General features: G+C 35.7%; 33 protein-coding genes (2 of these 33 running past the window's edge). All 33 read right to left on the bottom strand.

The annotated features are described in order from the left end of the window. Positions 1 to 2,638: the 5' portion of a SusC/RagA family TonB-linked outer membrane protein gene (locus KO493_RS09435; RefSeq protein ID WP_216067709.1), read on the bottom strand. 587 nt of this gene lie to the left of the window's left edge; only the first 2,638 of its 3,225 coding nucleotides appear in the window; its start codon is at positions 2,636 to 2,638; its stop codon lies beyond the left edge, outside the window. A 1,041-nt stretch (positions 2,639 to 3,679) separates the two neighbouring features. Beyond that, positions 3,680 to 4,528 (bottom strand): 3-keto-disaccharide hydrolase, encoded by an 849-nt coding sequence (locus KO493_RS09430; RefSeq protein WP_216067708.1) that lies wholly within the window; start codon positions 4,526 to 4,528, stop codon positions 3,680 to 3,682. A 30-nt stretch (positions 4,529 to 4,558) separates the two neighbouring features. Beyond that, positions 4,559 to 5,479 (bottom strand): ThuA domain-containing protein, encoded by a 921-nt coding sequence (locus KO493_RS09425; protein ID WP_216067707.1) that lies wholly within the window; start codon positions 5,477 to 5,479, stop codon positions 4,559 to 4,561. Positions 5,480 to 5,551: 72 nt separating this feature from the next. After that, positions 5,552 to 7,708: a right-handed parallel beta-helix repeat-containing protein gene (locus tag KO493_RS09420; RefSeq protein ID WP_216067706.1), complete on the bottom strand. Its 2,157-nt coding sequence runs from the start codon at positions 7,706 to 7,708 to the stop codon at positions 5,552 to 5,554. 347 nt (positions 7,709 to 8,055) lie between these two features. Next, a complete protein-coding gene (locus KO493_RS09415) occupies positions 8,056 to 9,141 on the bottom strand; it encodes an alpha/beta hydrolase fold domain-containing protein (RefSeq protein WP_216067705.1) in 1,086 nt (361 codons plus the stop codon). Between the two features lie 479 nt (positions 9,142 to 9,620). Continuing rightward, positions 9,621 to 11,843 carry a ricin-type beta-trefoil lectin domain protein gene (locus KO493_RS09410; protein ID WP_216067704.1) on the bottom strand — a complete coding sequence of 741 codons (2,223 nt, stop codon included), beginning with the start codon at positions 11,841 to 11,843 and terminating at the stop codon, positions 9,621 to 9,623. Positions 11,844 to 11,904: 61 nt separating this feature from the next. Further along, the gene (locus tag KO493_RS09405; protein ID WP_216067703.1) at positions 11,905 to 14,010 is read right to left on the bottom strand and encodes a T9SS type A sorting domain-containing protein; all 2,106 of its coding nucleotides are present in this window, start codon (positions 14,008 to 14,010) and stop codon (positions 11,905 to 11,907) included. A 17-nt stretch (positions 14,011 to 14,027) separates the two neighbouring features. Next, complete coding sequence (locus KO493_RS09400; RefSeq protein ID WP_216067702.1) at positions 14,028 to 17,132, bottom strand: T9SS type A sorting domain-containing protein; 3,105 nt, start codon at positions 17,130 to 17,132, stop codon at positions 14,028 to 14,030. Positions 17,133 to 17,183: 51 nt separating this feature from the next. Further along, positions 17,184 to 19,910 (bottom strand): T9SS type A sorting domain-containing protein, encoded by a 2,727-nt coding sequence (locus KO493_RS09395; RefSeq protein ID WP_216067701.1) that lies wholly within the window; start codon positions 19,908 to 19,910, stop codon positions 17,184 to 17,186. Between the two features lie 1,001 nt (positions 19,911 to 20,911). Beyond that, positions 20,912 to 23,026 carry a right-handed parallel beta-helix repeat-containing protein gene (locus KO493_RS09390; protein ID WP_216067700.1) on the bottom strand — a complete coding sequence of 705 codons (2,115 nt, stop codon included), beginning with the start codon at positions 23,024 to 23,026 and terminating at the stop codon, positions 20,912 to 20,914. Positions 23,027 to 23,201: 175 nt separating this feature from the next. Beyond that, on the bottom strand, positions 23,202 to 25,967 hold the full coding sequence (locus KO493_RS09385; protein WP_216067699.1) for an outer membrane beta-barrel protein: 2,766 nt from the start codon (positions 25,965 to 25,967) through the stop codon (positions 23,202 to 23,204). Positions 25,968 to 26,784: 817 nt separating this feature from the next. Continuing rightward, positions 26,785 to 26,985 carry a hypothetical protein gene (locus KO493_RS09380; protein ID WP_216067698.1) on the bottom strand — a complete coding sequence of 67 codons (201 nt, stop codon included), beginning with the start codon at positions 26,983 to 26,985 and terminating at the stop codon, positions 26,785 to 26,787. A gap of 192 nt (positions 26,986 to 27,177) precedes the next feature. Next, the gene (locus tag KO493_RS09375) at positions 27,178 to 27,783 is read right to left on the bottom strand and encodes a hypothetical protein (protein WP_216067697.1); all 606 of its coding nucleotides are present in this window, start codon (positions 27,781 to 27,783) and stop codon (positions 27,178 to 27,180) included. A 31-nt stretch (positions 27,784 to 27,814) separates the two neighbouring features. Next, entirely contained in the window at positions 27,815 to 28,006 is a 192-nt protein-coding gene (locus tag KO493_RS09370; RefSeq protein WP_216067696.1) for a hypothetical protein, read from the bottom strand. Between the two features lie 69 nt (positions 28,007 to 28,075). After that, on the bottom strand, positions 28,076 to 28,822 hold the full coding sequence (locus KO493_RS09365) for a LytR/AlgR family response regulator transcription factor (RefSeq protein WP_216067695.1): 747 nt from the start codon (positions 28,820 to 28,822) through the stop codon (positions 28,076 to 28,078). 10 nt (positions 28,823 to 28,832) lie between these two features. After that, the gene (locus tag KO493_RS09360) at positions 28,833 to 30,182 is read right to left on the bottom strand and encodes a sensor histidine kinase (RefSeq protein WP_216067694.1); all 1,350 of its coding nucleotides are present in this window, start codon (positions 30,180 to 30,182) and stop codon (positions 28,833 to 28,835) included. A gap of 13 nt (positions 30,183 to 30,195) precedes the next feature. Beyond that, on the bottom strand, positions 30,196 to 31,245 hold the full coding sequence (locus KO493_RS09355; protein ID WP_216067693.1) for a hypothetical protein: 1,050 nt from the start codon (positions 31,243 to 31,245) through the stop codon (positions 30,196 to 30,198). A 159-nt stretch (positions 31,246 to 31,404) separates the two neighbouring features. Next, positions 31,405 to 32,622, bottom strand: coding sequence for a putative glycoside hydrolase (locus tag KO493_RS09350; RefSeq protein ID WP_216067692.1), 1,218 nt, complete (start codon positions 32,620 to 32,622; stop codon positions 31,405 to 31,407). Positions 32,623 to 32,641: 19 nt separating this feature from the next. Further along, positions 32,642 to 34,147: a sulfatase gene (locus tag KO493_RS09345; protein ID WP_216067691.1), complete on the bottom strand. Its 1,506-nt coding sequence runs from the start codon at positions 34,145 to 34,147 to the stop codon at positions 32,642 to 32,644. 31 nt (positions 34,148 to 34,178) lie between these two features. Then, positions 34,179 to 35,810, bottom strand: a complete 1,632-nt coding sequence (locus KO493_RS09340) for a glycoside hydrolase family 172 protein (protein ID WP_216067690.1) — start codon at positions 35,808 to 35,810, stop codon at positions 34,179 to 34,181. Then, positions 35,807 to 37,624 (bottom strand): glycoside hydrolase family 97 protein, encoded by a 1,818-nt coding sequence (locus KO493_RS09335; protein ID WP_216067689.1) that lies wholly within the window; start codon positions 37,622 to 37,624, stop codon positions 35,807 to 35,809. Before KO493_RS09335 ends, KO493_RS09340 begins: the two co-directional genes overlap by 4 nt. 139 nt (positions 37,625 to 37,763) lie before the next feature. Next, positions 37,764 to 39,680, bottom strand: coding sequence for a glycoside hydrolase family 97 protein (locus KO493_RS09330; protein ID WP_216067688.1), 1,917 nt, complete (start codon positions 39,678 to 39,680; stop codon positions 37,764 to 37,766). Between the two features lie 22 nt (positions 39,681 to 39,702). Beyond that, positions 39,703 to 41,130, bottom strand: coding sequence for an alpha-L-fucosidase (locus KO493_RS09325; protein ID WP_216067687.1), 1,428 nt, complete (start codon positions 41,128 to 41,130; stop codon positions 39,703 to 39,705). Positions 41,131 to 41,263: 133 nt separating this feature from the next. Continuing rightward, positions 41,264 to 43,003, bottom strand: a complete 1,740-nt coding sequence (locus tag KO493_RS09320) for a T9SS type A sorting domain-containing protein (RefSeq protein WP_216067686.1) — start codon at positions 43,001 to 43,003, stop codon at positions 41,264 to 41,266. Between the two features lie 110 nt (positions 43,004 to 43,113). After that, positions 43,114 to 44,973, bottom strand: a complete 1,860-nt coding sequence (locus KO493_RS09315) for an alpha-L-fucosidase (RefSeq protein ID WP_216067685.1) — start codon at positions 44,971 to 44,973, stop codon at positions 43,114 to 43,116. 22 nt (positions 44,974 to 44,995) lie between these two features. Beyond that, positions 44,996 to 46,585 carry a sulfatase gene (locus tag KO493_RS09310; RefSeq protein ID WP_252723201.1) on the bottom strand — a complete coding sequence of 530 codons (1,590 nt, stop codon included), beginning with the start codon at positions 46,583 to 46,585 and terminating at the stop codon, positions 44,996 to 44,998. A 9-nt stretch (positions 46,586 to 46,594) separates the two neighbouring features. Continuing rightward, positions 46,595 to 48,775: an alpha-galactosidase gene (locus tag KO493_RS09305; protein WP_216067684.1), complete on the bottom strand. Its 2,181-nt coding sequence runs from the start codon at positions 48,773 to 48,775 to the stop codon at positions 46,595 to 46,597. A 47-nt stretch (positions 48,776 to 48,822) separates the two neighbouring features. After that, positions 48,823 to 50,448, bottom strand: a complete 1,626-nt coding sequence (locus KO493_RS09300; RefSeq protein WP_216067683.1) for a family 43 glycosylhydrolase — start codon at positions 50,446 to 50,448, stop codon at positions 48,823 to 48,825. Between the two features lie 26 nt (positions 50,449 to 50,474). Then, a complete protein-coding gene (locus KO493_RS09295) occupies positions 50,475 to 51,326 on the bottom strand; it encodes a hypothetical protein (RefSeq protein WP_216067682.1) in 852 nt (283 codons plus the stop codon). A gap of 39 nt (positions 51,327 to 51,365) precedes the next feature. After that, positions 51,366 to 53,735: a right-handed parallel beta-helix repeat-containing protein gene (locus KO493_RS09290; protein ID WP_216067681.1), complete on the bottom strand. Its 2,370-nt coding sequence runs from the start codon at positions 53,733 to 53,735 to the stop codon at positions 51,366 to 51,368. A 135-nt stretch (positions 53,736 to 53,870) separates the two neighbouring features. Beyond that, positions 53,871 to 55,382 carry a sulfatase-like hydrolase/transferase gene (locus KO493_RS09285; protein ID WP_216067680.1) on the bottom strand — a complete coding sequence of 504 codons (1,512 nt, stop codon included), beginning with the start codon at positions 55,380 to 55,382 and terminating at the stop codon, positions 53,871 to 53,873. Positions 55,383 to 55,726: 344 nt separating this feature from the next. Beyond that, positions 55,727 to 57,262, bottom strand: coding sequence for a sulfatase-like hydrolase/transferase (locus KO493_RS09280; protein ID WP_216067679.1), 1,536 nt, complete (start codon positions 57,260 to 57,262; stop codon positions 55,727 to 55,729). 59 nt (positions 57,263 to 57,321) lie between these two features. Beyond that, a protein-coding gene (locus tag KO493_RS09275) for a sulfatase family protein (protein WP_216067678.1) crosses the window boundary here: on the bottom strand, positions 57,322 to 57,671 show its end. Its footprint extends 1,186 nt past the window's final position; only the last 350 of its 1,536 coding nucleotides appear in the window; its start codon lies off the right edge, out of view — the gene reads right to left on this strand; the stop codon is at positions 57,322 to 57,324.

The raw sequence follows: 57,671 nt of genomic DNA, 5'->3' as shown, positions 1-57,671 counted from the left end.
TTATATCTCCAGCCATCACTTCGCCATAATTTTGAACTGGCGAGTTGGCTACATCTGCCTCATCAACAAAAAGTCTTTCTGCTACCAATCCATATGGTTGAGTTAAAGATTGTCCTATCTTAGATAACCAAGGAAGCCCTGCAAAATTATAATCGGGCTCTTCAAATACTGTAAACTCACTTTTACTGTCTACGTAATTCCCGTTAAATTGTATCCACCAATCTTTATTAAATTGATGGTTTACACTTAATGAAAGTTCAAAACCTCTAGATTTTGCTTCCCCTATATTTGCTTTAAGCTCAGATTGTAATCCTAACACAGAAGGAACATCTGAACGTGTTTGTAAAATATCGGTTCTTCTGGTTCTAAAATGTTCTGCCTGAAATTGAATAGCATCGTTTAATAAATTTATTTCTAAACCATAATTTTGTTGATATGATTTTTCCCAAGTAATGTCATCATTAGCATAACGGCTAATAGAAACTCCATTACTACTAAAATCACCATAAGTACCAAATTGAGCACCTGCCCCTGCATTATTTAAATTAACATTAGACAAATAAAAGAAACGATCTGCAGCTGTACCTATAGCATCGTTACCAACAACACCATAAGACCCTCTTAATTTAACTCTATTAATTAAATCTGATTTCCAAAATTTTTCATTTGAAATAACCCATCCCGCTCCAATGGAAGGAAAGAAACCAAACCTATTCTTTTTTGCAAAACGCTCAGAGCCATTATAACCAAAATTAAATTCTGTAAAATACCTTTTATCATAGTTATAGGTAAAACGTCCTGAAACCCCAATATTTCTACTAGGAAGCGATAATTGAACATCTCTAGTAGCTCCATTTGACTGCTCACGCAAAATACCTACTAATAAGCCCGAAATATCATGCTTATCATTAAATGAATGTGCATAATTTAAAGCAGTCTCTGCATAAATCACAGACCGAACTACAAGACCATCATCTGCATCTTGATCAATATCTAAATATTCGGTACCCGTATCTGGATTTAAAGAGGTTAAAGTGTAGATGTCATCAAGAGCATTATAAGAGCCTATATCATAATAAAATGGTTGATAGGATCTATTAATAGTGAAGGCAGAAGTTCTATTCATATTAGCCAAAGCCCTCCATTTTAATCCTGGCACCAAACCTTTTAAGTCTTGATGAAGTTCAACTTGTACTAAATTAACAGATCTACTATACTCTCTATAACCTCTAACTAATTCTGCATAAGGGTTAAGATATGCTCCTGTACCATCGCCACCATCACCATCATTACCAAATAAAAGATGTTCTGTATACTGATTATTAGCATCGGGCGCATAAGTAGCAGGAAACCTTACGGGACTCGTTCTATTTATTGCGTTATACAGCTGTGAACCTGTAGGTATAGGTCCAGTATAATCATCTATTGTAGAATTAACTCTAACAACAGCCTCTGTAGTTTCTGTAAGATTTATATTAATATTAGCTCTAACAAAAAATTGTTTTGAATCGATATTGTTATTAAAATTAGCATTTTCATCTATTTTTAATATCCCTGTATCACGAGAAAGACCTGCAGAAACATAATATCTAGCTGTTTTACCACCACCAGAAACATTAAAATTTAATCTTTGGTTAGTAGTAAAATCTTCTAACAATTCATCTTGCCAATCTGTAACAGGATATACATAAGGGTTAGCCGTTCCTGATAAGGTATTATCGATTTTATTTTGAGAATAAGGTTCTGCTACCCCTCTTGTTCTAGCGGCTTCTGTATGCAACTTTAAATATGATATTGGATCTGCGAAATCAATATTTTTAGTTGCTTGAGAATATGATGTTTCATACCTAACACTTACTCTAGTTTTCCCTATATCTCCTGTCTTTGTAGTAACAGAAATCACACCATTCGCACCTCTAGCCCCATAGATAGCGGTTGCTGTAGCATCTTTAAACACGGAAAAACTTTCAATATCATCGACATTAATTCGTGCTAAATCATCTGCAGTTAATTCAATACCATCAATCAATATCAATGGACTTTGGCGAATACCAAATGTTGTAGCTCCACGTACAAAAAAATCTGCATTATTAGCACTAGCCCCAGGTTCACCAGAACTTTGAAATGCTATAACACCTGGTACTCTACCAGCTAAGGCTGTAGTCAAATTACTTGCAGGTATTTTTAAATCGGCAGGAGTTACTTGAGTTACCGATCCTACCAAACTTTCTTTAGTCTGCGTATCATAACCAACGATTACAACTTCACCTAAGGCTTCTGCATCTTCTTGCATGGTCACATTAACAACGCGTCCTGTTCCTACAGTCACACTTTGCTTTTTATATCCAATATAAGAGAGCTCTAAGATATCACCTTTATTGGCGTTAATTGTAAAGTGTCCATCAAAATCGGTCTGTGTACCTCTAGATGTTCCTCTTATAATAATATTAACTCCAGGTAAAGGTACACCTGTATTATCAAGAACAGTTCCAGTAATATCAGTTTGCTGAAATTCTAAAACGTCCTTAGTACTGGCATTGGAGATACCAATGAAAAAAGAAACAAGCAATAAGCCTAAAATAATTCCTTTTCTTTTCCTTTTGCGTTTTTTCTGACTTTTCCACAATGTGTCAGTCATAAAATAAAATTCATTCATACATTTTTAGTTTAATTTGGTTTAGTTATTGGATTGAACTGAATTATCTATCAAATCTGGTATAATAAGTCACGAAATACCCCTCGTGATCTTGATCATACCCTGATAAGAATATTGTTAAAAATTCTGTAAAAGTGTGAAACGCCAAAAAAAGTGATTGTACATTTGCATTATAAATATTCTCGTTTTTTAGCATATAAATTAATTTTAAAAGATTGAAAATCAATCTTTCTTTAATTAAACTCTATTATAACTACTAAAAACAAAATCAAGAAATAAGAATATATTCTTACAAAAAAGATAAAATCAACTCGCCAGGTATTAATGCTTTGGTAAAGCAAAAGGCAGTTAAAAGTGGTGGTGGTTTTTTAGTTTAGTTATACTAACAAATATGTAAGTGTTTAATTAAAAACCTTTTCTCATATCACTTTTTTTATTGATCGATTTAAGTAAGTTGATTTAAGCAATTTTAACCAACTCATAATCAACACCTAACAGCCGTTGGTTCCTCAAATCAATCTGTATATATTTTTACAAAAAACGATGTAAATACAATTTTTGATAGATTAATCTGACAACGCGACTAGCGTAATCAAGGTGCCAATTTTAATTATGTGGGTCTAGAAAAATATTAAGGAAGTTGGAATAAATTAAACATTCAGTTTATTTAGACTAATCAATAAAAATTAACAGTGCTTACACCTCAAAATAGAACTCGAAGCACTTTCATATTAGCATTAAAGACTTCCTATTAAAGCCTTAGTCTTCCTGTTATTAACAACACATAGCTCTGTATGGATTTTACGCCTTTGAATAGACTTACCATGGTATTAAAGGGCTTAAGTTTTGAGTTTTCTAACTGAATATTATTAGTTTTTGATGACGTGCGAAGCAATCTGACAACGCATACACCGAAATAGGTATAATGCACACCTTTTAAGGGGCATTTCCCTGTGAAGCTATGGTAATATGTAAGCGTCATAACACTAGCCTAGGAACGCTATAGTATCAACAAATACGAGTTTAGTTACTAAGAAATTTTTCAATTGAAATAATCTCGTCAAATTCTTTAATCTCAATGTTTCTGTAATAAATTTCTGCAGTTTCCGACTGAAATCCAATTATTCCAGCACTAGGTTTTAGGTTAAAAATAACATTAACCACTTCCCCATTTAGCTTATGAATGGCGTACTCACCACCCATAACAATGATTTCACAGCTATTCCATTGGTCGTTTAGCGCGTTAAAATTTCTTGTCGCCTTAGCACGATGCAACCATTTTTTACCTTTATATGAATCTTGCCCTGTATAAAGGATACCACCATTATTAGGGAGTTGGTAAGTGTCTTTTTCAGGATTGAAATACCAATCGTAAGTTTGTCCTGGAGGTCTAATGGCATCACCAGTACCGTTTTTATCTTCGGTTTGTACATATTGAATTTGGTATTCTACACCCGTTGGAAAAACCTTATCATCGGTGATGTGATAATAAACACCCGCATCATATTCCCATTTATCAAAATAGTTTGCTTTTTTATGCCCCCATTTATACTGAAATTTTAAATGGTATTTTTTGTAGACTTTTTTGGTATATGCCATACCAATTGTACCATCTGTACCTTCATTAAAATCGATTTCATCTGGCCAGCTATTATCGAAAACATGAATCCCACCGGCTTCTATGGCAAAAACTTTTTTAGCTAATTCTGGGTCATCATCTTTTAGTTTTAAGTACCAGCCATCGAAATTTTTGCCATTAAATAATTTTACAAATCCCTTTGAAGGATAAGTATCCTGAGCGTGTATCACTTGTACACCAATCCAATTGAAAAAAAAGCAAATTGATAATAACATTAACTTATTTAGTCTCATAATTGTGATCTTTATTTCAATAGGTTTATACTAATTTAAACTTTCGGAGGCCAATTGTGTAGTTGTTTCTGTTGGGAAATTAGCCGGTATTTTAGAAGTCACTTTTCCAGTTGCCAACCATTCGGTCGCTCTAATTAAAGTGGTTTGAAATCCGATGCATCGGAAACCTTCTGGATAAACTTCTCGTTTCCAAATATGTCCCATCGTTGAATTATAAACACGGCCTTTACCGTAATTTACAGTCCACTCTACTGGCCAATTCACATTATTTTCTTCATCGGTCGCATAAGATAAAACCGTTACGTTTTTTACAGAGCCTCTAACATACTTATAGAGTTCTAAATCTGCTGTTTTCCAAGCTTTCGGAAAGTCTTTATTAATGGGATGATCCTTTAAAATATAAACCACTTCATCGTTTCTTTTGCCATGATAAGTTGTTTTACCTTCTCCACTTGGTATTTGTAGCATTTCACCATGTTCATCAATTTGGATCGCAATCCCTTCATCTACCTCACGCCATCCTGGCCCCATCATTTCATCGTAAGCCGTCCAATGTGTAAACGCATTATTTGCAGAATGCAATATGTAAAGTCCGCCACCAGATTTCACATACGCTTCTAAGTTTTCCTCAACGCCTCTAGGCCACCTTAATGCCCGGTTATGATAATTATTAGTATTCTGAATAATAACATCATATTTACTAAATTCAGGATTCCAATCGTCCCATCCCTCGGCTTCAGGCGTTGCTGGTGAAGTAGAAACACTAACATGAAACAAACCACTTTCTTCAAGAATTTTCTTTACAAGAAAAGTGGTTTGTTGCCAATTGTGATTGCTAAAACCGTCTACAATCAATACCTCAATTGCTTTTTGCTGCGTCTGACTGTACCCCTGTACTAGACATAAGCACATAACACAACACATAAGAACACTTCTAAATCGCTTTTTCATTTATTAAAATATTAAATACGACTGTCTTAAAAAGGAATCTTTTCTGACGGTCGCATTGTTAAATGGCAATCTTTATTTACGCAAGCCTACCTGCGATAAATCAATAGGTTTTATTCCTAATTTTAAAGCTGGAGACCCTGGTTTAAACCTAAAATCTCCATTTTGAGGATCCACAAACATCGGGTCAATGGCTTGACTGTGTTTATCTGCACCTCCTTTTATATTTTTATCAATAAGCGCCTGCCCAATACTTACATCTTCTTTACTAAAATAAATATTATAATCGGTATCAGCATCAATAGCTCGTGCTAAAGCTCTACCTCTTCGATCTTCGGAGTTACTTTTTTTACCAGCTGGTAATTCATCAATAAAATTCCCTGGCTTGGTTGACGAATAGAATATATTATGCTTGATCTTAGCACCCGTTAAAGGGCCTTCACGTACCGATAAATAATACCCTCTAGGTGGTGCGATTATATCTATCACAAAATTGTTTTCCACCTTATTATCTAATTTCGTTAAAATACCTTGCGAAACACAATTGTAAATGACATTCTCGGTAATGTAAGTTCCTGTTTGTCCGCCATCGGTACGAATAGCTGCTTGCATAATCATATCGGTAACCATATCATGAATATAGTTTCTATGGATTCTATTGTTTTTACCAGAACCTCTAATGTAAATGGCATTACCATCACCTAAACGCTGCATACCATGGTGAATTTCATTGTTTTCAACTAAATTATCATGTGTATGCAAATATGGTAAAATTTCTTCTAAGGTAACATCTTTTGTAAACTTAGGCACTTCATGTTGTCTAATGGTACGTGTTAATTCTCTAGCCGGCTTTTTCGCCATAAAATGTGTCATACAACCAGCCAAAATAATTGCCGTATAATCGGTATGGTGAATTAAATTATTAGCGATATGATTTTCGCCACTTTGCCAAGCAAAAATCCCTGGTGAATGCCAATAAATTTGTCCTACATGGTGTATATTATTATTATACACCGTATTTTTTCTATTCACATCTTTGGTTCCGGGACCATAGCCACAAAGTAAAATTCCACCACCGCCCATATGCTCTATATGGTTATTGGAAATCGAATTATTAATACCATGTAAATCTACACGAACAGCGCCACTACCGCTATCTAAAAAATGACAAGAATCCACTGCACAATTTTCTGTTCCGCGAAAGCGCACTAAAGCATTTGCCTTATCTTGCATATCCCAATCGTGTTGTAAACCTTTATCGTCTGGTGCTAATGTATAACGTTCACCATGTTTAAAAGTTAATCCTTTAAAATGAAGGTTTCGTACAGGAACATCTTTAGGTCCTTTTTTATCTATTTTACCTTCTACACGAATAAATTCTATGAGTTGTGGAAAAACTACAGCAGAATCGTTTCGTGGCCATAAATATACTTTGCCTGTTTTAGTATTTAGCATCCACTCCCCTTCTTTATTCAAGGCTTCTGGTACATTTTCAACCCAACAATTTTCAGTTTCCTTTAAAAAATGCAGAACATTCATAGCATAGGTAGCATCAATAGTTGTCATGGCCGTATTGGTACTTTCATCTACCGATTTTAACGGTAGCATATTTACAATCCAAGCATGATGTGGTCGTACTTTTATTTCTGCATCTGTTACATTTGACCAGTTTTTTAAGAAACCATCTGGAAAATTTAATCGGTTTCTTCCATTTTTACCTTCACCAGTAATAATTCCTTCTGACTGTGCACGTGGCAACATGCCTTGACCATCATAAAGGGTTAAAAATTTATCAGAGGTATTTGCCTCTAAAAGTTTTCCTTTTGCTTCAGCTGGTAATCCAGGTATTTCTTGGGTTACTTTTTTCCAACCGCTAATTTCTTTTCCTGAGCTAAACACAGGGGTCTCGCCAGGAAAAGCGGCGTAAGTAATAGTAGCTGTATCTTTTCCTGAATCTTCTAAACCAAAAGTAACCGTTTTATTTAACTGATATACCCCGTCACGGATGTATACCACAATGTCTTCAGACTTACTCTTTTTCAAATCACGAACACCATCTCGTGCACGTTCAAGCGTCGCAAAAGGCCCGTCTGTACCTTGAGCATTAGGTTCTGGCAAAGTTCCAGACCAATTATCCGAACCTTTTGTGGACACATAAAAATCGGCAGATTGAGCAATAACACTCATGCTTGCAACGATTAGCACTAAAAATAAAATCAAGTTTTTTTTCATTATATATGTTGTTTCGTTCTATTCTTTACGTTTTTTAAGCAATTCCAGTTTATTTTTTCAACTTTTAACATCCCTAAGATTAAAAAAACTCGCTGAATGCAATTGAAGCCAATTCAATTACACACAACGAGTTATAAAAACTAACCTAACTAATTAACATCTAGCTAAATAATTTAATTCCTAATACGAATTAATTACCTAACTAAAAATTTTCTTGATGCTCCAATCGATTCCAATTTTAAATACAGGATACATAAACCAGAACGTATCCTAACTCATTTAAATCGTTTGTAATCATCAATGTTTTTAATCTCATTTGAATTTTTTATAAACTTCTACTTTTGGTTTTATTTTTTATGTTTTAGAAAAAAATCTACTGTTGTTGTAGTGATAACTTCCAAGGTTGGTGAAATTTCACCACCTGCTTTTCGCCAATTATGACCCGCATTTTTCACTATGACCTGCTCAACAGGCGCATCAATACGCTTGGCTTGTTCCATCATGTGGTAGGTATGTGCCACAGGAATAGTCGTATCGTTGTCTGCTGCCATCATTAATAATGGCGGACTATTTTTTGTTAAATAAAATATAGGACTCATCTCCTTGTACATGGCTGCTATTTTTGCAGGATCTGTTTCTGTTTTTGTAATCCTATTACTAAAGCGGTCTGCATCTTTAGTAGTGTCTTTTGTTTCAAACAATGACTTAACTGTAAAATCTGAAGGCCCATACCATGACGCTCCGGCAATAACTTTATATGGTTTTCCATAAAGCGATTGATCGCCTTTAAACAAATCTGGATTAGCAAGCGTAATCATTTGTGCGATATGTCCGCCAGCAGAATCACCTAAAACATAAACACATTGCGCATCAACGTTTAAAGTATCACTATTTGCAGACAAGTAACGTAACGCATCCATAGCATCAATAACACAGTCGCGCATTAAAACAGATTTTTGTCTTGTTAATCGGTAATTAATAGAAACTACCGCAAAACCTTGCTTAACCAATTCTATAAAAGGATCTTGAACTGGTGACTTAGCAATATTCTCTTTACTTCCATTAAACCACCCACCACCATGTGTATAAAGCATGATTGGATAGTTACTATGATCCGTTTTTCCTGATGGATAATATATATCTAGATATAAATCTTCCTCTTTTGTTGATTTGTACTTGACATTTAAATTTATTTCACCTTCTGTGTTCAGGTGTGGTATTTTATAGGTTGAAAACTCTTCAAGTGAAAGTGATCCACTTTGATCGGTATCGTGTTTTTTGACCTGTTTCCAAATTTGATTTATTTCGTATTTTTCAAGCAACCCATTACTATTACTATCTAATTTTGAAAATTGGCTAATAGATAAATTATTTTGGGCTTGCAGTGCAACTACTAAACCAAGGCATAAAACATATGTAAAAATGTGCTTCATAAAATACTATTATCAAATCCAAAAAATGGAAACCCAATTTTTAAAAATTAATCACCTTCGATTAAAATCACATTGAGATGTTTACAAATATGCACCCACAACCCCTTATTAAGCTTACTCTTGTCTTGCTTTTATTTGCTGAATTCGACCAGATTGATAAGAGTACTGCAAACCCTAGGTATTTAAAGGCTTTTTCGGTGTAATTGCTCAAATCAACTTAGAATTAATTTGATAAAATCTAAAGGAAGCATTGTATTATTAGTTATAGAACATCATAATGTTTGATATTTCACTTTTTTCTAATGCAGTTTTAAAGACTTAAGAACTAAACTGTGGGACGCTCTCTTTTTTTTATAAGAAAAAGTAACGTTTTGTTTGGCCAACAGATAGAGGCATTAGTATAATTTACTTAAACTAAAACAAAAAAAATGCCCCACTAAACTTAATTAGCGGGACATTTACTATGTAACATCATTTTACTAATGACGCTTGATAAACTTTTTGACTACAGATTTTCCTTCGGTATTGTGAAATTTAAGGAAATAAACACCCGATTGTAATCGAGAGATGTCTAAACGCTTTGCTTCCTTTTTCACTGCTATAATCGTCTTACCCGTAATATCCATAACTCTAGCGTTCTGGATGGTTTGATTAAAGGAAATGATATCATTTGCAGGGTTAGGATATAAAACAAATGTATCTGCTTCAGATGCCGCTTGAATTTTACCCGAATCAGTATTTTTAGCTGTATTACTTATAGTAGTTATACTCCATTGTAAATTCTGACTTGCACTTGCTGAACTCCATAAAGATATGTTCTGGCCATTAACACCGCCGCTTCCACCATTAAGTGAAAAACCTGCTGCATTACGCTTTTCTAAACGGTAGTAACCCGATCCAACATCAACCTTATTCCAGTGTTGGTTTTGATTGGTATCATCACAAGTATACAGGTATACATTTTGATTTTTAACACCTCCGTTTCCACCATCAATACAGTGGTTGGTTCCGGCTTTTTGATAAGAGTAATACCCATCACCGCGATCAATTTCTATCCATTGTTGATTGCTATTACTTTCGTCTGAAGCCCATTGGTAAACATTTTGATTATCAGCACTTCCATTTCCGCCATCAATAGCAAAACCTGGTGCACTACGTTTTGTTATATGTACCGTATTATTAGCTGGTAATGTAACGCGTATGGTTTTCGTCTCAACGAGTCCATCTGCTGTTTTAGCTCTAAGATTAGCTTTCCCATCACCAACAGCTGTTAATTTACCATTAGCGTTTACAGTAATGATTTCTGGATGTGTGGTATCCCATATAATATCTGTACTCGCATTTTCTGGCGTAAAACCTACGGTAAAATTTTTCACCTGTCCCACCTCTAGAATAATAGTATCTTCTGGTAAAATAGTAAGCCCTGTTACCCCAGAACCATTTTCATTTTCTAACAAATAGGCATCTAATAATTCCATTTGGTGTATGGTCCAATCTTGAGCCAGTAAATTCTTTTCAAAATTATACCTTCCTACTAAAGACACTCCTAACGAAACAGCACCGCCTCCTAATAATAATTTACCATAATACTCTGCAAAGTCTTCATCTGGCACACCTGGAGTTACACCAGTATTCCATTGATTATCACTCATAGGAGGATCAAAATGTGCTACCACATAATCATCCCAAGTACGAGATTTACCATCGTCAATATGCGCATAACCATTCCTTTCTACAGACCAGTCAATTAACCATTGGTTATTTTTTACAGCGCCAACATTTTTACCGCCATTAAAAGGGTGACCAAACATATAATCATCAAAAAGAGTCGCCGGTGTAAACGGATTTAAAGGTGCGCCATCACCAGGAGAATTTTGAAATGCTACCGAAGCATCTGGGTTACCTTTATGTACAGCATCGGCAAAAGCCTGATAAAGTCTTTGATCGTTTACATCATCACTATCTACGATATCGCCCGCATTCTCCCAGATCGCTCTACCTGAATCAAAACACCAAGCATCAATTAAATCGCCATAGGTTTTAGCATAATCTCTAAGCACAAATTGCGCATAGCAGAACATGTATTTACGTTCTGGATAATCTTCATAATCCCGATACGCTTTAGCGTTTATAAATTTCTGTGCTTGTTCATCGGTATCACACCATGCTTTCCATCGATTAGTAATATCAGGAAAGCCTTCAGGATCAGAATCCGAACGGTTTAATAGATTGTAACTATTCACATAAACCTGAACCTTTAATCCTTGAGCTCTAATAGCGTTGATAATATCTAAAAACGGGTCTCTGCCTATAGATTCCCTTGGAACTACTAGGTTCAATAAATTACCATCACTATCGGTATCGCCTTCCCATAAAGACTCTATTAATGGATGTGGCGCCACATGAACAGGCGAATAAATACTAGATTCATTTAAGTGAATTTGAATATAATCTAAGGTTTCTAAATGTGAAACTTGAGCAAGAAAGTGTTCTATGGTAAAGTTATCACTTTCGGATGCACCATTATAAGATCTGCCAGGTTTCCAATTCAACCCCCACGCACCTCTTAGCCAGTCGGCACGTTTTCCCAAATCGGGGTCGGGAACCTGCGCCTCTACTGTGTTAAATGTTGATAATAAATAGGCAACAATGAATACGAATGTAAATTTGTTACTTACAATGAATTTGGTTTTTGTTTTCATAATTAAAAAATTTAGTTTAGTGGTGTTGGTTGAGTTGGTATTTGTTAGTTTCTTTTATGCATCATAGGCCTTTTATAAATTTTTTTGTTATTATTTTTCCTTCAGTGCTTACGCCTTTTAGGAAATAGATTCCTGATTCTAAATCAGATACATTTAAACTTTTAGTTTCTGAAGTATACGTTTTTACAACCTTGCCAGTGATATCTAAAATCTTTGCAGATTGTATTGGCATATTGAATGTAATTTGACTTGAAGCTGGATTTGGAAATAATCTAAAAGATTCAGACTTTAATGGATCTCCCTTTGAAAGCCCTAAAGTCTGAAGATCTACAGTTACCTGAACGATAATATTTTGAACCGCCCACTTATCATTACTCGCTTCCGAGCCATTTTTAATGGTAAAACTTTCAACTTTAGAAGTTGCTGTGGTTGCTAATAGATCTACTTCTTTACTTGCTTCTCCGCTAAATCGACCCAATTCATAATCTGCCGATCCATCAGCTGAAAAAGTAAAACGATCTCCGACGTTATGTCCATTTACAATAGTTATGGCTTTAAAGGTATCGATATTGAAATTTGCAGAAGTTAATCCGCTAGTTCCAGTAATAGTTCCTAAGGCCGCATTATCTATTGTTGCTGAAAATTTTTGATCTCCAACAAAAACACGGTCACCGGAAGCTTGATTTAATCCATCATCACTGATGGCCCAACTTTTTGAAGACGAGGTTCCGTTATTATCACTAGTACCTGAAACAATAACGGCACTCGGGTAAGTTGTAAAATCGCCATTTGGTGTTACGGTAATATTAACCTCGAAAGTCGTATCATAGCCTGGCACCGAACCAATACCCGTCATAGTTATGGCTCCTGAGCTATAGGTTGTATTCTCTTCAGCTTGAATATGGACATCGATCGCATCTCCCGTTTGAGCAACTTCCTGAATGAATTCCTCCATCGGACTGCTGTACATAAAATCTTCAGTAGACGTTACATTAATGTAAAAATACTTCGTACCATTAGGTATATCTGCCGTTATTTCGTTTGAAGTTGTATTTAGATTCACAGGAGCTTCCAACCAAGTATAAGAGCCTTGCTCCCAATTCCCTACATAAGTGGTATAATACAATACGGCACTTTTAGCTTGACCTTGATAAGAAGCTGTTACGGTATTACCCGTGACGTCATCCACAGAAATAGACAATGGCGCATCACCATTATTGGTCATATAATCGGCAAAGTCATAAATCTCTTCAGGCGCATATCCAGCCGCTGTACTGTGAGCCATAAGGTGTTCAATACGCAAGTATTTTTCGGAAGAAATAAGATTGTAAGTAGGTGTTGCAATATTCATTGCAAATTGCTTGTCGTTATTACCATTCACATAAAACACTGGTAATTTTTGGTTCGGGATATAAAGTGAAGGCTCCCAATTGGCAAAATAAAAATCTAATTCGGCTTGACTGTTAAGCGCCATATCGACACTGTATTTAGGACTTTCATCTAAGTAACCACAGCCATAAACGGGAATTGAAAATTTAAAACGATCATCAATACCAGTAATCACATTGGTTAGAATACCTCCCCAAGAAATCCCGTTAATACCAATTTGATCGGCATCAACTTCTGGGAAACTTCGCAACAAACTATTCGCTAAAATAGCATCTGCAACGGCGTGATAAAACCATTGTTCACCAATAGCATTATCTGCATCTCTAAAAAAACCAGCACGTCTAGGTCCAGAATATTCCCAAGTGGGGTACCATGGGTCTTTTTCACCAGGTAATTGACCTTCGTGAGCTATTGCAATAGCAATGTAACCACGGTCTGTCCACTGTTTAACCCAATCAGGAAAAGCGGTTCCTCCGCCTCCATGCACTAAAACAACAGCAGGTGCTTTTTCTCCTGCTTGTAAATTTTCAGGTACACCATACCAACAAAATACTTTTGTTGGATTACCTCCATAATCAAGTGCATCTATAAACAAACCGTTTATATTGTCTGCCACTTGATAGGCATCATAAGCTGTTGTGAAACTGTAGGTTGGTGTATTAAATACCCCTGCACTAGTTAATGTGTTTTTAACATAGTCAGGACCACTATTTTGCGCTGTCATGGGAATCCATAACAGCACAATTAGTGTATAAGTTAAAATTAACTTTATTTTCATATTGTCGATTTCTATTATTAATTACGCTTTACAAAACGTTTAACTATTGAAACCCCTGCTCCATTTTGTCCTTTTAAGAAGTACATTCCTGAAGCTAATTCTGAAATATTAATGGTTTCTGTTTGCTCTGAGATAGACTTAATAAGCTTACCAGTAACATCAATAATATTAATATTCTGCATTGGCATATTAAAGTTCAATTGCGCTTGCGCTGGGTTCGGGAATAAACGGAAACCAGTCATGTCTGAATCATTGTCTGCTACAGATAGTAAATGATTAAAATTAATAGCGACTATTATTTCTCCAACAGACCACTTATTGGTTGTCATTGAAAGGCTAGTTCCACTTGCAATAGTTAAATCATCAACCTTATTAACATCTAAACTAAAAGGATTAGATCCTAAATACCCCAGTTCTGATAAACCTGCACTGGTTGTTATGTTTACAGCATCTTTATCAGGAGACTGTCCATTCATAATTAAAAGTGACTCAATAGTCATATCTTGAAAATCGGCTGCGGTCAAAGTACCACCATTCGCATTAAATGATACCAATTGAATGTTACTTAAAGTTGCCGAATCTAAGGCATCACCATAAAACATATTACTTTTATTAGCATCTCGTCCATCACCTCCTAATCCCCAAGATTGGTTGGTTGCTGTTCCTCCTGAGGTTCCACTTAAAATAGCTTTCCCTGTTTCAGGCGTTACATCAATTGATAATTGAAAAGTTGCCATACCATCAAAGGCTGTCAATACCTCTGAAGTCAATACGGCTACTTGGTCTACACCATAATCTGTGTTGGCTGTTGCTTTAATGGCAACCGACGCATAACCATTTTCTAAAACTACATCTGCCTGAGTAACTGTGATTTGAAATACAGAATCAGATGAATTAACACCATCACTAAGCGTGATATTAAAAGTTTGATCTCCTTGATCAACTTCATCTGGAGTACCTTCTAATTGCCAGTTTCCTGAACCTAAATCTACTAATTGTAACCAATCGGCTCCTGCGCCTTTTGTAAGGGTTAGGGCGTCACCTTCAAAATCATAAAAATCTATGAGTTCCTCTAATTTATAAGTATAACCTTCAAACACTTTTCCTTCACCTAAAGTACGTGAGTCTGTAATCCATACTGGCGTCCCATTACCTGAATCGGTAAATCTAGTTGGGTGTCCTATAGTTATTATTGCTTGTGCGTCTGTAGTGTGTACACCATCGCTTAAACTTAATGTGTAGTTGTTGTCGCCAATATCACCAACTGCTGGTTCTCCACTTAATTGCCACTCGCCGCCAACTAATTGTTCGATTTTAAGCCATGCTGGCCCAGCTGAAATACTAATGGTTAGTGCATCACCTTCAAAATCGTAAAAATCTACATCTGGTACTAATAAAGTTGCATAACTTTCGGTAGCGTTTCCATCAGGTAAATCCATCGTTGTAGTTTTCCAAACTGGTGATCCATCACCCGGATTAGTAAATCCATTAGGATCTGATGTCACTTCAAAGTTAACCGTTCGAGTACTAGACCCATCGGCATCTTGAGCTACAATATCAAATGTATAAGAAGTTGCAACAGTTTCAGTTGGTGTTCCGCTTAAAGTCCACCCTGTACTTGTTTTGGCAATAGTTAACCATGCTGGAGCTCCTGACAAAGTTAAATTTGTTACTCCTACATTCTCAGGATCCCAAACATCTTGACCTTCCTCAATGATATGCGTATAAGCTTGTCCAACTTTAGCCTCTGTTAAAACTGTTTCTTGTCTAAACCAGTTTGGTACACCTGGGGTTTCCAATTCCATTAAATGTGCATCCATGCCCTCTAATTGAAGTAAAGCCCAATCTCTAGCGACAAGGTTATTATTATCAGGAGATGATTTACCTGCTAAGGCAAGCCCCCAAGAAATAGCTCCACCATTTTGAACAGCTTCCAAATTCCATAAGTTGAATTCATCATCGGTAAGCGCAGGCGTGTTACCTCCGTTCCAAGATGTGGTACTCATAGGTGGATCATAATGAGCAACAACATTGTCATCCCAAGTCCATGTTTGTGGATCACTTCCTCTATGCGCATACCCATTGGTTTCTTTCATTTTCTCAATGTGTGCATAATTACGAGAATACAATGAAGGATTTCCAATGGTATGACTTCCTCCGTCTCTACCGCCATTATATGGGTGTCCAAACATGAAATCATCGGCATGTACAGCCTCTGAGAACGGGTTTAAATCTTCCGTATCACGTTCTGGACTATTTTGAAATGATAATGCAGCATTAGGGTTACCCGCATGACAAGCTGCCTTAAATGCATTGTAAATCATTTGGTCTTCATAAACACCATTGGTTGCGCTATCACCATTCATTCCCATCCAGCTACCTGAATCGAAACACCATGAGTCAAGTAAATCGCCATAACGAATCGCATATTCCTTAAGTACAAATTCTGCATAACAGAACATATATTTACGTTCTGGGAATTGCGCCTCCGCATTTACATAAGTACTTGTATTAGCATCCCAAATTCCAGTATGATAAGGTTGACTTGCTATAAAAGCTTGTGCCTGAGCATTCGAATCACACCACGCCTTCCAACGTTCTGTAATGTTTGGAATATAGTCAGGGTTGCTGCCACCATTACCATCACGTGAAAGCATATTCGAACTGTTTACATACACCATCACCTTCATACCTGCAGCTCTAATATCTTTAACGATCTCTAAAAAAGGATCGATACCATAAGACGCTCTTGGTACGACAAGGTTAATTGGATTACCATTCGCATCGGTATCACCTTCCCAGAAACTCTCTAATAAATCATGTGGCCCCATATGAACCGACGATTTAATAGACGATTCTCCAAGGTGCACTTGAATATAATCGATAGTTTTTATATGACTAATTTGATTAAGGAAAGGCTTAATTGATAATCCTTCATGTCCTCCGTTATATAGATCGACAGGCTTCCAGTTAATTCCCCAAGTTCCACGAAGCCACTCGGCACGTAAACCTTGATTAGGGTCTGGATTTTGGGCTTCTACCGTCTGTAATCCTGCCACACCATAGGCAGCACAGCATAATAAAGCCGATTTAAAAAATGATTTTGTTAATTTTAAGTTCATCTCTTTCTTTATTTAATTTTAATTCTAAATAGGTTAAGCAATTATTTATGATTAGTTCTTTTTTACGAATTTCTTAACTAGTGTCTTTCCTGCTGTACTACGCCCTTTTAAGAAATATACACCTGGAGCTAATTGTGAAACATCTAATTTTTGAATTTCTGAATTATAGACTTTTACAACTTTTCCAGTAATGTCCATTACGCGTACAGAATGAATAGGCATGTTTAATACAACTTCATTTGTAGCTGGGTTAGGATATAATTTAAATGATGTTATATCATCGTTAGAATTATCGTTAATGGATAATGTCTCATCAAATTTAACAAGTACACCAATACTTTCTATAGACCATTTATTTTTTGCTCCAGTATTACCGGTTCCTATAGAAAATTCCTGAATATTATCAATTCCAGTTTCTGTACTTAAATAAACACCGTCCAATACTTGAGATGTTTTTCCTATAATAGTTTCAACACCTCCCACTTTAACTGAAACATTATCAGTTCCAGATTGTCCATTTCTAACAAAAACAGACTTAAAAGATGTCATCAATTTATCAACCGTAAGAGTTCCTCCGTTTGCATTAAAGTCTATGATTTGAATATTGCTTATGTTTTCTACCCAATCGCTCGTAGTTCCTAAGAAAATAAGATCACTTATTCCAGCAGTCCCGTCACCTATTCCCCAGCTATAATCTGTAGAATCTCCGCCAGAAGCTCCTGAAATTACCGCTTTATCGCTTGGAGGTGTTACATCGACAGAGATCTTATAAGTCGCCACGCCATCTGGCACTGTTTGCGTTTCTGAAATCATAGTTGCCACCGAACCGATTCCATAATTTGTTAATGTTGTAGCTTTAACCATTACACTTACACCTTTTGAAATATCAATTGGTCCAACAGTTAATTTCATGTCATTCTCTATTGAATTTACACCATCAGAAAGATTAAGGTTGAAATTAGTATCACCAATATGTACTTCTTCTGGTGTACCGCTTAAATACCAAATGCCGGATGATAATTTTTCTAAATTAATCCAGTTTGGACCACTACTGATAGTCACATTTAAATCATCACCTTCAAAATCATAAAAATCAACACCCTCTTGTAAATAATATTCAAAGAATTCTTCAGCTGCAGTTGTACCTAAATCCATAGAAGTTACTTTCCAAACTGGCGAACCATCTCCTGGATTTGTAAAATCATTTGGAGGAGTTACTACCTTAAGAGTTACTTCTCTAGTACGCTCACCATCGGCATCTACAGCTTTTAATTCGAAAATGTATTCTGTTGGTGCCGTTTCTGTTGGTGTACCACCTAAAGTCCAAACACCTGGAGACGTTTCTGCAATGGTTAACCACGTTGGAGCCCCTGCAGCAATAATTTCAACACTAGTTACACCCACATTTTCTGGATCCCAAAAATCTGACCCTTCAACTAAATCAAATGCATAATCTTGACCAGGCGTAATTTCTGGTAAAATAGTATATTGTCTTGCCCAGTTTGGTGCCCCAGGAAACTGATTCACACTAAGATCGGCATCAACCAATTCTAATTGTGCTAAGGCGTAAGGTTGTAATGTTAAATTAGGCGACGCATTATTAAGATTTGTTACCACTAGAGGTGTTCCCCAAGTAATACCACCGCCGTTAATTAATCCAACATTATTCCATTCCACAAATTCAGCGTCTGTTAAACAAGGTACGCCTCCATCGTTCCATGATGATGTACTTTGTTTTGGAAAGAAATGAGCAACAACGTTGTCGTTCCATGCAATGCCATCATTTGTATACGGCAATCCATTATTATCTCTCATGTATTCGCAAATACCAAAATTCACAGTATACAGAGGATCTCTTGGATCAACCATATTACCGGCACCACCAAAAGGGTGTCCAAATTTATAATCTTCAAAAAGAGATGGTGATCTATATGGTAAAAATGGATTACTATCACGATCTCCAATACCATTATTAAAAGTAATAGCTGCATTTGGGTTTCCCGCATGACAGGCATCTGCAAATGCTTGATAAACTCTTTGAGTATTTATATCTCCCGAGCTATAATCATCACCAGCGCCGCCACCAATATTAACATGAGCCGCATCAAAACACCAGGCATCAATTAAATCGCCATAACGCATTGCATATTCTTTAAGAATAAATTCTGCATAACAGAACATATATGGTCTACGATCATCGTTAACACCATCGGTATGGTATGACTGACTATTAATAAAGGCTTGAACCGTAGGATCTGTATCGCAATACGCTTTCCAACGGTCGGATAAATCAGGGAATACATCTGGTGCAGATCCAAATTCTTCCCATTGTAATAAATTAGCTGAATTCACATAAACTTCTGCTTTAAGTCCTGCAGCTCTGATGGCTTTTAACCATCCCAAAAACGGATCTGGAGCAGATGCACGAGGCACTACCAGGTTTACAGGTTTACCATCAGGCCCTAAGTCACCTCCCCACAAATCTTCTAAAATAGGATGTGGTGCGGTATGTACAGGAGAGTAAATATATGGACTTGCCAATCCAACTTGAATAAAATCTACTGTTTTTAAGTGGTCAATTTGAGTTAAAAAATCTTCAATAGAAACCCCTTCAATGTTTCCATTATAATTATTTTCAGGTAACCACAGTAGACCTAAAGATCCACGCATCCATTGGGCTCTTAAACCCAAATCTGGATCTGGGACTTGTTGTGCTTTTACGTTTACCGAGAATAAACATAAGAGTAATAAGATTAAAGTAATTTTACTGGTTTTCATTTAGTTTTAGTTTAAAGTTGCTAGTAATATTTAATAACGATTTAATCGTTTTGAAAAAAAGCGCTATCATTTTATTTTAAAGACGAATTCCAATGCTTTGGATTCACTCCTACTTGTTGTTATTATAAATTTCTAATTGAATGTATGTAGGTTCAAATGCGCTAGGATAATCAAGTATTTCATAGAGTTTCGTCTACATTTAACAAAGCGATAAATGTTAACATTTTGTTCTCATTTGTAGCAGTACATGTACTTAAATGAAAATTAACCAAAAACTCCTTTTTCTTGATAGTATAGCGTTCTATAGTAAGTGTAATTTTTCATCATAAGGTTTAAGTTTTAGATTTAGCCTGACTCATTTATGGGGTTTTACAAAGATGCATACTGCATACAGAAATACACTTACTCTTGTCTTTCATTTTTTATGCTGTATTCAATCAAAGTGATATGAGCAACAAACACCCCAAGAAAACAAAGGGTTTTTACGCACTGATTGCTCAAATCAACTTTGTTTTTTTGTTTAAAAATTCTTAAAATTATCTATAAATCCTTGTCTCTAATTCAAAATATCACACCAAAATTTATCTAATTCTTATATTCTCAATGCAATAAAAAATGAAATAACACATTAAAAACTACTCGTTATCAATAAGATGGCATGCGCATTTTTTTGTTAAAAATGAATGAATTGGGTTAAAATTATCGCCAAAAAGCAAAAAAAAAGCACCTTAATTTGACGCTTCAAACTAAGATGCTTTGGCTATAAAATAAATTATACCAATTTAACCATATAGTGCCACATATAATTTGTTTCTTTTTCGCCCATATTTCAATATAAAATAAAACCGTAGCTAAGGCTATGCTTGAATTTTACTATGTCATCTGAACAAAAAAATAATTCAAATTAAGAATACAACATTATACAATTAAATTGGTATTAAAAGGAAACCTATTTGAGAGAAGGTTATTCTTTATAATTTTAAACGCAAATGAAAGTCTTATTATTCTTGAGTTCGTAAACCTATCTCGGAAACATCTATAGGAGTTATACCCATTTTTAATGCCGGTGAATTGGGTTGAAACCTAAAATTACCATTTTCGATATCTACAAACAAAGGATCTGTAGCCACACTATTTTTATCTGAATTATCCTTATTCTGAAGCCTATTTAAGGTTTTTTCAGCTAAACTTTGGTCTGCTTTATTGTAATAGATGTTGAAATCGGAATCAACATCCTTCATAGACGCTGGTACTCGGCCACGACTATCCTCGCCAAATAAGCCTTTTCCTGGAGGTGGTTGAGAAATAAAAGTACTTTCTTTAGATAACGAATAGAAAATATTACGCTTATTACTTGCGCCATGCATAGGCCCTTCTACGATCTTTAAAAACACTTGTCGAGGCTCAAATATTTCGGCAATGATGTTGTTTTCAAATCGGTTATTCAATTTTAATATCATCCCTTGCGATGTACATTTATAGATGATATTTTCAGAAATTTGTGTATCCATTTGTCCGCCATCGGTACGAATACCGCTTTGTTTCCCTGTTTCTGCTACTAAATCGTGAATATAATTGCGACGTATAATATTTCCTGGGCCAGAGGCACGGATATAAATACCATTGCCATCACCCAATTTATTCATCACGTTATGAATTTCGTTGTATTCAATAACATTATTTTTACTGTGCCAATACGGTCTCACAACATCTGGTGTTAATTCCTTTGGCAACTCACCTATTTCGTGCCAACGTATCGCTCTATATTGCTCTCGAATATTAGAATGCTTAAAAAATCGAATCACACAACCCGAAACAATTAAACCGCAATAATTGGTGTCATGAATTAAGTTGTTTGCGACTCTGTTTTCCCCACTATTCCAAAGAAAAATTCCTGGCGATTGCCAATAAATTTCACCAACATGATGAATGTTATTATTATAAACGGTATTCTTTTTATTGACATCTTTAGTTCCTGGTCCATAACCACAAAGCAGAATACCGCCACCGCCCATATGTTCGATATGATTATTTGAGATGTTATTTTTTATACCATGTAAATCTACGCGGATCGCACCACTTCCGCCATGCAAGAAATGGCATTTTTCTACCACACAGTTTTCTGCTCCCCTTAAACGTAACATGGCATTGTTCTTATCTAACATGTCCCAATCGTGTTGTAAACCAGCATCATCTTTATTTAAAGTATAGCGTTCTGCATGTTTAAAAGTTAAACCTCTAAAATGAAGGTTACGTACCGGAATATCTTTAGGGCCTTCAAAATCGATTTGACCCTCTACGCGAATAAACTCTAAAAGTTTGGGTGCAAAAACTTTAGAATCGTTTCTTGGCCAGAGATATACCTTTTTTTCCTTTGTATTAAGTACCCATTCTCCAGGTTTATCTAGAACTTCCAAAACATTTTCAACCCAATAACCTTTTCGTTGCATGGCGTAAGTCGCTTCAACTGCTGTTGTAGCAATGCCTTTTTCTTCATCGACAGACGCTAAAGGCAACATGTTTACAATCCAATCGCGTGTTGGACGTACTAAAATTTCAACATCTTCCACATTAGGCCAATTTTTCAGTTCACCTTCAGAAAAATGAAGTTCATTTCTTGTGCTTGAATTTAAGGGCTTATATTTTTCGGACTGCGCTCGTGGCAACATCCCTTCTTCATCATAAAGGGTAAGAAACTTGTTTGATACATTTGCTACTAACAGATTACCTTCTGCAGCTTTTGATAATCCAGGAAGTTCTGAAGTCACTTTTTTCCAACCAGTTATTTCTTGACCAGAACTAAAAACCGGTGTTTCTCCTGGGTAAGCCGCATAGGTGATACTTGATTCGCCTTCTCCTGAATCTTCAACTCCAAAAATAACCGTTTCATTTAATTGGTAGCGTCCTTCTCGAATAAGTACTGTGATGTTTGATGTTTTATTTTTTTTCAATACCCTAACCGCATCACGAGCTTGTTCTAGGCTTGCAAATGGCCCGTCTGTGCCATCTGCGTTGGGCTTCTCTAAAGTTCCAGACCAAGTATCAGACCCTTCGGTTGATACATAAAAGTCGGCTTTAGCTGTTGATTCATTGTGAACGCAACTTGATAAACTCAAAAAAAATATTGAAAAAAAAAGAATATATTTCATAATAAGGTAAATGTAAGGTTCTGTATTTAGTTTTAATATAGACTCCTTATTTCTTAAATGGTTTAATTAAAATTATTTTATAAACTTCATTTGCCCACTTTTATCCCTAGCACAAGAAACAACCTCATATAAACTGAACGTGTTAACGCCTTATTATATAGCCTCGTTGTCCACTATTAACCTCTCCTGCTTTACCCAAAGTGTTAAACTTCCAACTAAAACCAAGCATAAAGTATTGCTGCAAGACGGTGCTTTGCCTATCCTCAATATAATTTTGGTTAACAACCCGTCGTGAGTTATTATTTTGATTTAGCAAATCGTAGGCTTTTAGTGTTACTGTAGCCTTGTCTTTTAAGAACGAATAGGCTAATGTAGAATTCCAAAACCAAACACTTTTTTGAAAGTCATCGGATATATTAGGATTATATTCATAACTCACATTATTGCTCCACTCCAAACTTTTAGTAAAATAATTTCTGGAATTAAGTTGCAAACTATGGCTTGTAAACTCTTGCTTATTAAATAAATCGGTATCGAAAGTGTTTTCTGTAAAATGAATGTTATAGAATGCATCAAGCTCCATAACTTTTTTCCAATTAAATCGTAAACCAATACCTGGTCTAATCGATTTGCTGAGTGACGCATATTTCACCTCGTTGGTAAAATTCACATACCTTCTAATATTGTTTGTTAAACCAACATTAATTTTTAATGTTTTTAAACTATCTAACTTCACTTTCTTGTTATAACCAGCATGAATGTACGCCCTGTAGTTACCATCAACATTCTCGAAAGTGGTTACTTTAACCAAATCATCGTTAACTGTCGTTTTAGCCACGATAGCATCCTCACTAATAGAAGTGAATGTATAAAAATTAAATCCTACCCCTTTTTGAAAATTGTTTTTATTAAAATAGATATTGAAATTATGAAAGTCTGTCGGACTTAAATTGGGGTTACCAACTACAACGTTTAAAGGATTTGTAACATCTACAAAAGTTTGTAATTGATTAAGTGAAGGAGCCTGGTTACTTAAGTCGTATCGCAAATTCACTCGGGTTTTGGGTCCGTTATAACCCAATTGATATTGCAGAGCTGTGGCGTTAAAATGACGTTTTAAATCGAATTCCGGCCGCAAGGCATCTTTGTTTTCTAAGGTTCTAAAAATAAAATCTGTTCTAAGCGAAGTCGTCCATTTTTTCTTTTTGTACTCCAACCCCGCTGTTGGCGTACTGGTAATGTTGGTATACTGATAATCTGAATTAAAGGCTGTGTTAGTGGTAGGCTCGTATTTTTGTGTATTTTCATCAAAATCGAAGGCCATCCTAGTGTTTAAATCGGTAATATCTCGATACCCATAACGAAGGTCCAAAAACAAAGCCTTTTTAATAAGCGGTACGCGGTATGCCACAGAAGCACGAAATGTATTTTTTGTATTATCGGTTTCTCTCAATTGATTAAGTGCGGTGGTTTGAGGTGTACTACCAAGGATATTTACTTCATTAATTAGTTTATTGTCATCTTCGCTTTGTTGCGTTCTATAAAACACATCAAACTTTAAAAATGAACCTTTACGCTTTAATCGTTTTGTAATATTGGCATTATTCTGAAATTGAAATTCTTCACTTTCGGTATACGAATTACTTGTTGAATTATTTATGGGTGTCCCATCGGTACCATAAGAATTTTGAATCGATTGAAATGCATTAGTGCGTTTAATTTGTCTAAATTCTGGGCGCAATGTAATTTGCAAAGTAGAATCTATCTTAAATTTAAAATTTGAATCGACCTTATGTTGATCGGCATTTTGCGCTGATTTTGAAGAAGTACTCGTAAAATAACGGCTATCAGGTAAAATATTCTCGCGTTGGGAAATCGTTTCGTTTTCATTATCGGTATTAGAGCCAAAATAACTCGCTGAAGCTTCCGCTTTTTTACCCCAATTATCTACATAATTTAAACCATAATTTCTTGAGGTAATAACACCGTCAACACCATAATTAAATAACTGGTTATTGGTATCGTAAGAAGAGCGCCCACCAAACATTTTATTTATTTCACCGTAACTAAATCCCGGTTCGTTTACATTATTTGTTCCTACCAAAGCGCTAATGCGTAAATCATCATTAAACTGGTTGTACATACCAGCTGCTTGGTAGCGGTCATCTGTACCTCCTCCAGCGGCTACACGCCCAAAAACACCCTTATTATTTTCTTTTTTAATAACGAGGTTTACGGTTTTATTCTCACCATCTACGGTTTCTCCTGTAAAGGCTTCATCGTCTGTTTTTGTATCTGAAATTTGAATTTTTTCGATAATGTCTTTACTCAAATTTCGAGTTGCAATAGTCGGATCATTCCCAAAAAAAGGTTTGCCGTTTACTAAAACTTGATTAACAGGTTTACCGTTTACTGTTATTTTACCGTCTGGGTCTAACTCCACACCAGGCAACTCCTTTAACAAATCTTCTATATTAGCATCTTTTTTGGTTTTAAAGGACTTAACATTAAATTCTAAAGTATCCTGCTTAATCGTTACAGGGGCTTGAGATTTTATTAAAACTGCATCTAAAACGGCTGTGTTCTGTAACAATTTAATAGTTCCCAAATCTATTTTCAATTGCTCCAAATTCACCTTGGTATGGTATGTTTTATATCCCATAAAAGACACATACAAATTGGCGGTTTTCGCACTGGTTTTATTTTCTAAGGTAAAAGCCCCTTTCTGGTTAGAAATGGTATAGGTCATTAACGTACTGTCTTTTACCTGTTGTAGGTAAACGGTTGCTGCCTCTAGCGGTAAATTGTCGTCTTCGGAGGTTAAAATCCCTGTAATTTCAAAGGCTTGCTGCTGGGCAAAAGTGACACTAACAAAACAGAATGTTAGCAATACTATAAAATTTTTCATGTAAAGTGTTTAGTTGTTTGGTTTTTATGTATACCACACATCTAAAATACCTTACAGAACTTGTAAAAACAGCTGCAAATTAGTTATAGGTAGGATTAACTTAGTATCGGTCCAAATTGAATTAGAATTCGTATGTATTGACTGGATATTCATTTTAAGAAGACAGTTCTCAAAGGGTTTGTTCTTTTTTATATTTATTAATTCCAAAACTAAAGCATCCCAAAGTTTTATTGCTGAAATACAAGATTCAAAAGATGCATTTATATGAGTATAAATTTTAAAATCAGAATTAGCAATCTCAATACTGTCTATTTTTTTTAATAGCTTAATCACATAATTTATCAAACATTTTAACTTCTAGATTACCATTTTCTTTATGATGTGCAACACTCAATGCAATTATTTCTTTATTTTTTTTATTAAATCTCCTTTTTTCGCAAATAAAAAAATATCCTTACTAATATTATTTTTATATTATTTTAAGATTTTATGCTTATCACTCTAAACTATATCGTTTATGTATAAGAATAGTTGCGGGTTTGTATACGAGGATTTTCCAAGGAAAATCAGAAGCTAGCAAACGAGCAACTAACTTTGGTTTAGCTAAAACTAGAAATTTTTTTTATATGGTGTTGCCATTTCGTTGTTTTTATTCTTACACTTTTTGGTCAGTCCTAAATCCTTTTTTTTTTGCGTTTCGCTAGTCAGTCACCTGCAACAGTTGCGTACTGCTTTGGTCAGTCAGATGTTTTTCTATTCCGTTTGAGTGAGCAATTCCGAAACTTGCTAAATTCTGCACACAGTTTATTTTCCAATTTTATTCTAAAGTATTAGCTTTATTAATGACAGAATTATAAGTTGCTTTTAAAAATCCAGTTATTGTAATAAATGCAATTCCAACAATAAAGCGATGTTCGCTAAAAACATTATTCGGGTATAAGTTCGTTAGTGATATTATCAAAATAATCAAGACTGAAATCCAAACTAATGCAAGGATAATTAAGGCTGTTTTTTTCATTAAAATAGTTTTTAAAAATTCTTAAATATAATTGTTAAACGTTATTTCCTCAATGAATGCCAACGTTTATGTATAAGAATAGTTGCGGGTTTGTATGCGAGGATTTTCCGTAGGAAAATGAGACGTTACAAACACGCAACGACCTTTGAATAAGCACTAAACCGCAATTGTTTTTATACGGTGTTAGCTGCTTTAATTATTTGTCTCTTTTGTTATTATTCCTGTTTTAGATTCGAAAGACCTTTCTGTTTTTTTTGCAATTCCCCTTGCTTTTGACAATAAAATTATTCCAAGAATAATCTCAATTAAAGCAAAGTAATTAATATTCTTACTTTTTGAATTTGTTACGATTACTTTCTCTTGTTTTGATTGATTATTAGTCGAAACATTATTTGTTGTGTATTCAGTTTTTGTATCTGTGTTATAATTAAACATTATGAAATTTCCTGCTCCGTGCATTATAGTCATAAATCCAAATACGATAATAATCATATGATATAAAACTAATTTATTTATGTTTAAAACTACATTTTCTTGTTCTTTTATCTTTATTATTGATAATATTTTTTCTGTTTTGAACAAAAGTAATATTGCTACAATCAAGGGTAATAAGAAGTTTAAAACCATTGCCAATCCAATTGTAATCATAAAAGAAGAATTCATATGGTTATTATGCGAAAATATTGAGGAAAACACGCCGATTCCACTAATCATTACTCCAAATGTTTGAATAGCTTTCCAAAATGCAATTAGTCCAATAATTTTTAAAGTAATTGAAAATAAGTCTCTAATTTTCATAGTTTGTATTATTTTAATATGTTCTTAATTGTTATCGGTCTGTTTTATTGCTGCGAACAAAAATATAGGTTAATTCTGTTTCCATTTTAGTCATAATTTCACCAAAAAATAAATCACCTAACAAACTAGAACGATTATAAAATTCTTCACAATTGATTTTTTTAGTTTCTCCATGATTATTAATAAACAAAATTGTTGATAGTAACACTATTGTATTTTTCATTTTTTATTTTTGATTTCAAATCAGGTTTTGAGTGAGTGAGCTATTTATGCTAATGACTGGATATTCATTTTAAGAAGACAGTTCTCGAAGGGTTTGTTCTTTTTTATATTTTGAAACACTTATGATGCTCCCATCGTTCATTACAATATAGCCCCCGTCTTTTTTAACATACGATTTGACATGGATTTTATTTATTAAATGCGATTGATGCGTTCTAATAAACCCATAAACAGATAACAATTCATCCCATTCCTTTAATGTACGAGACACCAAAATAGATTGTTTATCCGTCATATAAAACATGGTATAATTATTCTCTGCTTTACAGTGAATAATAGTGTCAACAGAGACAAAAAACAGCTCTTCTGCTGTTGGTAGCGCTATTTTTTTGGGACCTTGATTATTTTTCAAGTTCTCAACGAGTGTTTTTAATTTGTGATTTTCTTTTTTCTGTGCAACAACTTTTAATACATTTTCTACAGCTTTTTTGAGTTCTGAAATCACTACAGGTTTCATCAAATAATCCAATGCACAAGATCGGATCGCCTTTAAAACATATTTATTATAAGCTGTTACAAAAATAACCTCGAAGTTTACTTCCTGAAGTTCTTCTAGCATATTGAAGCCGTTTTTTTTTGGCATTTCAATATCCAGAAATACCAAATCTGGCTGATGTTTTTCAATAAGCATCAACCCCTCGTCTGCCGATGAGGCCGTTGCTAAAACCAAAGTATCTGGACAATTCTTCTCCAATAACCTTTTCAGGTTTTCTTGGTTATGCAATTCATCATCAATAATTATAGTTTTAAGTATCATTTCCTAGGTGTTAGTAATGTAATGGCATTATTATTTTAACTTCGGTGCCTTGATTGGTTATTTGGCTTTCAGAACGATCCTTAATACTTATTTTAGCATTGGTGTTATACGTTTCATTAATTAACTGAATACGATCTTCGGCTAGTTTTAAACCGTATTTATCTCTATTCAAATCTTTATATTTAGAGGCTTTTGAAGCATTTACACCTATACCATTATCAACTACCATACAAATGAGATTCTTGCTATCTTTTGTAAAGCTAACCGAGAGAGTTCTGTTTGTATCTATTTCTTTTAAACCATGTATAATCGCATTCTCTACAAACGGTTGCACCAACATCGCTGGGATTTCCAATTCATCTTGATTTATAGTTCCATCAGTATGAATCTCGTACTTAAAATCAAGACGCAGTTTTTCAATTTCCAAGTATTTTTTTATGGATTCAATTTCATCGGATAATGGCACTAACCCGTTTTCGGTTTTATCCAACGTTAAACGCATTAACTGAGAAAACTCGGTCAAATAATGATTTGCCTTTTCATTATCTCCTTGATTGATTAAATTCTGAATAGCGCTTAGGGCGTTAAACAAAAAGTGTGGGTTCATTTGCGACCGAAAACTTTTTAATTGCATTTCTGTAAACTTCCGTTTTGAATATTCCTTTTTACGAGCTGCAGCTATATTCCATCGTATAATTAGAAAACTGGACAACACCAATAATAAAAACAACATAACCACTAGAATGTTTTTATTTTTCTGATAAAATGATGCCTTTTTAAACAGGTGAGACTCTAAAAAATTAGCATTCAAAAAATGTCCGTTTTCAGTTATGATATTATGTAAAGCATAATACGCGCCAGCATAATAAACTACTATAGTATAATTGATATCATTTGAAGTTGTAACAAAATCAATTTGATACGTTTTGTCTGCAAATTGCACCGTATCTGGCTGAAGCTTTATTTTAGTTGTTTTCGTATACCAAGAATCAATAAGCGGTTGTGCTATCTGCTTTAAATTAGCATTTGTACTCTTTTTTAAAGTTGTAATGTGATCTCCAATATCCAAAAAAAGATTGTTGGAAGCCAGTCCTGTAATCACTATATCCCTTTCATTGTCTTTATTTACACCTCTAATGTGTAGTTCATTATAATACCGCTCTATGGTCTCATAATAATACAATTCATGCTGTAAAACGAGATACTCTTTTGTAATAACTAATGTGAAATGTGTTTGATTATTAAACCAACTGCCATATAGCGATTTGGGTAATTCCGTGGGCAATAAAGACTTGCCTTGAGCGTGTAGCATTACAGGAAATAATAGTAAAACGCATATTAAAATCACAGCTCTTTTCATCCCCTATTTCACTTTATATTTTGTTCTTATTTTTATAATAAACCGCATTCGGAAATCCAGTTATGGACAAAACATACTCACTCTCTCTTTTTTCTACCTTGAGTGCGTTGTAGCTTGAACCATTATCTACTAAAAACCATAGTACATCCCCTGATTTAGAGCTACCTATATCGATAATGCGATTGTTTTCTATTTTATCAATATGAGGCGCAATGGTATCGTCTTTATAAAAATAAGTATCAGATACTTTTATTGTTTTAGCTCTTACATGATGTTTCCATACCCCTTTAAGATCTTCTGGCATCCCTATTTCGCGAAAATCACGTTTCAAGTTCACTATTTTGTCATACCTAATTGTTAAACTGACTTTCGCATGCTTTAAAACATCAAAATCGCCACCTGAAGTTTTTAGAGTAAGCGTTTTGCCCTTTTTAATAATTTTTCGATACCTGTAAATTTTAAAATTGTAAAGCAAAAATTCTGGAGTTGCTATGGCTATTAGTGTCCCATATTTATCATGCCAATGCCCATAAAATTCTTTTGGAAGAGCTTCCAAGTTAACCTTTTTTCTTTGAATTTTAGAGGTTGTAATAGAGGGGGACATGGTTTTCACTCCACGGGAAACCCCACCTTTAATGACAGACACATCGTCACTAGAAATAGCAATATTTTTAATATACCAACCGTTGGACCAGTTTAAATTTTCTATATAACTAATTTGCTTAACATCATCACTTAAAGGCGGGAAATACAACTTAAAAACCATACCTTCTGGATTGGTCACTACAATGTGTTCGTTCATATTTACACCAACCGCTTTACTAATGTGTAACTTCACCTCTGCATTTGACTCTTCAACGATGTGGGTTACTACTGGAATTAAAAAAGCCTCTCCCTGTCTAACAAAAAAATGTATTATGGTTTCAACCTCGTTAACTTCTATTTTTGTTATTTCAGCCGAAAAATTCATATCCCCATGAATTTCAGGATAATAAATCGTTTTTTGAGCAAAAATGCACTGAAAAAACAAGAGTAATAAAACAGTTAAAAACTGATTTTTCATAAAATATTATATATAAACAAAGCTAACATCTTTATTACAAAAGATATTAGCTTTTTAGTATTTAGGCTTTATAAATGAGTATTTAGCTTAATGCCAAAGGAAAAGTACATATTAAGTGTTTAGGCAAAACTGCTCAATATCCATTGAATTTACTCATTATTAATGCCAGGTAATTTTAGATTTTCTGCTTTCGGTATTAATCCAAACCTCAGCATGTTCAAATTCTCGTGTAAATTCCCAACCTTCTGGTGTGGTTCTTTTATAAGCGCCTTTTGGTGCGCCAAGTGGTTTTTGTAATTCAGGATAATCTACTAAGGAACCATCGGCCAAAGCCCAACCCCAGCTGTACATAAAATAAGAGTATGGTTGCGCTCCAATCAAGTAACAGGCTAAAGCATATTCCAATTTTTCTTGTGATATTTTAGGCATGACTTGATACTTTTCTTCTTTACTTATACTTCTAAGAAAACCACGATCGTGCCCTTCAACACCTAAGCGAAACACCGAAATTTTATCTTCCTGAGCATTTTTAAGCATGCCCTCCCAATCTGACAATAAATTTTCTTTATTGTAATGCACTGCACTGTAATTTTCAAACATTAAGGCGTCGCTCACCGGGTATACAAATCTGGCACTTTTGCTATTTGCATTATTGGCTAGTAAAATTTTGTCTGCCCCTAATCGCTTTTTAAGGTTGGTCATCATCTCACCCATAGCGATTTCAATGGCGTCTTTTTTGTCTTTCATTAAATTGACATTGCCATGCATTTGGTCTATAAAAGCACCATCGCAACCCGAATCTTCAACGCCTTTGGCTACTGTTTCTACCCACCATGCACGAAAATCTGGATTTAACACATTAAATAAGAACGCCGTATGCTTTTCTGCCAGTTTTCCTGTTTTCGGATTTTTGATTAAAAAGGACTTTAATTTAGGCGATGAATCGATACGCTCCCTCGTAAAATCTTTGCTATAAGAAGTGTAAGACCAGGCTAAGGCAGCATTAAAATAAAACAAAACCTTCATATCGGGTTTTATAGCCTTAAAAGCTGCTGCATCATGCTTCGCCCCTAACTCGGCAGCACCTAATACTTCGTAACCGTGAGACTTTTCAATGCAAATGAAATTAGTGCGTTCTGCAATAAAATGGAGTTCCTCAGCTGTTAACACCCGTTCTTTGTCTCCAAACATATAATAGGTTGGCGTGGTATCCCAACTAAATTCTGGATAGAAATCCTTAGCCAGGAAACTTTCTCCTTCACTAGTTACATGGGGAAGCGCTGTTTTAAGTTTCGGACTATCTTGTGCATTTAGAGCGAAGTTTGCCAGAATAACGACAAGTAGTAAACTTATATTGAATTTTGTTTTTTCTTTCATAATGGAATATGTTTTTATTTTAAAATTGTAATACTGAAGCAGGTGGGAGCGGCACCTTATTGTCTTTTCGCCATGCCGTGAGTTCGTTCACCAATTGCGTTGCTACTTCAGAATTTTTACTTGCCAAATTTTTAGATTCTTTTAAATCTGTTTTCAAGTTGTACAGTTCGATTTTACCATCATTTAAAAACTGAATCAATTTCCAATCCCCTTTTCTAATCACCGAACACGGCGGATTTCTATAGGTACTAGCGAGATGCCAAAAAAGCGGACGTTCCTCAAAGGGTTCTTTTTTATACAAAGGCAGTAAACTCTTGCCATCTAAATCGCCGCTGTAGTTTTTCACATGAGCCAAGTCTAAAAAGGTTGGAAAATAATCCATTCCAGAGATAGGCGTTTCTGAAACTCCTGAATCAATTTTTCCTTTCCAATTTACAAAAGCTGGCACACGAATACCCCCTTCGTACACCATACCTTTTGCGCCTCTCAACGCATTGGATTTACTTGTTAAACCGTTAAATCCATTATCTGATGTAAAAATCACAATGGTGTTTTCACGCAAACCAGCTTGATCGAGATAATCAAAAATGCGTTTTATATTGGCATCAATAGATGCGATCATGGTAGCATATCCGGCTGCTTCCTCTCTATTTTTTAAGCCTTGCCCCGTTATAGAATCCCCTTGTTTAGTCATAAAATTTTTCAGCCATGCTTCATTCCTTGGAACAATTGGGCGATGTGGCGCATAGTAATGTAGGTTAACAAAAAAGGGCCCTTTTTTATTTTGTTTGATAAAATGGATTGTCTCATCAGTGAGTCGGTCGGTTAACCATTCATCCTCTTTTTTATCTTCAATATATGGGTTTTTAAACGGTGCTTTATAACCGCCGCTTTCAGATTTATAGCCTTTATTATAACCTCGTGCTGGATCGCCCCACCAGGATCCACCAACATTTTTATCAAATCCTTTTCCAACGGGGTAATAACGTTGAATATCCGCCGAATTATGATGCGCTAACCAGTCAAAATTACCACTAGTTGGTTGCTTCAAGTGTTGCTCAAACGGATAATTCGCTTCTTCTTCTGGGTTTGGACCTACCACATGCCATTTCCCAATATGAGTGGATTTATAGCCCGCCTTTTTTAACGGTTCGGCATACATGGTATGCTCCAAACCAACCGTCCATCGCGAAAATATATTATCCTGATTATTTCCTTTTTCTAAAACAGGCACATTATAAACATCGGTTCGAAACGACTGTTTTCCCGTTAGCAAGGCTGCTCTTGAAGGCGAACAGGTGGGATACATATAGGCATCGCTAAAAACCATACTTTCACTTGCCAAGGCATCTAAATTTGGAGTTTCAAACCATTTGCTTCCCATAAACCCGACATCTTGCCAGCCTAAATCATCTGCCAATATGAAAATAATATTAGGTTTATTTTGGGCTTTTTCTTGAGATTTACAAGCCCATATTGCAAAAAGGCAAACTAGGAGTGTTTTTAATAATTTTAATGTTCTCATTTTTTAATTTATTCTTGAATTTTGATTAAAATTAATATTTAGACAAAGCTCCTTTTGGATTTGGTAATCTATTTGAGGTGGTAGTCGCATCCCCATACCAATACATTCCAACACCATAAGCCATATCGCAATCTGTTCCGCTCCATACCTCCATATCCAACTGAAGTGCACTTCCAAAAGGAATTCCATCTAGCGATCGCGTGCGTGTTTCCGTACTATATCCTTTAGTACTATTACCTTCTTTTGAAACTTTTCTATTTAACTTATTATAAACATTAACACGAGGTTGTGCATGAAAGGGGTGTTCATAAAAATCGTTATATCCCCAGGAGTACCCATAATAATCTTCTGTTCCTGTACCAAAAATTGAAGGAAAATCTTCGTTATCTACCCAAATTTTCTCATCACCTTCTCCCCACCAATCATCCACTGGATTCATAACGGTTAATGCATCGCCAACATAAACACCTCGCCCCTTAAGGGTAACATAATTCCAGTCTGAATGCGGACGTGTAGGCACAGGGTGTTCTCCGCGCCAAGCGGCATTAAAGTACATACTGTTTTCATCCCAATCCCATGCCTCAACACGAGCCGTTAATTTTATATCTATAGGTTTACTTCCTAGGTTGAGAACAGATATTTTTGCCGATTTTTGGTACGGCATCACCCATCTACACGACATAGCTCCATCTTCCTTTACAGTTCTATACCAGCCTTGAAACGGATTTAATCCAAGACCTGAACCAAAAAAATCGCCTATAGGGCTCCATACCGTTTCTTTTCCGTCAAATTCCATTTTTAGAACGACAGACCGTGTTACTGTTGTATCTTCATAATTTCCTAATTGAAGTAAAAGTGAACGTATGGCTGAGGAATCTTCAGATAAATTGATGGATTTTTCTTCGTTTGAATTTAAAGTCTCACTTAAACTAAACACCTCGCCATCGGTAGAATCTTTTGGATTTAATAGTGCGTTACAAACAGTTTTTATTTGTGGTTCTGCTTGATGATAATCTTCCATATTAAATGTTTTCACAACAGTTCCAGCCGCATATTCGCGATAAGTAAACTGATAAAAGAAAGGACGTTCTGTAACCGTAACTTTACAACTTTTTGAATACGGTATAGGAAAAAACGATACTGCTGAGAGTAATGATTTATGAGCTAATGGAAACGGAAAGAACGCCGTTCCGTTTAGTAGATTCAGCATATTACCTTCCAGAGTTGGCTCTGTAGCGCCATCCAAATAAATCTTGATGATACTCGTTGTTTCAAACCTTTTAAGACTTCTAACAGGCATCCAAGTTCTGACGATTGCACCTGGCCCCTGATGATCCATAAGCACCCATTCTTTAATACCATTGTTTTCTTCTACACGGATAAAATTAGTGTCGGTCTCTCTAGGATTCATATCATGGTTTGTAAACCACCCAATCGAATCTTTTGGATTTTTAGAAGCCCTATTGTAACTACTTGATTGTTTTAAACGAAAATCTTTTTGAGGGAAACGTGCCAAGATATCCCGGTCAATCATTTCATTTAAAAGCGAAGACATACTAACCTCTTTTTCTTTAGGCGTACTACAAGATGACACCCCAATAATTGCTATCAAAATGAAACAATACCTTGCAACAATATTTTTTACGTTTCTTAATTTTATCATTTTAGTTCCAATTTTATGCAAACACCTCCCCCTGGGGCAATATTCAATTTTAGTGTTTCATTTGCATGCACTATGCTATTTTCTTTGGTAAATTCTTCGCGATTTTTATCCCAAGTTGTATGCTTTCCGTCAAGAAAAATAGTGGCTTCATAATTCCCTTCGCCTAAAAACTCGAGAGGAAATTCAATTTCTCCACCTTTTTCATTGGTAACGCCGCCAATCCACCAAGTGGTATCTTTTCTTCTAGCAACTACATATGTTTTTTCGATGTCTCCAATGAGAACTTTAGAAGCATCATAACTTAGCGGTAAACCTTTAATAAATTCAAATACATCAGGTTTTCTTTGATACGCTTCGGGAATATCGGGTAAACACAAAAGCGGCGAAAAATACGTAACACACATAGCAGCTTGAGCAATAATAGTAGATTTCAATTCGCTTTTAACATAGGTACGTGCTTTCATTTTATCAATATCAAAAAATCCAGGTGTCACATCTATAGGTCCAGCTACATTATTTAAAAATGGTGTGATGGTATGATCTACAGGCGAAGCCACGTACCCGCCGTCCATAAATGAATGATTATACTCGCGTGTTAAAAAATGTGGCCATGTGCGTTCTATCCCTGATGGAATTACAGCCTCATGACAGTCTAACATCAATTCGTAATCTGCACATTTTTCTAAAACGTGTTGTAATAGTGCAACTCCCGTTTGGTTTTGCTCTCTCAAAAAACCTAATTTAATACCAACTACACCCCAGGCTTTATACTTAGCGAGTAGTGTGTCTGTATCAAATGCTTCAAAAGCGACACGGTTTACATACAACCATAGTCCGACATTTTTTTCTTTTGCCCTCTTACTTATCCTTGGTAAATCGATTTCTGGAATTGTTGTTAACGGATTTGAAGCTTTTTCATGCTCTGCACCGTACCATCCGGCATCTATCATAAAATATGGCAGACCTAATTCTGAAGTTTTATCAATAAAACGCAGCATGCTTTCAGTATTCAATTGATATTCAAAACCATCCTCTTTGGCCCCTCGCGCTCTCCAATCCCAAGTAGAAATACCCGGTTTAATCCACGATGTATTTTTAATTTTTGAAGGCGGATTTAAATTCTGTATTAAATAACTATGTTCTACAAAATAAGCTGGTGCATCTGCTACCATAACCACACGCCAAGGACTTTTAAATTCAGGTTTTAATTTTACATCACCAACGATTTCTGCACTTAATGATCCATTTGGATTGGCAGACAAATGAAGACTTCCATAATTATATAAGCCTGCTTCGGTAATAAAAATATAGTGTCCTTTTTCTGATTTTGAAAGTAATGGTAAACTAACCTTTTTTATTTGAGACACTTGCATATTCTTTTTATACTTCTTACCCCAAGGATGGGCTAAAACCCACGATTTTGAGTGGTTAGCCATATTAAATTCTGTAAGCTCATTTTTCAAAGTTAGACTTGATTTCTCTGCTATTTCAAATTCATATTTAAAGGCTAACCCTTCATTATACATTCTTAATAATAGTGTATAAGTATTTGAGTTTTTATCCTTTAATTTAACCGTTAAAGCATTGTAATAATCTGGGTAGCTTTGTTGTGTACCCCAAAGTGGTTCCCATTGTGTACGCGAGGCATCTTTTTTCACTTCTGTTACAGATAAACCTTTCCAAGCCATTTCATTTAACTCAATTCCCATCAATGACTTTTGAATTACCGGAATTTTATTATTAAAAAATGAATAATATATGGAATCGTTTTCCAATCCTACAACCACATGTTTGGTCTTGTCGGGTGAAAACAAGTCATAGTTTTGGGCAAAGGCACTACTTATATTGAAGCACAACAGCACCAGAAATAATTCCCTTTTGAAATTAAATAATTCAAAACCAATTTTATTATTAACACACATGCTTTAAGTACTTTCTTTCCTAATTAATTAATTAATTAATTGGCCTAATCCACATACAATGCCCGCCACCAGCTACCATTTCAGCCTTTACGACATCGCCTTTCTTTACTGTTGCAGTGCGTACTTGGTAAGCTTCCGCATTCGTTTCACTATTGGTTTGTAGGGTGTCTTCATAGTAAGTCACCGTATATGTTTTATTCGTTTCTAAAAAATCTAGCGGAATGTCCAATGCGCCACCATCTACATGCACAGACCCAATAAACCACGCGTCATTATAACGTCTAGCAGAAGAAATATAACCATCAATTTTGGAATGTATCACTTTGCTTTCATCCCATTTTCCTACGGGCATTTTTTTAATAAATTCAAATATATCTTGCTTCGCGCCATAAGCTTCTGGAGCATCTGGAAGACACACTAGGCCGCTAAAAACAATAAGAGTACGTGCAACTTCTGCTGTGACCGTGGTATGTAAAGAATTCCGAATTTTAGGCCCTTTTTCGCGTTCGCCAGCATTAACTCCCGAAATATCAAAAATCCCGTTATTCATATCTAAAGGCCCTTGAATTCCATTAATTAATGCCATTCTTACAAAAGCTCTTGGGCTAAATGCCTTTTTAGAATCTTGCTGGGCATGACAATACTCTCTGGTTACGGCATTAGGATAGGTTCTAGTTACACCGGTAAGAGGTACTGGGCCATCGTGAAAATCTATTAACAATTGACTGTCTGAACTCAACTTCACAGCATCACGAGTAAATTCAGCCTTATTCCCCATAAAACCGTATTTAATGCCTTTAACACCTAAGGATTTATAGTAATCGAATAATTTATCATCACCATAACTTCCTTTTCTTCTATCATAATATAAAAGGATGTCTACCCCCTTCTTATCAGCGTATTTAATAACCTTTTCTAAATCTAATTTTTCAGACATTTCTATTTGCCCGGGTTCTATATTCGTGTACCAAGCATCGTCTATTAAAAAATATTCAATATCATTTTCTGCTGCAAAATCTATAAAACGGTAATAGCTTTCGTTATTGATGCCATAAGTAAACCCGTCTTTTGCTTTAAACCCATGAACACGCCAGTCCCAAAGGGATTTTCCTGGCTTAATCCAATCGGTGTTTTCTATTTTACAAGGTGTTGCCAGGTTCATAGTCACAGGATTTACGCTAAGATCGCCTACGGTTTTTCCTAGTAAAATAACGCGCCAAGGTGATTTAAATGCCGCTTGAGCTACAACACCTTTGTTTTTGGAAACTAAGGCATTTTTGTTCAAATCTACGGCGATCTTCATCGTCTCAAACCCTTTTGATTCATATAGGTCGGATTCTAAAACGGCCATAAATCCATGCTTAGGGGTTTCAATAACGATTGGAATATGCAACGCTTTTTTCTTCTTCTTTTTAGTGATTTTTTCTTGTTCGGCAGCTAATTCTTTTAAGCTAAGCGGCCCTAAAGGTTCTTGCTCACCATTTGGTAAATAAAACACACTATTTTCTATAGGCGTATATGAACTTTGTAGTAATACGTCCTTAACTCCATTCGAATCATCAAGAATAAAACGAAATGCTACACCTTCATTATAAACTCGAGCCAAAAACCTTCCTTTTATGGTATTAAAAGCAACTTTTAATTCCAGTTCTTGATAATGATCGCGCATCTTTTTTTGTTGTCCCCAAACCATTTCCCAATCATGATCTACATTTGATATTTTGTGGTGTTCTACAACCACTTTTCTATCTTCGAATAAGGCTAACACACCCGATTTTATCATGTTTTTTCCCAACCAATCCAAACTATAATGGATGCTATTGTTTTTTATAAACAGATTTAGTTTTACTTGACCGTCTGGCGAAACAACAGGGTACGATTCTTGTGCCCCTTGCATAGACAGTGAAACGGTAAGAAGGATTAAAAATAATATAGGTTTGATTTTCATAATTTTAATATTAAACGACTTATTATATAGGCTTATTTAAGGTGACCTTAATAACAAGGTCTAGAGAATTTTTAATTGAATTAGATACTTTTATACGTACCCCATCATTGTCTTGCTCAAATGGAACGGAAACTCCATTTTCCAGATAACTAACACCGGTTACTTTAGATGGCATATGATTTAATAAAATTTCACCTGATACTGGTATATTTAAGATATGAAGATATAGTACATCTCCTTTTTTACTGGTACTAATATCTCCCCAATCTGGTCGAGTATCAAAAGGATTAGGCCGTGTATTGTGAATAGACACCCTGTTCTTTTTCATCCACTCACCAATAATCCCGTACAATCTAACAGCTTCAGGATCTAATTTTCCATTCCCCATTGGGCCGTTGTTTAATAAATAATTGCCACCAGTACAAACAGTATGTACCATACGCTCAAGCATTTCCTTTTCATCATGATAAAACACATCTCCTTTAGCTTTATAACCAAAAGAAGAACTAACGCAATCGGGAGATTCTACATATAAAGGAAGTTTTTGAGTAGGCACTTCCTTATCTGCAATGGAAACATAATCAAAAAGTTCTAGATTTTTTTGAGATACTTTTTCTTTTCCGCCTTGAATAATTCTTGAATTTATTAAACAGTTAGGACGATACTTTCTAACCACATCGCTAAATAATTTCGCACGTTCAAAAGTCATTTGCGCTGGTGTATCAAACCAAATTAAATCAATTTCATAATTCTTCATCAATTCTTCTACTTGAGGCAGGCTTTTCGCTTTGATGTATTCATCAAAATCTGGTTTAAAATCGCTAGGAAGATTCGGGTGTAAAATGGTTCGTTTCGTTCTTCTTGGGTTTAGATAAGGAGCATTAGGGTCGTCCCAATCTTGAGCTTGAGAATAATATACCCCAAACTTTAATCCGTTACGATGACAAGCATCACTTAATTCTTTAATAATATCTCTTTTAAAAGGCGTATAGTCTACGATATTATAATCACTAACCGCCGATTCAAACAAAGCAAAACCATCATGATGCTTAGAGGTTATTACGACATATTTCATACCTGCATCTTTAAAGACTTTCACCCATGCCTCCGCATTAAAATCTTTAGGATTAAATCGTTTGGCTACTTCATGATATTCCTCGACAGACATTTTTGCATTCACCTCAATCCACTCCGCATAACGCGCTTTCGGAATACGGTCTTTGTATCCACCTTCAAGTACAGAATACACCCCAAAATGAATAAACGCACCAAACTTAGCATCTTTATACCACTGATTTAATCTTGCTTCCGAATCTGGTGTTTGTTTTAAACTCGCTGGAAATCGATATTCAAAACTAGAATTATTACCCTTTTTTTTAACTGACTTTTTCTCTTGTGCTTGTAACAGACTTACCGAAATAAGTAATGCACATAAAAGTATTTTTTTCATAGCTTTACTATTTTTATTCCCTAAAATAATTTCTTAAAAACAACCGATGGGTTTTGATTAAACTCCTATTAAATTTTGTTCCTTAATACCCGTTTTTTTTTCATGGTCATCCTAAAGATGGTAGCCATGCGTTTTAATTAACAATTATTTTTTTTACTTGTGATATCGACTCTCCCGAAACCTTAATAAGGTAGAAGCCCGGTGCTAGGTCACTTAAATCAATCGCAGCATTACCGTTATTAATAATTCCAGAACGCAATATTTTACCTGTTGTGGTAAAGATTTGATACGACACAGACGCTGTATTTCCTAATTTAATATTTACGAGATCTTCAACCGGGTTTGGATAAATATTAATCCACGTACTTGAATCATTAAATACGATATCCCCTGATGATAAAGTAGAATCGCTGTAACCATTAACGATAACTTCTGCTAAAGAAAGTGGTGTAGCTGCTGAGTTTTGTAAAATGCGCACCTGCTTACCAATGACATCTCCTGCATTTACAGTGGTAGACGGGTTAGGATAAGAAGTAATTCTATGCTCAAAAACTACCAAACCATTACTGTCTAGCACCTGTACCGTGAAGTCTTCTAATCTATCCATACGGCTATCTGTACGATTGTATATGGTTATTTCGCCAATAGCAAACGCATCGGCAAGCGTTACCTCCCACCAAGCATCATCTTCTGCCGAAGTATGACTCACAGAACCATCGTTATAAACACCATTGTTATTGTTATCTATAGCCAAAGAAGCATCTCCATTATAATCTGTTGTAGATTGTGTAGCCGTTCCGTTTAAAGCAACGTTTTCATAATTTGGTTTTGGTTGCTCCTCATTGTTTTGCCCCCATTCAATGTTTGAAGTAGCATTTTCAACATCCAAGGTGACCGTACAATATTTGAATACCCGCTTGTATACATAGCCACTCTTTACTGCATCGCCTAGGGGTTCTCCCATTTCTTTATCAAAATCCTCATGATATTCCATCATACCATCGGGAGCCCAAAGTCCATCACCTGTCCAACGATAATAGGTGTTTTCATTGGCGACAATCAGGTAGGCAGCATGACTAAAAGTATGGTCGGTTCCCCAAATGCCATCATTATTGTTTCCAGAAAAAAGAATCAACACTTTTTCTTCTGGGATATTAATACAAGCATCTATCATGGTTACTGCGCCTTCCTTAGTATCCAATTCTCGTCTAAACCAGCTATCAACAAAAACACCTGCACTATGTTCAAGAAAATCTGGACCCGTTTTCCATGTCGTAGCATTTTTAGGGTTAAATCCATTCATTAATGACAATCCATCCATTCGTGACATCATACTTTTAATTTCATTGCCATGCGTACTGTAAGCGCCCTCTACACCATCGATAAAAATTCCTTCCAGTTCACTATTGTTTACAAGATTATTCATAGTTTCTACATACCAGTCATTTCGGTCTTCAATTGATAAATCCCATTTATATTTTGACCCGTCATCTGTTGTGGCCCATTCTGGGTGATCTTCAAGAACCTTTGCAGTGGACTCATTCCATAGCGGATAGGCAGTATTGATGCTATAAATTGTTATAGGTTTAATTCGCGGATTAAGCGTCTTTAAATAAGCAGCTTCGTCGATACTGGACACTTCATGTGAAGGGTTGCCATAAACCGAACGAAGATGTGTTTTTTCAAAGCAAAAAATCTCATGATGATCTACAATCCACTGATATTGTTCTTGGGTAAATCCGCCTGGAGCGTAAGTATGTCCGTAAAGCCGCGTTTTTTTCCATTCACCGGCATAACCAGGTTGGGCATGCAGATTTGCTAAAAATCCTACTATAAATGCTATAATAAGAACTGAGGGTGTTTTTAAGTTCATTGGATTAATTAGTTTAAGTTGTTAATAAATGAGGGGTTGTTATAAATAATACTTTATGTTGTTTGATTAAATTAAAGACTTCATTTTTTTATAATTAATTGGTTTTTCGTTTATTTTTTATTCTTCATGATGATCTCTAGAACATAACCATTGGTTCCAACCTTAGCATGTGTTAAATCTAATTCTAAACCATCTACGCTTTGTTTCCATGGTATCTCAGACGAATCTCCTAACAATCGTACAGACGCCACTTTGCCGTTTTCCAGTTTCAACGATTTTATTACTACAGTAGTTTCTGGGTTTACAAAAGCAATGGCATACACTTTATTCTCTTTAGCGGTGAACCAAAAATCGTGTGCTGAAAACGTTTGTGAAAATCCTTTTTTGGCACGATGTTCTGTACCTCCCAATAAGGCATCTTCATTTCCTTCACGAGTAGTAGTCCAACGTGTCGTACCATAAATAGCTTCACCATTCGTTTTTAACCAATCGCCTATTTCAAGTAAACCTTGGGCACTTTGTTCTGGTACATGACCTTCACCATCGGGTCCAATATTTAATAGGAAGTTGCCACCTTTTGAAGCAATATCAACGAGATAATACAACAACTCTTTGGTGCTTTTCCAGTCGTCGTCGTACGATTTATACGCCCACGAGTTATTGGTGGTACCACAAGTTTCAAAGTATTTCGTCATTTTTTCAGAAGCTGAAGGAATTTTATTATCTCCGGCATCCAGATAATCGCCAAAATCGAAACCTACTCTACGATTTACTAAAACTTTCGGATTGCTATTATAAACTGTTTTGTAGAATTCAAAAGCTTGATCTTCGGTGATGTAACCATCGCCATCAAACCAAATAAGTCGTAACTCAGGAAGCGCTTCTAACAGTTCGCGCACCTGAGGCAAAGCCTTTTGTGCTATATATTCAGCATGAGTATTCGGACTTGGATCCCATAAATTTTTTCCATTGGGGTGTGATAAAATCCCTAAGGAGTCGTTTACCTTTTTTACGTTTTTAAAATTGCCATCGGCACCATCGTACCAATCATTTCCGTGGGAATAATACACACCAAAGGCTAAGCCCTCTGCTAGACAGGCATCGTACAATTCCTTTACCACATCGGCTTTATAAGGTGTGGCATCAACCATGTCAAATTCTGAAACTTTTGAATCGAACAACGCAAATCCATCGTGGTGTTTAGAAGTAATCACCACATATTTCATTCCGGAATCTTTAGCTAATTTTGCGATATTTTGAGCAAAGGTTTTATCCGGGTTAAAGGTTTTAGCCAACTCGGCATATTCATTTCTTGGAATTTCAAATTTATACATGAGCCATTCTGAAACTTTTGGCCCAATAGCTGGAGCCTCTTCCATACGCTTACCTTTCCATATACCTCCGGCTTGGGAATATAATCCCCAGTGAATAAACATTCCAAATTTAGCCTGCTTAAACCATTCTAGTGCTTGTTGTTTTTCTGGTGCATTGTGCATTTTTAACCACGCGTCGTAATATTTATCGGTACCGAAACCTAAATTCTTACTGTATTGCGGCGTGATACGTACTTTATCGATTGGGGTCTCAGACCTCAATGTCAAGGTCTGTAATCCAGCTTCATTTAACTTTATAGTTTTTGCAAATTGAGATATGGTTTCTTCCTTTCCTGTTTCCCCTATAACAAAAATCGTTTCTGGATTTTCCTTTAAGGTCATACCGGCACTTTCAACCGAAACCTCACCCAAAGCTGTGTCTTGTTTTCCTTTTCGGAAGATTTGAATATTATAATCTCCTGGTCGGTCAAGTTGAAACTCCCAAGTCCATTCGCCTTCTGTTTTTTGAGCCTTTTCGGAATTTAAAACCACCCAAAAATTATCCTTTTGACTGATTTTTGTTTCCACCTCGTTTGTTTCTTTTTTACAAGCCGTCATAAAAACGACGAGCAAAACAGCTAAAATTGATAGTCGCATAGCACTTTTTTTTATATAAATTTTAATCTTTAGTCGTCATACTCCCCCACCAACTGGCATTAGGCTGAAAGTCTTTTGATAGCATTTCCATTCTTTGTTTTTCTAAAGCCGGCATTTTTTTATTTGCTGTTTTTTGCAATAGATCCGTTTCTTTCGCTTCAGAATAATTTGGATCTGGCTTCGGGTATTTAGCGCCTACTTCTGTTAAATACGCAAAAAGTTCCTTGTGTAATTGCGCTACTTTTTCAGGATATTTTGCTGCTAAATTGGTTGTTTCGCTAATATCTTCTGTTAAATTGTACAGTTCTTTTCTACCATCTTCATAATAATGAATCAACTTCCAATCTCCTTTTCTAATGATTGATGACGGCTCGCCTCCCTGGTTTCCATAATGCGGAAAATGCCATATAAGCGGACGCGCTTTAATGGTCTTTCCTATAAATAATGGAACTAAGCTTACCCCATCGTTATGTTCGTTTGGTAACTGCTCTGCCCCAGCTAAATCTAGAAATGTCGGGTAGAAATCGGCTCCAGTAACAGGTTCGTCTATTTTATTTCCGGGTTTAGAAAGTCCTGGTACTTTAATAAAATATGGTTCTCTAATTCCGCCTTCAAACTGATATCCTTTACCTGCTCGTAGCGGTTTATTACTTGTTGAAAAATTATCACCAGCGGCCACCCCTCCGTTATCGGAAGTAAATACGACCACCGTATTTTCATCTAATCCTAAGGCTTCTAACGCATTAAGAACCTCGCCTACGGCATCGTCCATTTGCTCAACCAACCCAGCATAAACTGGATTATCTTGCTCCTGGCGAATAGGCATATACTTACCCATAGCATACCCTTTATCGGCAACACCTTGAGCAATCGCTTTATCGCGATACTTTTGCCATTTTTCATGTGTGGTCTGGATGGGAGAATGCACAGCATAAAAGGACAAGTAAGCTAAAAATGGTTTCCCTGTTTTTTTAGGATCATTTTCTTTCATAAAATGCACCGTTTCTCTTGCCAAACGTAATGATAAATTATCGCCATCTTTACCATCTTCTAACATTGGATTCCTATAAGGAGCGAAGTAACCACCTGCAGGACCTCCTTTAGTCCACCCGCCTTTATTAATCTCAAACCCATGATCTTCTGGCCAAGACCCCTTGTCTCCTAAATGCCACTTTCCTGCAAAAAACGTCTTATATCCTGCTGCTTTTAAAGCTTCAGGCATCGTAATAAATTTTGCAGGTAATTGATGTGTGTATTCCGCAGGAAGCATTTTACTAAAACGATTCCGCTTACGCCAGGCTTCCCCAGAAGGAGAACCAATATGAACAGTGATATCGTGTCTTGGTGTAAATTTACCTGTTAAGATACTTGCACGAGATGGGCTACAAACACGACTAGTTGCATAGCCATTGGTAAATACCATACCTTCTTGAGCAATACGATCGATATTTGGCGTTTCATAATAGGTACTTCCAGAAACACTTAAATCGGTATATCCCAAATCATCTGCCAAGATGAATAGAATATTAGGTTTACTTTCCGTGTTTTGAGCCATCACAGGTACCATACCCATAACCACAAGCCCAACGACCATAGCGTGTAATTTATTCATATTTTAATTTTATTTTTCTTCCGTTAACTTAAAAACAGCACTCTCAAGAGGTCTTCTTAAATTCACCCAAATGCCTACATCCATAAGTACCGCTCCAGACACCAATTGATTATTAAAAGTGATGTGTGATTTTTTACCTTCTAAATTCACTTCTTTAACTCGGTAAATCGTCTTTGGGTTTAGCCCATGCATTTTCACGACATTTCTTTCATTTCGGCGATGATGTTCGTGACTATAAACCATTAACAAGGCTTCTTTTTTATTTTGTGACACATAATTTAATGCCGCATAACCATCATCGTCATAAGGAGACAGTAAGCGATATAAATCTCCAAATTGAACTATGGGTCTAATATCTTTATACAAAGCAACCGCCTTTTTTGCAAACTCTACTTCATCGGGCTCTAAATCATCAGGACGTAATTCAATGCCCAAACGACCACTCATGGCCACATCAAATCTAAACTTTAGTGAGGTTTCTCTTTTTGTTTGATGATTAGGTGATTTTGTAACATGAGCCGCCGTAGCTATGGGCGGATAAATATGATTGGTTCCCCATTGAATGAACAAGCGCTCATAGGGATCGGTATCATCGCTGGCCCAAAACTCGTGCGTGTATTTCATCGACCCAAAATCTACACGGCCACCACCCGAAGCACAAGCCTGAAAGATAGTTTTGGTATATTTTTCCTCTAAACGTTTTAAAACACGCTCCAATCCTTTTGCATAATCGATAAAAAGATGGGATTGATTTTTTTTATTTAAGTAAGTTGACCCAAAATTTTGTAAATGCCTATTGGCATCCCATTTCACGTATGCTATTTTGGGGTGCGCTTTTAAAATACCGTCTACCGTTTTAAACACAAATTCCTGAACTTCGGGATTAGAAAGATCGAGCAATAATTGATTTCGCTCCAATAGGTTTCCACGTTCATTTTTGCGTTGTATAATCCATTCTGGATGCTCTTCTGCCAATTCACTTTTAGGATTAACCATTTCAGGTTCTACCCAAAGTCCGAATTTCATGCCCTTAGAAACTGTGTAATCAATAAGATCATCTAGTCCTTTTGGCAACTTTTTGGTATTAACCTGCCAATCGCCTAGACCAGATTTCGCATTATTTCTTGGGTATTTATTTCCAAACCAGCCATCGTCTAAAACAAAAACCTCAACCCCCATTTCTGCCGCACCATCCATCATGGCTTTAAGTTTCTTAGCATCGAAATCGAAATACGCGCCTTCCCAACTGTTTAAAACAATAGGCCTTAATTCATCGCCGGCTCTAAGGTTATAGGTCTTAGCCCAACGGTGTAAATTTATGGATGCTCTATTTTTCCCTTCATCGCTATAAGTTAAAATCATGCGAGGGGTTTCAAAAGATACTCCTGGATTTAACGTGTATGCTGAAGCAAAGGGATTTATACCACCAATCATTTGGCAACGTGCTTGATCATCCACTTGAAAGGACAAACGAAAATTACCAGTCCAAGCCAAGGCACCAGCAATCACTTCTCCTGAATTTTCTTCAGCTTGACTACCAAGAGCTAGCATAAACGACGGATTTTCATATTCTGTCGTACGAACGCCGCGTTTGGTTTCAATGGTTTTTATGCCGTTTGTTAGCTTTGATTCGTTAAACTGCATCTCTTTAGAATGACTGCCGTAGAACTGTGACAAGTAATAGTTGGTTGCTTTAAAGCCAATTGCCGATGATGCAAATTGTGATAAAGTTACAGCCTGCGATTCGTTATGATGAATCGTTGTCCATTGTTCGATTACATTTTCTTTTGCATAAGCGTTGAAGTGTAAATCGACAAAAAACGCCTTCTTATCATCCTTTAGATGAATAACAGTCTGCTGGAGATTTCCCGCCGTTTTTTGTACATGATCAACATAATACAAATCGGTCGCCATGGTGCCATCGGCATGTGTTGCCAATAAAGCTACTTCGTCTGATGCGCCGTTACCAAAACTAGGATAAGCTTCATTAAAAACTACTTTCATGTGCTCTAAACCTTGCCTATGTTCAAGGCGAGAGCCATAATGTATTTGATATACTTTTTTATTTTCTGAAACCTTAAAAACCAATGCGTTTTCATAAGTTTCAATAGGTATAAGCTGTGCATACAGGTTCGTCTGAAACACATAGTATACCACTACAAACCATAAGATTTTTTTAATATTTACCATTTTAAGATTAATCAACTCAACTTCATGTTACTCTAATTCCCTACGAATTACTTCTCCTTCAATACCACATCATCCCAATAGCAAGTACCATTGAAATCTGAAGACGTTAAACAACGTAACTCTAAACTTTTTAGCCCTTCACTATTGAATTCACACTCAAACCGCTGCCATTTATCATGTTTAGAATTAGCATCTAGCTTAAAGTTGCAACTATCTGTAGCACCGTTAGGATTAAAAACAACATGCCCAACACTGCCTTTTTCAATTTTCAAAAGGACACTTAACAGGTACGTTGTATTAGGTTTTAAATCTACTTTCTGAACCAATGCTTTGGGTTGTTTCGACCCCGTATATTTTAAGGCATAGTACCCTTTTGCTGAATTATCTTGAAACCAGGCATAAGGGTTATTTGCTCTTGTTGGCCAAAACTTGAGTTCGCCCTGTGTAGCCAATTCAAAAGAACCATTTTTAACTAAATTCTCTTCTGTATTTTTATAAATCTTAAGAGATGAAATGGCATCGTTACATCCAAGTGCTTCTAAATGGATTCTATCTTCTTCAAACTTCCATGACTTCCCTTTAAAATGGTCTTTTTCAAAAACTTCCACAGTATAACCTGAAGGCACTTGAATGGATGAAATGGCATTATCCATGATTTTATGTTTCTTTAAATCGGCTGTTGAATATTCGCCTAAACCTAAACTTCCGAACATTTCATTGAAGTTTTTATCTTGATGAAATGTTGGTAATGCTACGCCTAAGGTTTGTTTAACCATTTGAATGGTACCATCTTCATTAAAATAAATTGGATCAAAACAAACAGAACGGTTAGTAGCTATACCACCAGATAAATTCCCGTTATGATAAAACACATACCATTGCCCTTTATATTCCACTACAGAACCATGCATGGTAATAACATCTGTACTTCCCACGAACACGCCTTTACATTCAAACGGACCATAAATATGGTCACTTACAGCATAACGCATTTTATTTCTTTTTGGAAAATCGTCTGGATAAATAATATAATATTTCCCTTGTCGCTTAAACATCCACAAGCCTTCTCTAAAACCATCTAGACCTTTAATTGGGTGCGGTTCTCCTTCAACCTCCATCATATTATCTTTCAGCTTATATCCCGTAGGGTCTCCTTCGCCACCAATAAACAAATAGGATTGTCCGTCATCGTCAGTAAAAACACACGGATCGATTAAAGATTTTATGCCTTTTATATAGTCGTGTACTTTAAAATTGGATGCCGGACTTTTGCTTGTCGCCACCCCAATTTTCCAGGTATCTCTTCCTGCTCCCGATCTATGCGGGAAATAATAATAGTAGGTTCCGTTTTTATAGGCACAATCTGGAGCCCACATAAAGCCGCCTTCTTTTCGCCCCCATTCTACTTGTCTTGAATGTAAAATTTCACCATGATCTTTCCAAGTAATCATATCATCTGTAGAAAACACATGATAACCATCCATGTTTTTATAACCTTGGGGAGGTGTATGATCTGCTGAAGGGTACACATACAAACGGCCATCGTCCCAAACATGGGCAGAAGGATCGGCAGTAAACATATGACTCACAATAGGATTCGATCGTCGGTTTTGAGCATCAAACTCAGGAATTGTAATAAAAACTAATAGCGTAAAAAGAATTTTTATTTTCATTGAAAGTTAGTTTAACCAGTTTGTTTTTATTCGTTTATAACATATTTATTCCAAAAGGATTCGATATCATTCGCTTCCTTTCCTAAATTGAAAATGTACCAATTTTCAACACAATCGGAAAAATCGATGCCCCCTACTGCAATCCATTTATTGGTCCAATCCCCAACCCATTCATCACAAACTTTATCTGCCGCGGTCCAAATTTTTCGAGTCGCTACATTTGGGTTATTATCAGATTTAGCTAAATCCAACCATTTGTTATCTTTGGTACGGTAGCCCGGTGTTTTATTATCACTCGTATTACCATCATCAATCTTTTTATACACCGTGTTGTCTTTCAACCATTCCAATTCCTCTGGAGTGGTATTCTTTTCATTATAGCGGCTGTGTTGCACAATAATTACCTGTTTTTTAATTGTCGTTGGAGTAATACCTTCAGCTAACACAGCTTGTAAAACATCGTAAGTGATATTGGATTGCCCTGCTTCTTGAACGAACACGTTTCCTCCCGATTTTAAAATGGGTATCACTTTGTTTTTAACGCGTCTAACCGATTCGTTCCAATGTTCATGCGCATTAGTCCAGCGCCTATTTTCTGCACCAAACAACACATTAAAATATTTAGGAACTGCTGAAGTAATAAAAAGATGATCTTGATCACCATAAGCTCCAGCCACAACATAATAGTTCAACTTATCAAAATCCGGATGCGCTAACATACTCGCGAAAGCAGCCGCCGCCATCACATCATCTTCATCTGGTTTTAGATCAAAATTTGCTAATAGAAAATCGGTTTGTTTGTTAAAGGTTTGTGCGTCTATATTAAAAACTGACAAAACAGAAAATAATAGTGCTACGACTAAGACATTAGATTTCATAAAAGGTTTAATTTTTAAGGTTGGATTTTATAGACATCTTTATAGAGATGCTTTTATTACTATATCTTGCTGCTCTCTTACCACTTTTAGGATAATTTCTGAAGCTTTTGTTTTCTTCATGAGTCTAAAAAACTGATTCAGGTTAGCTGTTTTCACCTCATTAACCGCTAAAATCAAATCACCTTCAAGTAAACCTATTTTTGCTGCTTTCGATTTTTTTGGTACTTTTATTAAGGCAACACCACCGTCTTCTTTAGAAACGCCATAAGCAGAAAATTCCATACCAGATAATCCGCTAACAGAAGCTCCTAACCAAGTAAGGTTTGCGCCTTTTTTTGCAGCTCGTTTATTTTTAAGTTGTTCTGAAACACCTAAGGCTGGAATTATTGGGGTTTTAGCTATCGCTTTTAATGCTGGTTTTTTTACACCAAATTGATCCATTGGAAAGTTTTTAAAACCAATATCGAATGCTGGCGAACCTGCTTTTACTCTAAAATCGCCATTAGCAGGATCGATGAATAAAGGATCGGCAACAATAGAATTTTCATCCCATCCAAATTTTTGAGTTAATTCTGAATTAAAAATAAGGTTACTATCCACGCGCTTTCCGGGGTTTTGTGCGGTTGGCACTTTTACACCTTGATACACAAACATGAATATATTTGAAAACACTTCATCTTGACTGTTTTCATACCACACATGCGGATGAAAGGTATTGTTTACTGTAATGTTATTCCAAGCACGTCTTCTATACCCTTCACGAAGTTTTAAACCACCAGATAACATCAAGTTATTATAAATGTCGTAATTGGTAGACCCATCGTCCAAATCGATATCCCAACCATGATCACAACGCCAACGGCTGTTTCTAATAATGGTTGTTTTTATTGCATCGGCAAAAGGTAATTCAGGATATTTTGCGATATCAAAGCCTTTAAGTCGCCAGTAACGGTCACGACCCCAAGAATTAAATGAACCGTGATCGTGCGTTTCCAATACCGTATTAAACACATCGCAACGCTCAATTAAATGTCCGCCAAAAGCCCCATCACCAACATTAATACCAGAACGCGCACAGTCGTAAATCGAACAATCTCTTACGGTTATTTCCATAGCCATTTCTATTTGAACACCGGCTGGCTGACGTTCTACAGTTCCCACATTGTGAATCAAACAATCTTCAACCGTACTTCGTGCTGGGTAATTTTCCGTTTTTGGTCCTGGTGTTTTATCAATTTCTGAAACGTCATTCTTTTCGCCATATTCAAATAAGGGATTGCGTAAAGCATTTGGATCACCCACAAAACAAACCCCACTAGCACCAGTATGGTGAATGTAATTTCCCTTAATTAAGGCATCGCGATTATAATTATTTACAAAAATGGCATTTCCTCCAAGCTGATCAAATTCACTATCTAAAATCTGAATGCCTTCCGTTCCAGTAAGCATGACTGCACCACCTCTAAAAATGGCCCAATCGGAACGCAGCATCGGTTCTTTAGTTTCCATAAACGTTCGTGCTGCATGTTTAAAAACGAAACCTTGTAAGGTTACGTTTTTTACAGGTTTTTTAAGACTCCCCTGAAAATCTATCAATTGCTTTAAACGAACCACCTCAACAAGTGCCTTGTCTATATTTACGCTTGCCGTAGGTTTGTAATATAAGGTTTGTGTTTCTTCATTATGAAACCACTCTCCTGAAGCATCTAACTCTTCAAAGATATTTTCAACCATGCGGTAATCGGCATGCATTCCCATTTGCCGGTTGTTTTGCCAGCCGCCTTCGTAAGTCACTTCGCCTTCGGCATTTTTTCCAGTAATGATATAATGATAACCTCCCCATTCTTTAGCGTGCATGGCATGAATATAACCACCTTTCGGATTCTTCCATCCTGCAGCGCGTTCCTTAGAAAACGCATCAGCAGCATAGCCTTGATAGGCAGCCGTTTTTTTGCTAGCATCATAATTAGGGTAACGTGCCATACGTTGATTTAACCCATCAATAAATACTTGATCAATTTGTACCCCTTTAGGTGTTTTGGCTTGGAAGATTCCATCTTTATAAGGTTTCCATGTCAAGTCTAGTATTAGACCACCGCTTAAAATAGCACCACCCTCATTTTGCGCGCGATAAATAATTGGATACTTTTCTGATCCTGAATCCTTTGGAGTAAATACCACGGTTTGTGGTAGATAATATACACCATCGGAAAAATAAATCGTTACTGCTTCCTTCCCGGCAAACTTTCGTGCTTTTTGTTGTGCGGCTTCAAAAGTCGCTAAAGGTTTGTTTTTAGTGCCGGTATTAGAATCGGAACCCCTGGGACTGACGTAGATATCCATGGCATAGGCTGTCGATAAAAAACCTACTATTAAGAGGTAAAAAGATGTCAATATATATTTTTTCATGTTCTATATAATTTTATATTTTTTTAGTTAATTCTGCTTTAGCTTCTTTAAATACGAATTACACCTTTGCATAATTCAATTGTTAGCCTCAATTTTATTTAGGATCCTCCCTTTAAGGCAAATCCCCTATTATTATTATTGAATTTCTTTGTGTTTTTTTTCAGTTTCTATCCTTAGCCTCTTTAATACTTTAGCATACTTTTTATCACTTACTACATTATTCATCTCATGAGGATCATTGTCTAAATCATATAATTCTTCAATTACAGGGGTATGCTCATAATAAATGATGTATTTAAACTTTTCATTCCTAACTCCTCTAGATCTATATGACTCATTGGCATTAATGAGTTCTTGATTTACGGATTCAATATCTTCATTTTTCCTTTTTTTATGTAAAATATTAATAAATAGACTCTCTGAATACACCGATTTTTGCCATTGTTTTCTGTTTTGAGTTTGATCTAATATGTCTGTAAAACTTTTGCCTTGCATCTTTCCTGGTGTTTCTATTCCTGCAAAAGACAATATGGTAGGCGCTATATCTACTGATGATATGAAGGCATCTTCTCGATATCCCCTTTTTTCTTTTGTTTTACGACCATCAAAAATTATTAATGGGGCTTTTATAGATTCTTCATAAAGAATGGCCTTATCATAAAGTCCTTGCGAACCATGAAAACGACCGTTATCACTTGTATAAATAATTATGGTATTATCAAGAATGCCCATATCTTCCAGTTTCTCAATCAATCGGCCGACCTGCTGGTCTACGGTATAGCCTTGAGTTGCAAATCTTCTTACTAATTTTTGATATAATTCTGGTGTCGATGTGCGCTTCATATGTAGTGTCACCCCTCTCCAATGGTCAAGTAATTCTGGTAGTTTGGTATTTTTCCCTTCCACCCAATTTTCTGGAACACTAAAATTCTTATTCTCAAACTCCTTGACATGAGGAGGATACATATCTTTATCTTTATCATTTTTTACTGCATAAAAACTAACAGATAAGCAAAATGGTTTATCCTTAGGCTGCGTATCTAAAAAATGTAACATCGCATCACCTGTTTTTAGCGTTCTTTCATTAAGGGGTCTGTTTTCATCATAAATTTCCTTTAATCTTGCATCCTCAGGCCAAGCTTTAAAGGCGCCACTAAAATGAACACCATTTCCTGCAAAATAATCGAAGTATTTCCCTAGGTGTTCTTGTAAATCATAACCGGAAACCCCTCCCTTTGTATGGTACGCCGTATCGGTAACAGCAAAACCAAATTTACCTACAAACCCTGTACGATATCCTGATTGTTTTAATTGAGCTGGATAGGTATCTTCAAAATCTGTTTTTGAGAAGGTAAGGTTGTATGGGTGAGTAAAACCAACTTTATGATTAGATAAATAACGGCCAGACATCATTGTAACTCTACTAGGCATGCAAATGGCAACAGGATAAAATGCTCGATCAAAAACAACACCTTCGTCTGCCAATCGGTCTATATTTGCAGTTTTAAACTCTGGCCTTCCGTAACATCCAAAATTATCCCAACGTTGATCATCGGTCATCAAAAAAATAATATTTGGTTGCTGAGCAAACCCAGACATATCAAATATTAAATATAAAAACACTATGCCAATCTTTAAAAGTTTCATAATTCTATAAGGTGTTTTGAAAGAATAAAGTCGCTTTTATCCTCAAAGTTTATCAAGTTCGTTTTACAAATATTTAGTGATTTAACCTCTACTAACTTATCTATTACGTTGAAATTTAAAAGTTTAAAAAACCAATAGCATGTCGATAAAAAACCTACTATTAAGAGGTAAAAAGATGTCAATATATATTTTTTCATGCTCTATATAATTTTATATTTTTTTAGTTAATTCTGCTTTAGCTTCTTTAAATACGAATTACACCTTTGCATAATTCAATTGTTAGCCTCAATTTTATTTAGGATCCTGCCTTTAAGGCAAAAACCTTATTATTATTATTATTATTATTATTGAATTTCTTTGTGTTTTTTTTCAGTTTCTATCCTTAGCCTCTTTAATACTTTAGCATACTTTTTATCACTTACTACATTATTCATCTCATGAGGATCATTGTCTAAATCATATAATTCTTCTATAACTGGTTGATGTTCATAATAAATAAGGTATTTATACTTTTCATCCCTAACCCCTCTAGATCTATAAGATTTGTTGGCCTTAATAATCTCTTGATTTGCGATTTCAAAATCTGGATATTTTCTTTTAGAATGTAAATCGCTTATAAAAAGACTCTCTGAATACACCGATTTTTGCCATTGTTTTCTGTTTTGAGTTTGATCTAATATGTCTGTAAAACTTTTGCCTTGCATCTTTCCTGGTGTTTCTATTCCTGCAAAAGACAATATGGTAGGCGCTATATCTACTGATGATATGAAGGCATCTTCTCGATATCCCCTTTTTTCTTTTGTTTTGCGACCATCAAAAACAATTAATGGGGCTTTTATAGATTCTTCATAAAGAATGGCCTTATCATATAGGCCTTGTGAACCATGAAAACGACCATTATCACTTGTATAAATAATTATGGTATTATCGAGAATCCCCATATCTTCCAGTTTCTCAATCAATCGGCCGACCTGCTGGTCTACGGTATAGCCTTGAGTTGCAAATCTTCTTACTAATTTTTGATATAATTCGGGCGTCGATGTGCGCTTCATATGTAGTGGTACACCTCTCCAATGGTCCAGTAATTCTGGTAGTTTGGTATTTTTCCCTTCCACCCAATTTTCTGGAACACTAAAGTTTTTATTTTCAAACACCTTGACATGAGGTGGATACATATCGATATCTTTATCATTCTTTACCGCATAAAAACTAACAGACAAACAAAATGGTTTATCCTTAGGTTGCGTATCTAAGAAATGTAACATCGCATCTCCAGTTTTTAGGGTTCTTTCGTTAAGGGGTCTGTTTTCATCATAAATCTCATTTAATCTTGCATCTTCGGGCCATGCTTTAAAGGCGCCTCTAAAATGTACACCTTTACCTGCAAAATAATCGAAGTATTTCCCTAGGTGTTCTTGTAAATCATAATTAGAAACCCCACCCTTGGCATGGTAGGCTGTATCGGTAACAGCAAAACCAAATTTACCTACAAACCCTGTACGATATCCTGATTGTTTTAATTGAGCTGGATAAGTAGCTTCAAAATCTGTTTTTGAAAAAGTAAGATTGTTTGGATAGGAAAAGCCTACTTTATGATTAGACAAATAACGACCAGACATCATGGTTGCTCTACTAGGCATACAAATGGCAACAGGATAAAATACTCTATCAAAAACAACGCCTTCGTCTGCCAATCGGTCTATATTTGCAGTTTTAAACTCTGGCCTTCCATAACACCCAAAATTATCCCAACGTTGATCATCGGTCATCAAAAAAATAATATTTGGTTTTGAGTTTTCAAGAGACTTATTTTGACTTATAACAGAACACGTCACAAACAAAAACAGTAATGCGCTTTGTAATGGATTAAATGATTTCATTTCTATATATTTTATTTTTTAGTGCGTATTAAGAACTCGTTAATACACCTTTGATTCTTTTACTTTTCTGCTTGATACATTTTTAATAGCATTTTCATCTCTTTTACTTTTTCAGGATGTCGGTTATATAGATTTGTTGTTTGATTTAAATCCGTTTCCAAATTATAAAGCTGTGCAGGTGGTGCATCTGCTTTTATTTTACCATTTTCAATATCACTATTGACTTCTTTGGCGAATGATATGGCCGCTGGTCCACCAAAAGCATGTGTGCCCTGTTTTTTAGAAGCAAAACCTCCACCTCCTTGAGCACCGATATATAACCAGTTTCCTTTACGAATTGCCAAATGAGATTTTCTTTTAGGTGCTAAAAGCACTTCGTCTCTTATCTGTTTATTGGTTTCACCAGTAA

Origin of the sequence: Pseudotamlana agarivorans (genome assembly GCF_018860245.1) — a bacterium.
In the GTDB taxonomy this organism is placed as follows: domain Bacteria; phylum Bacteroidota; class Bacteroidia; order Flavobacteriales; family Flavobacteriaceae; genus Pseudotamlana; species Pseudotamlana agarivorans_A.
The sequence above is the reverse complement of the archived record's forward strand: the minus strand, read 5'-3'. Positions and strand labels throughout refer to the sequence as shown.

Bases quoted from the DNA above. Each gene is read 5' to 3' on its own strand.
- KO493_RS09430 (WP_216067708.1), bottom strand. From the start codon at position 4,528: ATGAGACTAAATAAGTTAATGTTATTATCAATTTGCTTTTTTTTCAAT.
- KO493_RS09425 (WP_216067707.1), bottom strand. From the start codon at position 5,479: ATGAAAAAGCGATTTAGAAGTGTTCTTATGTGTTGTGTTATGTGCTTA.
- KO493_RS09420 (WP_216067706.1), bottom strand. From the start codon at position 7,708: ATGAAAAAAAACTTGATTTTATTTTTAGTGCTAATCGTTGCAAGCATG.
- KO493_RS09415 (WP_216067705.1), bottom strand. From the start codon at position 9,141: ATGAAGCACATTTTTACATATGTTTTATGCCTTGGTTTAGTAGTTGCA.
- KO493_RS09410 (WP_216067704.1), bottom strand. From the start codon at position 11,843: ATGAAAACAAAAACCAAATTCATTGTAAGTAACAAATTTACATTCGTA.
- KO493_RS09405 (WP_216067703.1), bottom strand. From the start codon at position 14,010: ATGAAAATAAAGTTAATTTTAACTTATACACTAATTGTGCTGTTATGG.
- KO493_RS09400 (WP_216067702.1), bottom strand. From the start codon at position 17,132: ATGAACTTAAAATTAACAAAATCATTTTTTAAATCGGCTTTATTATGC.
- KO493_RS09395 (WP_216067701.1), bottom strand. From the start codon at position 19,910: ATGAAAACCAGTAAAATTACTTTAATCTTATTACTCTTATGTTTATTC.
- KO493_RS09385 (WP_216067699.1), bottom strand. From the start codon at position 25,967: ATGAAAAATTTTATAGTATTGCTAACATTCTGTTTTGTTAGTGTCACT.
- KO493_RS09380 (WP_216067698.1), bottom strand. From the start codon at position 26,985: ATGAAAAAAACAGCCTTAATTATCCTTGCATTAGTTTGGATTTCAGTC.
- KO493_RS09375 (WP_216067697.1), bottom strand. From the start codon at position 27,783: ATGAAAATTAGAGACTTATTTTCAATTACTTTAAAAATTATTGGACTA.
- KO493_RS09370 (WP_216067696.1), bottom strand. From the start codon at position 28,006: ATGAAAAATACAATAGTGTTACTATCAACAATTTTGTTTATTAATAAT.
- KO493_RS09365 (WP_216067695.1), bottom strand. From the start codon at position 28,822: ATGATACTTAAAACTATAATTATTGATGATGAATTGCATAACCAAGAA.
- KO493_RS09360 (WP_216067694.1), bottom strand. From the start codon at position 30,182: ATGAAAAGAGCTGTGATTTTAATATGCGTTTTACTATTATTTCCTGTA.
- KO493_RS09355 (WP_216067693.1), bottom strand. From the start codon at position 31,245: ATGAAAAATCAGTTTTTAACTGTTTTATTACTCTTGTTTTTTCAGTGC.
- KO493_RS09350 (WP_216067692.1), bottom strand. From the start codon at position 32,622: ATGAAAGAAAAAACAAAATTCAATATAAGTTTACTACTTGTCGTTATT.
- KO493_RS09345 (WP_216067691.1), bottom strand. From the start codon at position 34,147: ATGAGAACATTAAAATTATTAAAAACACTCCTAGTTTGCCTTTTTGCA.
- KO493_RS09340 (WP_216067690.1), bottom strand. From the start codon at position 35,810: ATGATAAAATTAAGAAACGTAAAAAATATTGTTGCAAGGTATTGTTTC.
- KO493_RS09330 (WP_216067688.1), bottom strand. From the start codon at position 39,680: ATGAAAATCAAACCTATATTATTTTTAATCCTTCTTACCGTTTCACTG.
- KO493_RS09325 (WP_216067687.1), bottom strand. From the start codon at position 41,130: ATGAAAAAAATACTTTTATGTGCATTACTTATTTCGGTAAGTCTGTTA.
- KO493_RS09320 (WP_216067686.1), bottom strand. From the start codon at position 43,003: ATGAACTTAAAAACACCCTCAGTTCTTATTATAGCATTTATAGTAGGA.
- KO493_RS09315 (WP_216067685.1), bottom strand. From the start codon at position 44,973: ATGCGACTATCAATTTTAGCTGTTTTGCTCGTCGTTTTTATGACGGCT.
- KO493_RS09310 (WP_252723201.1), bottom strand. From the start codon at position 46,585: ATGAATAAATTACACGCTATGGTCGTTGGGCTTGTGGTTATGGGTATG.
- KO493_RS09305 (WP_216067684.1), bottom strand. From the start codon at position 48,775: ATGGTAAATATTAAAAAAATCTTATGGTTTGTAGTGGTATACTATGTG.
- KO493_RS09300 (WP_216067683.1), bottom strand. From the start codon at position 50,448: ATGAAAATAAAAATTCTTTTTACGCTATTAGTTTTTATTACAATTCCT.
- KO493_RS09295 (WP_216067682.1), bottom strand. From the start codon at position 51,326: ATGAAATCTAATGTCTTAGTCGTAGCACTATTATTTTCTGTTTTGTCA.
- KO493_RS09290 (WP_216067681.1), bottom strand. From the start codon at position 53,735: ATGAAAAAATATATATTGACATCTTTTTACCTCTTAATAGTAGGTTTT.
- KO493_RS09285 (WP_216067680.1), bottom strand. From the start codon at position 55,382: ATGAAACTTTTAAAGATTGGCATAGTGTTTTTATATTTAATATTTGAT.
- KO493_RS09280 (WP_216067679.1), bottom strand. From the start codon at position 57,262: ATGAAATCATTTAATCCATTACAAAGCGCATTACTGTTTTTGTTTGTG.